45 protein-coding genes, 1 tRNA gene and 6 pseudogenes (2 of these 52 cut by a window edge) are annotated in these 57,671 nt (G+C 64.7%); 21 read left to right on the top strand and 31 right to left on the bottom strand.

Annotation, left to right across the window (positions count from 1 at the left end; all coding sequences use genetic code 11):
- Positions 1 to 969, top strand: the 3' portion of a protein-coding gene (locus AKN84_RS06870) for an MFS transporter (RefSeq protein ID WP_050419973.1). 279 nt of this gene lie to the left of the window's left edge; only the last 969 of its 1,248 coding nucleotides appear in the window; the start codon falls outside the window, past its left edge; it ends in the stop codon at positions 967 to 969.
- A 171-nt stretch (positions 970 to 1,140) separates the two neighbouring features.
- On the opposite strand, the gene AKN84_RS06865 is transcribed toward AKN84_RS06870, so the two are convergent.
- The 5 genes from AKN84_RS06865 to AKN84_RS06845 are packed head-to-tail and all read right to left on the bottom strand — an operon-like array spanning position 1,141 to position 6,387.
- Positions 1,141 to 1,569 carry a phasin family protein gene (locus AKN84_RS06865; RefSeq protein ID WP_050419972.1) on the bottom strand — a complete coding sequence of 143 codons (429 nt, stop codon included), beginning with the start codon at positions 1,567 to 1,569 and terminating at the stop codon, positions 1,141 to 1,143.
- 15 nt (positions 1,570 to 1,584) lie between these two features.
- Positions 1,585 to 2,523, bottom strand: a complete 939-nt coding sequence (phaZ, locus tag AKN84_RS06860; protein WP_128970503.1) for a poly(3-hydroxyalkanoate) depolymerase — start codon at positions 2,521 to 2,523, stop codon at positions 1,585 to 1,587.
- Positions 2,516 to 4,219 (bottom strand): alpha/beta fold hydrolase, encoded by a 1,704-nt coding sequence (locus AKN84_RS06855; RefSeq protein ID WP_050419971.1) that lies wholly within the window; start codon positions 4,217 to 4,219, stop codon positions 2,516 to 2,518. The genes phaZ and AKN84_RS06855 overlap by 8 nt, the downstream gene beginning before the upstream one ends.
- Entirely contained in the window at positions 4,216 to 4,692 is a 477-nt protein-coding gene (locus AKN84_RS06850) for a MaoC family dehydratase (RefSeq protein WP_050419970.1), read from the bottom strand. The genes AKN84_RS06855 and AKN84_RS06850 overlap by 4 nt, the downstream gene beginning before the upstream one ends.
- Positions 4,693 to 4,734: 42 nt before the next feature.
- Complete coding sequence (locus tag AKN84_RS06845; RefSeq protein WP_050419969.1) at positions 4,735 to 6,387, bottom strand: fatty acid--CoA ligase; 1,653 nt, start codon at positions 6,385 to 6,387, stop codon at positions 4,735 to 4,737.
- Between the two features lie 434 nt (positions 6,388 to 6,821).
- On the opposite strand from AKN84_RS06845, the gene AKN84_RS06840 reads away from it, so the two are divergent.
- Positions 6,822 to 7,880: an AraC family transcriptional regulator gene (locus tag AKN84_RS06840; protein WP_162240846.1), complete on the top strand. Its 1,059-nt coding sequence runs from the start codon at positions 6,822 to 6,824 to the stop codon at positions 7,878 to 7,880.
- 141 nt (positions 7,881 to 8,021) lie between these two features.
- Here the strand turns inward: AKN84_RS06840 and AKN84_RS06835 are convergent, their stop codons facing one another.
- The 16 genes and pseudogenes from AKN84_RS06835 to AKN84_RS06760 form a co-directional block, all read right to left on the bottom strand.
- Positions 8,022 to 8,198: an MJ0042-type zinc finger domain-containing protein gene (locus AKN84_RS06835; RefSeq protein WP_244484962.1), complete on the bottom strand. Its 177-nt coding sequence runs from the start codon at positions 8,196 to 8,198 to the stop codon at positions 8,022 to 8,024.
- 114 nt (positions 8,199 to 8,312) lie between these two features.
- Positions 8,313 to 8,729, bottom strand: coding sequence for a hypothetical protein (locus AKN84_RS48775; RefSeq protein WP_244484961.1), 417 nt, complete (start codon positions 8,727 to 8,729; stop codon positions 8,313 to 8,315).
- A gap of 105 nt (positions 8,730 to 8,834) precedes the next feature.
- Positions 8,835 to 9,713 carry a lytic transglycosylase domain-containing protein gene (locus AKN84_RS44680; RefSeq protein ID WP_244484960.1) on the bottom strand — a complete coding sequence of 293 codons (879 nt, stop codon included), beginning with the start codon at positions 9,711 to 9,713 and terminating at the stop codon, positions 8,835 to 8,837.
- A 40-nt stretch (positions 9,714 to 9,753) separates the two neighbouring features.
- A complete protein-coding gene (locus AKN84_RS06820; RefSeq protein ID WP_050419966.1) occupies positions 9,754 to 10,287 on the bottom strand; it encodes a YbjN domain-containing protein in 534 nt (177 codons plus the stop codon).
- 13 nt (positions 10,288 to 10,300) lie between these two features.
- Positions 10,301 to 11,347 carry a peptidylprolyl isomerase gene (locus AKN84_RS06815; protein ID WP_050419965.1) on the bottom strand — a complete coding sequence of 349 codons (1,047 nt, stop codon included), beginning with the start codon at positions 11,345 to 11,347 and terminating at the stop codon, positions 10,301 to 10,303.
- Positions 11,344 to 11,937: a hypothetical protein gene (locus tag AKN84_RS06810; protein WP_050419964.1), complete on the bottom strand. Its 594-nt coding sequence runs from the start codon at positions 11,935 to 11,937 to the stop codon at positions 11,344 to 11,346. Before AKN84_RS06810 ends, AKN84_RS06815 begins: the two co-directional genes overlap by 4 nt.
- A gap of 2 nt (positions 11,938 to 11,939) precedes the next feature.
- Complete coding sequence (locus AKN84_RS06805; protein WP_050419963.1) at positions 11,940 to 13,850, bottom strand: putative porin; 1,911 nt, start codon at positions 13,848 to 13,850, stop codon at positions 11,940 to 11,942.
- Positions 13,851 to 13,923: 73 nt separating this feature from the next.
- Complete coding sequence (locus AKN84_RS06800; protein WP_244484959.1) at positions 13,924 to 14,742, bottom strand: TonB C-terminal domain-containing protein; 819 nt, start codon at positions 14,740 to 14,742, stop codon at positions 13,924 to 13,926.
- Entirely contained in the window at positions 14,739 to 15,284 is a 546-nt protein-coding gene (locus AKN84_RS06795) for a hypothetical protein (protein ID WP_244484958.1), read from the bottom strand. The genes AKN84_RS06800 and AKN84_RS06795 overlap by 4 nt, the downstream gene beginning before the upstream one ends.
- A 20-nt stretch (positions 15,285 to 15,304) precedes the next feature.
- On the bottom strand, positions 15,305 to 15,709 hold the full coding sequence (locus AKN84_RS06790; RefSeq protein ID WP_021079532.1) for an ExbD/TolR family protein: 405 nt from the start codon (positions 15,707 to 15,709) through the stop codon (positions 15,305 to 15,307).
- A 5-nt stretch (positions 15,710 to 15,714) separates the two neighbouring features.
- Positions 15,715 to 17,748 (bottom strand): DUF2341 domain-containing protein, encoded by a 2,034-nt coding sequence (locus AKN84_RS06785; RefSeq protein WP_244484957.1) that lies wholly within the window; start codon positions 17,746 to 17,748, stop codon positions 15,715 to 15,717.
- A pseudogene (locus AKN84_RS06780) lies at positions 17,748 to 19,455 on the bottom strand (ShlB/FhaC/HecB family hemolysin secretion/activation protein). Before AKN84_RS06780 ends, AKN84_RS06785 begins: the two are co-directional and overlap by 1 nt.
- A gap of 354 nt (positions 19,456 to 19,809) precedes the next feature.
- Positions 19,810 to 20,793 carry a FecR family protein gene (locus AKN84_RS06775; RefSeq protein ID WP_128970501.1) on the bottom strand — a complete coding sequence of 328 codons (984 nt, stop codon included), beginning with the start codon at positions 20,791 to 20,793 and terminating at the stop codon, positions 19,810 to 19,812.
- 463 nt (positions 20,794 to 21,256) lie between these two features.
- The gene (locus AKN84_RS06770) at positions 21,257 to 21,799 is read right to left on the bottom strand and encodes an RNA polymerase sigma factor (RefSeq protein WP_050419961.1); all 543 of its coding nucleotides are present in this window, start codon (positions 21,797 to 21,799) and stop codon (positions 21,257 to 21,259) included.
- Between the two features lie 201 nt (positions 21,800 to 22,000).
- Positions 22,001 to 22,729 carry an energy transducer TonB family protein gene (locus AKN84_RS06765; RefSeq protein ID WP_050419960.1) on the bottom strand — a complete coding sequence of 243 codons (729 nt, stop codon included), beginning with the start codon at positions 22,727 to 22,729 and terminating at the stop codon, positions 22,001 to 22,003.
- On the bottom strand, positions 22,726 to 23,496 hold the full coding sequence (locus AKN84_RS06760; RefSeq protein WP_050419959.1) for an STN domain-containing protein: 771 nt from the start codon (positions 23,494 to 23,496) through the stop codon (positions 22,726 to 22,728). Before AKN84_RS06760 ends, AKN84_RS06765 begins: the two co-directional genes overlap by 4 nt.
- A 419-nt stretch (positions 23,497 to 23,915) precedes the next feature.
- On the opposite strand from AKN84_RS06760, the gene AKN84_RS06755 reads away from it, so the two are divergent.
- From AKN84_RS06755 to AKN84_RS06730, 6 genes and pseudogenes are all read left to right on the top strand, one after another.
- Positions 23,916 to 24,623 carry a TetR/AcrR family transcriptional regulator gene (locus AKN84_RS06755; RefSeq protein WP_050419958.1) on the top strand — a complete coding sequence of 236 codons (708 nt, stop codon included), beginning with the start codon at positions 23,916 to 23,918 and terminating at the stop codon, positions 24,621 to 24,623.
- A gap of 20 nt (positions 24,624 to 24,643) precedes the next feature.
- On the top strand, positions 24,644 to 25,615 hold the full coding sequence (locus AKN84_RS06750) for an ABC transporter permease (RefSeq protein WP_050419957.1): 972 nt from the start codon (positions 24,644 to 24,646) through the stop codon (positions 25,613 to 25,615).
- Positions 25,616 to 25,656: 41 nt separating this feature from the next.
- Positions 25,657 to 26,671: pseudogene (locus AKN84_RS06745) on the top strand (sugar ABC transporter substrate-binding protein).
- An 82-nt stretch (positions 26,672 to 26,753) separates the two neighbouring features.
- Positions 26,754 to 28,871, top strand: coding sequence for an ABC transporter permease (locus AKN84_RS06740; RefSeq protein WP_050419956.1), 2,118 nt, complete (start codon positions 26,754 to 26,756; stop codon positions 28,869 to 28,871).
- Complete coding sequence (locus tag AKN84_RS06735) at positions 28,868 to 29,965, top strand: SMP-30/gluconolactonase/LRE family protein (protein WP_050419955.1); 1,098 nt, start codon at positions 28,868 to 28,870, stop codon at positions 29,963 to 29,965. The genes AKN84_RS06740 and AKN84_RS06735 overlap by 4 nt, the downstream gene beginning before the upstream one ends.
- Positions 29,962 to 31,457 (top strand): annotated as a pseudogene (locus AKN84_RS06730) (sugar ABC transporter ATP-binding protein). The gene AKN84_RS06735 and the pseudogene AKN84_RS06730 overlap by 4 nt, the downstream one beginning before the upstream one ends.
- Positions 31,458 to 31,521: 64 nt before the next feature.
- Here the strand turns inward: AKN84_RS06730 and AKN84_RS06725 are convergent.
- The 4 genes from AKN84_RS06725 to AKN84_RS06710 form a co-directional block, all read right to left on the bottom strand.
- Positions 31,522 to 31,899: a hypothetical protein gene (locus AKN84_RS06725; protein WP_050420007.1), complete on the bottom strand. Its 378-nt coding sequence runs from the start codon at positions 31,897 to 31,899 to the stop codon at positions 31,522 to 31,524.
- 272 nt (positions 31,900 to 32,171) lie between these two features.
- Positions 32,172 to 32,456, bottom strand: coding sequence for a DUF5658 family protein (locus AKN84_RS06720; RefSeq protein WP_244484954.1), 285 nt, complete (start codon positions 32,454 to 32,456; stop codon positions 32,172 to 32,174).
- Positions 32,443 to 33,102, bottom strand: a complete 660-nt coding sequence (locus AKN84_RS06715) for a sterol desaturase family protein (protein ID WP_244484953.1) — start codon at positions 33,100 to 33,102, stop codon at positions 32,443 to 32,445. Before AKN84_RS06715 ends, AKN84_RS06720 begins: the two co-directional genes overlap by 14 nt.
- Positions 33,103 to 33,444: 342 nt before the next feature.
- A complete protein-coding gene (locus AKN84_RS06710; protein WP_050419953.1) occupies positions 33,445 to 34,347 on the bottom strand; it encodes a LysR family transcriptional regulator in 903 nt (300 codons plus the stop codon).
- A gap of 126 nt (positions 34,348 to 34,473) precedes the next feature.
- Between AKN84_RS06710 and AKN84_RS06705 the strand changes: the two genes are divergently transcribed.
- Together AKN84_RS06705 and AKN84_RS06700 are read left to right on the top strand one after the other, a co-directional pair.
- The gene (locus tag AKN84_RS06705) at positions 34,474 to 35,250 is read left to right on the top strand and encodes an SDR family oxidoreductase (protein WP_050419952.1); all 777 of its coding nucleotides are present in this window, start codon (positions 34,474 to 34,476) and stop codon (positions 35,248 to 35,250) included.
- 39 nt (positions 35,251 to 35,289) lie between these two features.
- Positions 35,290 to 36,311: pseudogene (locus AKN84_RS06700) on the top strand (glutathione S-transferase family protein).
- Between the two features lie 144 nt (positions 36,312 to 36,455).
- Here the strand turns inward: AKN84_RS06700 and AKN84_RS06695 are convergent.
- From AKN84_RS06695 to AKN84_RS06685, 3 genes are all read right to left on the bottom strand, one after another.
- Positions 36,456 to 37,589 (bottom strand): helix-turn-helix transcriptional regulator, encoded by a 1,134-nt coding sequence (locus AKN84_RS06695; protein ID WP_050420005.1) that lies wholly within the window; start codon positions 37,587 to 37,589, stop codon positions 36,456 to 36,458.
- Between the two features lie 231 nt (positions 37,590 to 37,820).
- Positions 37,821 to 38,417 carry a hypothetical protein gene (locus AKN84_RS06690; RefSeq protein ID WP_050419951.1) on the bottom strand — a complete coding sequence of 199 codons (597 nt, stop codon included), beginning with the start codon at positions 38,415 to 38,417 and terminating at the stop codon, positions 37,821 to 37,823.
- Between the two features lie 14 nt (positions 38,418 to 38,431).
- Positions 38,432 to 39,598 (bottom strand): YadA-like family protein, encoded by a 1,167-nt coding sequence (locus tag AKN84_RS06685; protein WP_050419950.1) that lies wholly within the window; start codon positions 39,596 to 39,598, stop codon positions 38,432 to 38,434.
- A gap of 1,073 nt (positions 39,599 to 40,671) precedes the next feature.
- On the opposite strand from AKN84_RS06685, the gene AKN84_RS06680 reads away from it, so the two are divergent.
- Positions 40,672 to 42,702 carry a YgiQ family radical SAM protein gene (locus tag AKN84_RS06680; RefSeq protein ID WP_050419949.1) on the top strand — a complete coding sequence of 677 codons (2,031 nt, stop codon included), beginning with the start codon at positions 40,672 to 40,674 and terminating at the stop codon, positions 42,700 to 42,702.
- A 355-nt stretch (positions 42,703 to 43,057) separates the two neighbouring features.
- A pseudogene (locus AKN84_RS06675) lies at positions 43,058 to 47,880 on the top strand (NAD-glutamate dehydrogenase).
- 102 nt (positions 47,881 to 47,982) lie between these two features.
- On the opposite strand, the gene AKN84_RS06670 reads toward AKN84_RS06675, so the two are convergent.
- The 3 genes from AKN84_RS06670 to AKN84_RS06660 form a co-directional block, all read right to left on the bottom strand.
- A complete protein-coding gene (locus AKN84_RS06670) occupies positions 47,983 to 48,249 on the bottom strand; it encodes a hypothetical protein (RefSeq protein WP_050419948.1) in 267 nt (88 codons plus the stop codon).
- A gap of 172 nt (positions 48,250 to 48,421) precedes the next feature.
- Positions 48,422 to 48,498: transfer RNA gene (locus AKN84_RS06665), tRNA-Arg, on the bottom strand.
- A 154-nt stretch (positions 48,499 to 48,652) separates the two neighbouring features.
- A complete protein-coding gene (locus tag AKN84_RS06660; protein WP_050419947.1) occupies positions 48,653 to 50,131 on the bottom strand; it encodes a sensor histidine kinase in 1,479 nt (492 codons plus the stop codon).
- Positions 50,132 to 50,494: 363 nt separating this feature from the next.
- On the opposite strand from AKN84_RS06660, the gene rpmH reads away from it, so the two are divergent.
- From rpmH to dapD, 9 genes and pseudogenes are all read left to right on the top strand, one after another.
- Positions 50,495 to 50,629: a 50S ribosomal protein L34 gene (rpmH, locus tag AKN84_RS06655; RefSeq protein ID WP_008542748.1), complete on the top strand. Its 135-nt coding sequence runs from the start codon at positions 50,495 to 50,497 to the stop codon at positions 50,627 to 50,629.
- A 32-nt stretch (positions 50,630 to 50,661) separates the two neighbouring features.
- A complete protein-coding gene (gene rnpA / locus AKN84_RS06650) occupies positions 50,662 to 51,075 on the top strand; it encodes a ribonuclease P protein component (RefSeq protein ID WP_050419946.1) in 414 nt (137 codons plus the stop codon).
- Between the two features lie 3 nt (positions 51,076 to 51,078).
- Complete coding sequence (gene yidC, locus AKN84_RS06645; RefSeq protein WP_050419945.1) at positions 51,079 to 52,968, top strand: membrane protein insertase YidC; 1,890 nt, start codon at positions 51,079 to 51,081, stop codon at positions 52,966 to 52,968.
- A 113-nt stretch (positions 52,969 to 53,081) separates the two neighbouring features.
- Positions 53,082 to 53,735 carry a ribosome biogenesis GTP-binding protein YihA/YsxC gene (gene yihA / locus AKN84_RS06640; RefSeq protein WP_050419944.1) on the top strand — a complete coding sequence of 218 codons (654 nt, stop codon included), beginning with the start codon at positions 53,082 to 53,084 and terminating at the stop codon, positions 53,733 to 53,735.
- Positions 53,732 to 54,106, top strand: a complete 375-nt coding sequence (locus tag AKN84_RS06635; protein ID WP_050419943.1) for a DUF423 domain-containing protein — start codon at positions 53,732 to 53,734, stop codon at positions 54,104 to 54,106. Before yihA ends, AKN84_RS06635 begins: the two co-directional genes overlap by 4 nt.
- Positions 54,107 to 54,372: 266 nt before the next feature.
- Positions 54,373 to 55,266 carry an acetylglutamate kinase gene (gene argB / locus AKN84_RS06630; RefSeq protein WP_029083632.1) on the top strand — a complete coding sequence of 298 codons (894 nt, stop codon included), beginning with the start codon at positions 54,373 to 54,375 and terminating at the stop codon, positions 55,264 to 55,266.
- Positions 55,267 to 55,286: 20 nt separating this feature from the next.
- A pseudogene (locus AKN84_RS06625) lies at positions 55,287 to 56,338 on the top strand (DUF1036 domain-containing protein).
- Between the two features lie 190 nt (positions 56,339 to 56,528).
- The gene (locus AKN84_RS06620; protein WP_050419942.1) at positions 56,529 to 57,224 is read left to right on the top strand and encodes a pyrimidine 5'-nucleotidase; all 696 of its coding nucleotides are present in this window, start codon (positions 56,529 to 56,531) and stop codon (positions 57,222 to 57,224) included.
- A 113-nt stretch (positions 57,225 to 57,337) separates the two neighbouring features.
- Positions 57,338 to 57,671, top strand: partial view of a 2,3,4,5-tetrahydropyridine-2,6-dicarboxylate N-succinyltransferase gene (dapD, locus tag AKN84_RS06615; RefSeq protein WP_050419941.1) — the beginning only. The gene runs 512 nt beyond the window's last position; the window shows 334 of its 846 coding nt (coding positions 1-334); the start codon lies at positions 57,338 to 57,340; the stop codon falls past the right edge of the window.

Here is a 57,671-nt window from a genome sequence, read left to right as displayed (position 1 = left end):
GTCCTCGGCATCCTCACCGTCACCGGGCTGGTCCAGCTCTGGCACGTCTATGTGTTCGCGTTTCTGTTCGGCTGCAGCGCGGCGCTCGACGCCCCAGTCCGCCAGACCTTCGTGGCCGAGCTGGTAGGCGATAAAGACCTGTCGAACGCCATCGCGCTGAACTCGACCTCGTTCAATGCCGCGCGCATGGTCGGCCCCGCGATGGCCGGCCTGCTCATCGCCTCGGTCGGCACCGGCTGGGCGTTCCTGTTCAACGGGGCGTCCTTCATGGCGGTGCTGACCTCGCTGTGCCTGCTGCGCAAATCCGAGCTTCGGCCGAATGCGCGCGCACTCCGCACCAGGGGCGGCATCACGGAAGGATTTCAGTATGTCTGGTCCCGCTCCGATCTCAGGGCGACCCTCGTCATGCTGTTCCTGATCGGCACCTTCGGGCTGAATTTTCCGATCTTCATCTCGACCATGGCGGTCGGCGTCTTCCATACCGACGCGCGCGGCTTTGGCCTGTTGTCATCGATGATGGCGATCGGCACGATGTCGGGAGCGCTGCTGGCGGCGACCCGCGACCGGCCGCGCTTTGTCGCGTTGATGCTGGGCTCCGCGGTCTTCGGCGTTGGCTGCACCATGGCCGCACTGGCGCCGAATTACTGGCTGTTTGCCGCCGCCCTCGTCGTGATCGGCATCGCTTCGTTGACGGTCTTGAATACCTCGAACGCACTGATGCAGCTCTCGACCGAGCCGGCGATGCGCGGGCGCGTGATGGCGCTGCGGCTCGGCGTTGCGCTCGGCGGCACGCCGATCGGTGCACCGATCGTCGGCTGGGTCGCCGATCATCTCGGCCCGCGCTGGGCGCTCGGCGTCGGCGCCGCCGCGGGCTTTGCCGCGGCACTCGTCGCGCTCGGCATGCTCTCGCGGGCAAACGCCGCGGCCGGGTATGGCCGTGGACAAGGCAGCTTGCCGCCGGCCGAATGAGGGCCATCGCGGAGCTCTATCCGTGTCATTGCGAGCCACCCGGCCAGCGCGAAGCGCCGCCGGATGACAGGCTCCGCGAAGCAATCCATCGTTTCCGCCAAGGCGAAAAGATCGATTGCTTCAACGCAGAATCGCTTCTCTCCAAACGCTCTGGCGTCCGGGCCGACGATCTCAGGCCGATTTGTTCGGACGAACGCTGGCGCGGAACTCCTCGAAACTTTCCTTCATGCGATCCTGGATGATCTTGACCGCATCGGTGGTGGACTGCCGCGCCGTCGACGCGCTGTCCTGGGCACCCTTCACCGCGATGTCGAACATCTTGCGGGCGAACTCGGTCTGCAGAGCGAGGTTCTCGTGGACCTTGCCGAGCGGCTTGTATTCGCGCGCCAGCGTCGAGGCCTCACGCAAGCCCGCCTCCAGCACCTCGCGCTGCTTCTGCGCCACCGATTGCGCGCCCTGCGCCGCGACCTTCGCGCTCTGGCCGAGCGCCTCGAGGTTCTTCTTCTGGGTCTGCAGCAGTTCGTCCACGTTCAGCTTCGGCAAACCGAGATCAGTACCGAACTTCCGCAGCATATCGATATATGAGCTGTTATCCGTCATGATAGCCTCCTGTGGTTACGAGTTCTGGCGCCCGTCTCCGGACGTTGGAATGAGATCCCTGAGGTAACTGGTCGTGCGCGACAGCAGGGTCGACGACGTGGCGTGGTGGCTTTCGTCGGCGAGAAACGCCTCGATCAGGCCAGCGGTCTCCGCCGGCCGCGTCACCATGAACAGATGCCCGTCGTCGATTAGGTGCAACTCGGCATTCGGGATCAGGCTCGCCATGATCTGACCGTTGATCGGAGGAACCAGCGGATCGTCGCGGCCCATCAGGATCAGCGTCGGCTGCGGAAGCGACCACAGCCAGGGCAGGCTGGTCCAGCCGGTCATCGCCAGCAGCTGATAGAAGTAACCCATGCTGCGCGCGCCATGCATCGCGGCCGCATGCCGGCCGATCAGTGACGGGTCATCGCGAAACGCCCCGCCATAGATGTCGGCGGCGATGCTCTTCATATAACCCTTGTCGGTGTAGCGGCGCGGCGTCGCCATCTTCCACAGCACCGAGGGGCTTGCCGGCACCATGGTGAAACCCGGTGCGGTCGCGGCTAGCACCAGCCTGCGGCAGCGCTTCGGAAACTGATGCGCGAATTGCTGCGCGATGCCTCCGCCCCAGGACACGCCGGCGACGTCGACTTCAACATAGCCCAGCTCGGCAACGAGCTCGGCAGCAAGCCGCGCCAGTGTCGACGGGCGATAGGGCCACGCCGGCCTTGGCGAGCCGCCGACGCCGGGCACATCAAAGATGATGGCTGACGTGCCGGTGAGCGCATCGAGGAACGGCTTCGCCAGCTCCCAATTGGCGCCGATGCCGTTGAACAGCAGCAGCGGCGGCCCGCGGCCGTCGCCGTGCCGGATCGCGATCTGAAGCAGCTGGCCATCGATCGAGACCTGCCGCGTCTCGATCGCGCCGCGCTGCGCGCCCGCCGTATCGGCGCTGGTAGTATCCTCAGTCAAAGACGTAGCTTCCTGGTGCGTTCGTAAGGGGCGGATGGCGCTCGCTGCCGAGCGAAGTGGGCGCACTGATCTCGTCGCCCGAGCGCGGCTGCAGCCAGTCGCGCCAGTCGAGCCACCAGCTGCCCTTGCGCTTCTCGGCCGAGGCCATGAACGCGTCGGGTTTGTCGGCAGAAACCGGCCCGATCATGAAGGACGCTTTCGGATTGCTCGGCGGATTGAGCAGGCTCTGCAGGTGCCCGCTGTTCGACAGCACGAAGGTGGTGCCCTCACCCATGATCTGGGCCGTCTTGTAGACGCCCTTCCACGGCGTGATGTGGTCGGTCACCCCAGCGACGACGTAGCTGTCGGCCTTGACCTTGCTCATGTCGATGGTCTTGTCGTTGAGCGTAAGCTTGCCGGCGTTGACGAACGGATTGGAGAAATAGAGGTCGAGATAGTCGCCGTGCAGCGCCGCCGGCAGGCGGGTCGTATCGGCGTTCCAGTACAGGATGTCGAACGCCGGCGGCTGGTTGCCGAGCAGATAGTTGTTGACCCAGTAGTTCCAGATCAGGTCGTTGGGCCGCATCCAGGCGAACATCCGCGCCAGGTCGTGCCCGTCGACGATGCCGCGCAGCTGCGAGGACGCCTTCGCCGCCCGCATGGTCTCGGGCGTCATCAGGCAGCCGAACGCGCTCTCCTCGGCCGAGTTAGGATCGAGCAGGCAGACCGCCAGCACCAGGTTCTTGATCTTCTTTTCGGCGGCGGAGCCGAGCGTCGAGAAATAGGCCGTCGCCGTGATGCCGCCGGAGCAGGATCCCATCATCGAGACGTCTTCACTGCCGGAAATCTCGCGCGCCGCGTCGACCGCCTCGTCCAGCGCCGCGACATAGGTGTCGAGCCCCCAGTCACGATGCGCCGCGGTCGGATTGCGCCAGCTCACCGCAAAGACCTGGATGCCGCTCTCCAGCAGGAAGCGCACCATGCTCTTGTCCGGCGAAAGGTCGAGCGCGTAGTACTTGTTGATCTGCGGCGGGGTGATCACCAGCGGCCGCTTCCTGACCGTCGGCGTCGTCGGCGTGTACTGGATCAGCTCCAGCAGCTCGTTGCGGAAGATGACCGCGCCGGGCGTGGTCGCGAGGTTCTCGCCGACCTTGAAGGCCTTCATGTCGACCATCGACGGCATGCCGCGATTCTGCGTCAGGTCGCCGATATAGTTCTTCAGCCCGCTCCACAGGCTTTGCCCACCGGTGTCGATGAACTTGCGGACCGCCGCCGGGTTGGTGATCATCGTGTTGGTCGGCGCCACCGCATCGATCAGGATTTCCGTGATCAGATGCGCGCGCTGCTTGTCGATGTCGCTGAGGCTGGTCTTGTCGACCAGGCCGTTGACCGCTTCGCCCCAGGCCAGATAGGCCTTGAGCAGGCCTGAGTGCAGCGAGCTCTCCTTCCAGGTCGGATCGGCAAATCGCTTGTCGCCCGCCTTCGGCGCGCGCTCCGACTTGCCGGCGGCGATGGAGCCGAGCTCGCTGACGAACGACAGCCACTGTTCGGTCGCGACCTTCGGTTCGTTGATGACGGCCTTGAACAGGATACCGGCGCCCTCGACCAGATCCTGGCCCTGGATGCCGACCAGTGGATTGAGCGCCAGCGTGTTGCGCGACGCGGCCTCGGACATGTCAGGAGCCGGCTGATCGGCGGTGCTTTTTTCCGTACTCATTGCTTTGCTCCCGCTGCGGGAATCAGAAGTGCCAGCGTCTCGGCGATCAGGGCGGGCTTCTCCGATCCCTCGACCTCCAGCGTGTTGAGGGTCTTCATGATCACCTGGCCGCCGTCCCTCGGCTCGATGCCGGACAACACGACCCGCAGCCGCACCCGCGCGCCTGCCAGCACCGGCGCCAGGAAGCGGACCTTGTCGACCCCGTAGTTCAGCCCCGCGGCGGCATCGCGCGGAATGATGCCGACCTGCATCGCCAGCGGCGCGACCATCGCGAGCGTCAGATAGCCATGCGCGATCGGACCGCGGAACGGACTTTCGCGCTTCGCCCGCTCAACGTCGACGTGAATCCATTGGTGATCGCCGGTGCAGGATGCGAACGTGTCGATGCGCTGCTGATCGATCGTGACCCAATCGGAAAGTCCGAGCTCCTTGCCAACGTGTTCGCCCAGCCCGGCCATTGTGAGGTTGCTCATCTTGTTGTCCTCCTCGAATTTTTCTTAGGCATGCTCGTCCTCTCACATGTCGCCGTATTGCTCGCGCAGCTCCTTCTTGTTGATCTTGCCGACGCTGGTCTTGGGAATGCTGTCGATGAACAGGATCGTCCCGGGGATGCCGTATTTCGAGATCACGCCCTGATCGGCGAATACCTTGAGATGGTCCTTGATCACGGCTTCGCTGACGCCGTCGGCACCGGAGGGCTTCTTGACGACCAGCGCGAGCGGCCGCTCGCCCCATTTGTCGTCCTTGACACCGATCACTGCCGCCTCGGCAACGCCGGCGCATTGCGAGATCAGGTCCTCGATCTGCAGCGAGGAGACCCATTCGCCGCCGGTCTTGATCACGTCCTTGATCCGGTCGGTAATGTGGACGTAGCCACCCGGGCTGACCACCGCGATATCGCTGGTGTGCAGATAGCCGCCGGCCCACAGTTGCTCCGAACCTTCGGGATTGTTGTAGTAGCCTTGGGTGAGCCAGGGCGCGCGCAGCACGATCTCGCCGGCGGACTTGCCGTCATGCGGGATGTCTTTCATGTCGGGGTCGACGATGCGCAGGTCGACCAGCGGACCGGCGATACCGGCCCGGGTGCGGAATTCGACCTCGCCGTCGGGATCGCCGCCGAGATCCCTGGAGCTGACGTGGGACACCGCGGCCAGCGGACCGGTCTCCGACATGCCGTAACCGGCGAAGATGTCGATGCCGGCCTCCATCGCCTGCTTGGCCAGCGCCTTCGGCAAGGCGGAGCCGCCGATCACCATCTTGAGGCCATTGAGATCGACCTTTGCCGCCGCAGCGGCGTTGAGCAGCATCTGCAGGATGGTCGGCACCCCATGGGTGAACGTGACGCCTTCGCTCTTGATCAGCTTGACCAGCATCGCCGGCTCGTAGCGGCCGGGATAGACCTGCTTGGTGCCGGCAAGCGTCGCCGACCACGGAAAGCCCCAGGCGTGCACGTGGAACATCGGCGTGATCGGCATATAGACGTCGTCGCGCGAGAAGCGTCCCTGCGACCCCGCCATGCCGAACAGCGCCAGTCCCGCGATCGTGTGCAGCACGAGCTGGCGGTGGCTGTAGTAGACGCCCTTCGGCAGCCCGGTGGTGCCCGTCGTGTAGAAGGTGGTGGCCTGGGTGTTCTCGTCGAAATCGGGAAAGTCGTAGTCGGGCGAGGCTGCCGCGAGCAGGCTCTCATATTCGCCGATGAAGGACAGGCTGCCGGTCTGCGGCGCCGGCCGGTCCGACATCACGATCATCCGCTTCACATTCGGGAGCTGTCCCTTCATGCCTTCCAGCAATCCGACGAACTCGTCGTTGACGAGCAGCGTCGACGCGCCGGCGTGGTTGATCGTGTAGGCGATCTGCTCGGGCGACAGGCGGACGTTCACCGTCTGCAGTACCGCGCCCATCATCGGGATCGCGAAGAACGCTTCGAGGAAGCGATGGCTGTCCCATTCGAGCACGCCGACGGTATCGCCGGGCTCGACGCCGGCCTTGCTTAGCGCCGAGGCGAGGCGGCCGATCCGCTCTCTGGTCTGTCGATAGGTCTGACGCTTGAGATCGCGATAGACGATCTCCTGGTCGGGCGCCTGCACACGCGGCGTGTGCCAAAGCTGCTTGAAGATGAGCGGATATTGATACGCGGATGGGGCAGTCTGAATCAGCCTTCCAACCATGGAAGCCTCCCTCGACCTGGCATGTCCTCCGACCGTTGCGTCCGCAGTTCTGAGCGAGCGGATCGTGTGGTCTGCCGTCTTGCGTCACAACGGTCCGACCGTGTGACATTATGCCTAAGCCTCGCGTGATGCCCGAGATTTGTGAAGGTCCGAATCGGACACGGGCGGGGTCTTAAGCGGACAGACTGCTCTCATCGACAGCAACGGTCTTGGCCAAAATTGCCCTCTTTGGCAGCTTCACCGTCGTGTCGCCGCCCGCCATTCTTGCTGCTGCGCAGCATCGATGCCCCATTGATAAGCCTTGGATAAGGCTTGGGTTGTGCCGCGAACCGGCTATGTTCCGGGCTGTTGGCGGGCGGGAATTGGCTTTGCCCGGATATTGCGATGTCCTGCTTCCGGACCGAAGGAAAGGCTGGTTCACCTTGCAACCAACCGTGCGACTGAAGACGCCTGGGGGCTCTCGCAACGACATCCTGACCGTTGGCACCCGCGACAAGGTCTATGAGGCGACCAAGCTTGGCGCCGTCTTCGACATGCTGGCCGGCGCCGGCGTCCCGGCCGACGCCATCCTGCGCGACACGAACATTCCATTGGCCGAGGTTCATTCGCCGCAGGCGCGGATCTCGCTGACACAGCTGCTGACCGTCTGTCAGAACGCTTTGCGCCTGTCGAAGGACCGCCATCTGCCCTATCGCATCGGCGCATCGATCCACGTCTCGACATACGGAATGTACGGCTATGCGCTGCTGTGCTGCCCGGACTTTCGCAAGGCGATGGAATTTGCGATGCGCTACCACGCGCTCGCGGCGCCGCTGGCGGCAATCGACTTCAGCGAGGACAAGGCCCATGCGCGATGGACCATCGAGCCCAATCTGCACGCGCTGGCCGATTCCGCGCTCTACCGGTTCATCGCCGAGATGCAGATCGGCATCCACATCTCGCTGATGCGCGACGTCATGGGGCCGGGCTTCACCCCAACCGAAATCACGCTCGCCTATCCGCACGGCTCGGACTTCGATCTTCCGCTCGATCACGTCGGATGCCCGGTGCAGTTCGATCAGCCGGCCAACCAGATCGTGTTCAAGGCGCAATGGCTGGATCGGAGCGCCGATCTCGGCAACAAGACGACGTATCCGACCATCGTGGCCTTGTGCGACGACTTGCTGGGGGACCTGAGGCTACGGACCGGGGTTGCCGGGAAAATCCGTGCCATCCTGCTTCGCGACATCGCAAATCCCCCGACTTTCGAGGCGATCGCGAAGCAGCTCGGAATGAACGACCGGTCGCTGCGGCGCCAGCTTCGTCAGCAGGGCTTTTCCTTCCGCGGACTGCACGACGAGTTGCGGACCCAGCTTGCGCTGAAATATCTCCGCAACACGACGCTGGCCAACGAAGATATCGCATTGGCACTCGGCTTCAGCGACGCGGCGAACTTCAGGCGCGCGTTCCACCGGTGGACCAACAAGGCACCGAGCGATATCCGCGGCGAATAACTGCCGGCTGCGATCGCTCACGGTCCCGCTTGCGAGAACCCGACGCATCTTCGGTTCTGATTGAGTCAGAACCGTAGCTCCGGATTCTTGTTTGACGCGTTTTCTTCACGCGAACCGGGGTCCACTTCGCTCGAAAACGTTCTAATAGGCGTAGGATGTCTTGCCCGGCTGCACGGTCAGCCGAAAGGCGACATCGGTCGAACCGTCCATCAGCTCGATCGTGTGGTCGCACACCAGGCATCGAAACTCACCGGCGACGCCGCCCTTCGACGTCAATTCGATCCGGCGATAGCCGGCCTGGCAATGGGGGCACGTCACGTCAGATTTTCGCATGGAATCAGCAAACCGTTGCTCTCTCTATTTTCCATATGCCCATCGTCAGAAATGTGACGGCGTCACGATCTGTGAGAGACAGAAGCGCCTTCGCGCGGATTATCGATGACTGTAAACCGGCGCCGCCGGGCGATAGGGAAACGCCGAGACCCCGAAGTTGCGGCCATATTGCTGCTGCACCGCCGGGACGTTGACCACGCCCACCTTGAGGTCCTGCGATTTCGCGTCGATCGGCGGCGTGTTGGTCACGGGCGGATTGACCTGATCGACCTGCTTCTTCAGCCGCTCGTTGATGCAACCGAGCGAGGCCGCATCGCCGCAGCGCTCGGCCGGCGCGCTGCCGCTACCTCTTGCCGCAGCCCGGCCGGCGCCGCCATTGGTGTCGCGGTTGAGGTTGAGGGCCGGCGGCGGTGTGCCGACGACAATTTCCGGCAGCGGCGTGTGCTGCTGCGTCTGCGCTTCCGCCTGCATCGCCGACAATCCGGCAACGGCGACGGCCAACATGATCACTTTCATCGGTGCTGCTCCTTGCAGAACCAGAGCTGTTTCAAACGATAGGAATCCGGGGACAGATATCAAGCGAGGATAGGCAACGCCATGAACATGAGAGGCGCGGCCTTGCTATTTCCCTCCCCGGGCCTGGATCACAAGCGCGTTCAGCCGCGTGTTGAGCGCGACGAGATCGACGCGCCCGATGCGTCCGCCGCCGCCGAGGCACTTGCGGCCACATCCGCCGCCGCTGCCACCACCGCCGCCGCGCCCGGGTTCACCGAAGGTTGCGACCGGTACGGTTCCCGTCACCCGAAAACCGCGGGCAAACAGCCGGGCGCGCACCGCCACGCAATAATTCACCGACAGATAGGAGAAGCGGGTCTCGCCGTGGCCCGCGCGGTACTTCATGACAGCAGTGCACAGGTCGCCGCCGGCAAGGCGCCACGCCTGTGCAAGGTACATGACACCGAGGTGAATGTTGTTTTCGGGAATGGCGAGTTCGGCAAGCGAGCCGGAGAAACCGAGCATGCGCGCGGTCGAAGGCAACAGCTGCATCAGCCCGATTTCGCCGACGCCGCCGATCACGTCGGGATTGTAGCCGCTCTCCACGCCCATCACCGCCTCGGCGATCTCCGGCGCGAGCCCGCTTCCCGCCGCCTCCTTCTCGATCAGCGCGCGATAGCGCATGCGCGCGTCCGACAGCCCGGGCTGGCTTCCCGGCGGAGGCGGGAGTGTTTTGGCGCCGGCGTCCTTCGGCGCGGCCGGCTTCGGCGGCTCGACCGGCAGCTTTGCCGTGACATCGGCGGAAGGCTCGGCCTGGTCGACGGCGGCAAAGCGCGTGCTGAACGATGACGCCGGCGTCTCGCCTTCGGCATGAACGGGCTGCGCAAGACAGAACGCAAGTGCAAATGCGCCAGCGACGTAGTTGCCCCGACGACGCGCAGGATCGATCAGCTTCCGCGTTCGGCGGAAGCTGATCGCCTTCATCGTGGGGGCGTCGTCGTTCATCGGTCGCTTGCGATCCTGATGGTGGCGCGTCGGCGCATGACTACTGGATGGTGGGGACAGCCCCCGCTTCCGCGCCGCGCTCATGCGACGGCTGCTGGGCCGGCGCAGCGGGCTGCGGGGCGGCCGCAGCCGCGCCGTTGCGCACGGCGAGCTTCGGCAGCTCCTCGCGCAGATAGGCGATCAGCTCCTGAACCAGCCGGTCCCAGATCTCGATCTGCGCGCGGACAAAGTTCGGCGCCACCCCGCCGGCGACGGAGACGTCGAGGCAGAACATCAGGAACGGCTGGCTGTACTGCAGCCGTCCGAACCGCCGCGTCGTGTTCCAGCGATTGACGAGGTCGAGCGGCAGCTCGCCCTGCACTTGAAGTGTGGTGACCAGCGTGGCGTCGACAAAGCTCTGTTCCTCGCCGACCAGCTGGTTTCCCGGCCGGATCTCGAAGCCGAGCCCCGCGGTCGCCGAGCGCAGATAGGTCGTGTTGGCGACCGGATCGGTCAGCGTTTCGACGCGATAGCCGACGCTCTGGAAGCTGTCGCGCAATCCTTCGATGGTCAGGCTGGTGATGGTCTCGGACATTGTGGTCTCCGTATTACTTCTTCGATGCGTCGAGCAGGCTCGACAGCGCGAGTTCGTTGAGGACGGGCGGATGCTGCTTCAGCAGCTCGGCGAGATAGGCTCGCCGCATCATGTTCGACCGCTCGGAGCGGATCTGCAGCACCAGCTGGTCGCGCACTTCCGGCAAGGTGCGGGTGTAGGACGCCTTGGTGTCGATCAGCTTGATGATGTGCCAGCCGTCGTCGAGCTTGATCGGCTCCGACACGCTGTTCTTGGCGAGCCCCATCACCTGGCTGCGGATCTCCGGACGGATCTGGGTCTCGGCAACCCATCCGAGGTCGCCTGCATCCTTGGCGGCGTTGTTGTCGCCGCGCGCGATCGCGGCGAAATCCGCCCCGGGCGCCTTCAGCTTGCGCTGCACGTCGTCGAGCTCCTGCCGCGCCTTGTCCTCGGCGGCCTTGTCGCCCTCCTTCGGAGCGGCGATGAAGATCTGCGAGAGCTGGAATTGCCGCGGCATCAGGAATGCGGCGCGATTGGCCTCATAGACCTTTTGCAGATCGTCCTCGCTCGGGAAGTTCGTCGGCGGCGTCGAGACCGATTGCAGATAGAGCTCGACCACCGCGCCCTCGCGGGCCCGCTCCAGCTGCGCCGCGATGGCCGGTTGCTGATCCCACTTCTTCGCCACTGCCTCTTGCAGCACGAGGCGGTTGGCAAGCAGCAGCCGGACCGCCTGGCTGAGCATCGCTGGATCCTTGGCGAGCGCAGCCTGCTCGCGCGGCGCAAGCGCTGCGACATAGCTGCGCAGATCGTCGGCCGAGATATTGGTCTCGCCGACGCGCGCGATGACATTCTCCGGAGCGGTGGCGGGCTTCGGCGCGGCCGCGACCGGAGCCGGCGCGGGCGCGGCGGCGGCTTGCGCCTGCGCCGCGGGCTGCGGCTGCGGTTTCCTGACCGGAGCCTGCACCGTGCGCGGCGCGGGAGCCTGGGTCTGGGCCGATGCATCGATCGGCGCAACGAAGGTTGCGACGACGGCGGCGAGGCCGATCGAGCGAAGCGGCTTCGCGATAGTGGCGGTCGTCATGGGTTCACCTTCTGATCGAGGAACTTGTCCTGGCTTTCCTGCAGCTGGTTCTGGATCTCGACCCGGCGCTGCTGAATCATCGGCTCGCGCGAGACCACGATCTCGCCGATGGTCAGGTCCTTGTAGCGCTGCACCATCTCCTTGCCGGCCTTGACCAGCTGGGTGTTCTTGGCGATGCAGCTCTTGGTGCTGGCCTTGTAGGCGGTGGCCTCACCTTCGAACTTGGCGCGCTCGGCATCCTTGGAGCGGGCGACGGTAGCCGCCTCCTCATAGGCCGACTTCCACTTCTCCAGCGTCTCATCGCGCTCGGCGAGCCGCTGATTGAACTCGTCGACCGCGTCGCGATGTTCCTTGTCGGCCTTCTTAAGCTGCGCCTTGAGGTCGTCGACCTCCTTCTTGGCCGCCGCCTTCTCGCGATCGGCGTCGGCGATCTTTGCTTGCATCGCCGTACGCTGGTCTTCCAGCGCGCGGGTCTGCGCCGTCGCGCTGCGCAGGGCCTCGCGCAGGCGGTCGGTCTCGGACTGGGCGAATGCGGTACCGGAGCTCAATGCTCCGACCACCATCATCAGGACAAAGAGTGCGATGCGCATGGTCAGAACTTCGCGTTGAGGTCGACTTGCAGGACGTCGACGGCATAGGGGCTGCCGGCGATGCTGTTGGCGCTCATCCAGCGCAAGGTCGCCCAGACATTCTCGCCGAGACCGATATTGCCGCCGACGAAATAGCCCTTGAGGTTGGTGCCGCCGAGACCGAAGTCGGAGTCTGCGAAGGCATCGATGGTGGCGTCGGATTCCAGGTATTTGTAGCCGGCGTGAACGTTCCAATCCCAGAGGTGCTTGATCTCCCGGTTGCCGACGGTGACGCGGCCGAGCCAGCCCTGATTGCCGCCGTTGAATGCGCCGGGCGTGGTGCCGCCATCCGGGCTCGGTCCGCGATTGTTCATCAGCACGCCGTAGGTTGCGGCCGCGGCGTTCATGAACGAGCGGCTGAACGCGGTGTTGTAGACATACTCGCCGTCGAGCACGATGTGAGCCGGATGGAAGTGTCCGAGATCGAGCTGTCCGCTGACGACCACCGGGCGATACTGGCTGACCAGTCCGAAATATTCGAACTGATTGATCTGGCCGCCATTGTTACCCGTCCCGATCGGATCGGCGATGATCTGGCGCAGCGGGAAATAGGTGTTGCCCTTCTGCGCGAAGCCCGGCCGCGTCAGGTCGGTATTGCAGACGTCAGACGCCGAGGTGATCCGGCAAGGGCTGGAGAACTGGCCCTGAACGTTGTCGAAATCGTAGAACGCAACGCCGAAGCGGAATGCGTATTCCGGGCTGAAGCGGGCATTGAAACCGACCTGGCCTCCGAACAGCCATTTGTCGTGGCTCGGAAACTTGCTCGGCGGTGAATTCAGATTGCTCGGATCGACCGGCAGGTTGTTGCCGGCGTTGAAATCGGTGTTGTAGATCGGGAACGCACCGCCCACCACGAACGGCGTGAAGCCTTCCCACACCTCGTGCTTGGCCTGAACGGCAAAGCCGTCGAAGCCGAGCTCCTTGTACCAGACGAGATCGGTCGGCGACCAGAATGGATTGTCGATACGGCCTGCGGAGATCCTGAGATCGTCGCCCCACGTCTGCCAGTTGATGTAGCCGCGGTCGAGCCAGACGCCATACTTCGAGAAGTTGCCCGCGCCGCCGCCAAGAGTCTGGTTGGTCGACACCGGCGAGTTGTTCTCGCCGGTCGCAATGCGCAGGCCGGCCGAGAACCCGTACAGCAGATCCGCTTCCATGCCGAGCCGGCCGCGGAAGCGGAACTGGTTGCGATCCTGCGTGGCGTCGTAGGTCGGCCCGAACGTGGTGCTCGAGATGTCATAGGGCGAGCCGGAATTGATCGCGTTGTAGTTGGCGGCGCCAGCCTGGTCGTTGCCAGCAGGGAAATAGTTGCCCTGATAGCGCACGCGCGCATCGCCGTAGAAGCGGATGCGTTGCGCCCATTCCGGGTAGGTTCCGGGCGACGCCCAGTTTTCTTTCTGCGCCTTGGCCATCACCTCCTGCTTAATCTCTTCCCGTAACTGTCTTTTGACGACTTCGGGAACGTAGGTGACGTGGCGGGTGCCGGGCGGCTGCGCCGCCGCAGCGGCCGCGGTTGCGGCCTTGGTGGCGTCGTCGGCCTTGGCCGTGGCATCCTTTGCGGCCTGGCGGGAGACATAGGCTTCGTCCTCGGCCTGCTTGATCAGCGCCTGGGCCTGCTCCTCCTTGAGGACACCCTGCTGCACCAGCAGATTGACGAGGTTGACGGTGGCGTTCGACGATGTCGGCTTGGTGCTCGACACTTTCGGCTTCTTGACATCGGTCTTGGCATCGGTGCGCTTCGCCGCAGCGGCGGGAGCCTGGTCGGAAACCTGGTCCGCGGTCTGGCCCACGGCCGGCGTTGCGCAGGCAAGCGCGCCCAGCGACACCGCAAGCGGCAACGCGCGCCATTCTGCGTGAGCTCGTTTCTTAAACATCAGTCCCCCAGTTCTCACTCGCACAATTGAAGTTCGCAGGTTGGTCGTTCGTAGGTTGGTCGTCGATTGATCGTCAGCTCGGCCGCCGCGCGGTCACGCGCGTGACGACCGGCATCGGCATGTCCTTGGGTGGTGGTTCGCGCAGCGTCAGCTGGCCGATCACCTCGTTGCGCAGCGCCGCATCGACCTCCGGACTGCCGGACGACGGCGTCAGGACGACGCGGGTGATGTGGCCGGAGCCGTCCACCCACAGCCGCACCTGGATCTGCGTCGCCATGTTGCGCGTCTTCGGATTGGCGCGGATCGCGGCCTCGATCTGCGAGGTGATGATGGTGGCGTACCAGCCGAAGCGGCTGCCGCCTCCGCCGCCACCGCCATACGGGCTGCCGCCGGGCTTGCCGCCGAGATTGAACAGATCGCCGGGGCCGGTCGGCTTGGCATCGAGCGACAGCGGACCGGGCGGCTCGTCGTTCTTGGCGTCCTTGGCCGGCTCGTCCTTCGGCTTGTCGACCGGCTTCTCTTCCTTGAACTCGGGCTCCGCCATCTTGGGCTGCTCGATCATCTTCTGCTCGGGCTGCGGCTGGGGCGGCGGAGGCGGAGGTGGCGGCGGCAGCGTCACATTGACGATGGTGAGATCGCGCACCTGGCGCGGCGGCGGCATGTCGTCGTGGCCGAGGAAGAAATAGACGATGCCGCCAAGGAACAGCGCGATCACCGCCACAACCGCGCCGTAACGCAGCAGCGCACTGCGCTCGCCCTTGCGGGCGGCCGTGCTGTTGCGGGCGGGCGCCGGCGCCGCGGCAGTTGCGGGCGCCGCGGCAGCCTCGTGATCGTCGGTCGGCGGCGTAGGGCGCGCGGCCTGTGCGTTCTGGTCCCGCATCGGCGCGTTCATGGCGCGGCCTCCACCGAGGCGCGATCGCGCAACCTGTCATTGACGTACTGCGTGACGAAGCTGGCGAGCGCGCCGAAGTCCGTGGTTTTCAGGATGACCTTGGTGTCAGGGCCTGCTTCGATCGCGGCGTGAAAGGTCTCGATCTCGCTCAAATAGTCCACATAGGCCGACGCGTCGATCGAGAGGCGGGCCCACGGGCACCGCGAGATCGTCAGCCACAACGGATCGCCAGCGGGCTCGCGGCCGGCGACGTACCTGCGCAACGCATCCGCGAGCTTGACCAGCAGGGCCTCGCCGTGAAGCGGAAATGCCACCACCTCGCCGCGCGGTTCCTCGCGCAGGTCCGCGGCAAGCGGCGCCAGCGGGAGCTCCGCGCCGATACCGGGGCGGATCGACGCCTGCGACACCGGCTCGGCGCGCGTGACATCCGCGGCACCGCAGCCGTGATCGCAACCTTGATCGGACGATCGCATCATGCTGCTCAGCCACGACCGCAGCGTCTTGCGCTCGGTCAGTGGGAAAGGTGATGGCTGGGTGATCATGGCGTCGCTTCCCGGCCCGCTCACTTCACGAGCGGCTTGGTGGCGAGGCCGACCTGGCTCAGGCCGATGCGGCTGAGCAGGTCGAACACATCCATCACGCTCTGGTACTGCGCCTGCGCGTCGCCGCGCAGCACCACAGGGAATTCCGGCGTCAGCGCCTTCTGCTGGATCAGCCGCTGCTCGAGCTCGGGCAGCGTGACCGGGATCGTGTCGAGGAAGATCTTGCCGTCATTGGCAACCGTGATCGCCTTGGTGGTCTGGGTCGCAAGGCTCGGCGCTGCCGAGGCCTTCGGCAGATTGACCTTCTGCCCCTGCACGGTCGCGGTCGTCATGATGATGAAGATCACCAGCAGCACGTAGGCGAGGTCCAACATCGGCGTGATGTTGATATCGTCATAGGGTTTGGAATCGGCCTGGATCTGCATCGCCGTTACTCCGCGGCGATGCGGTGTTCGATCGGGTCCGGCCGGTCGGCGGAATAGAATTCCGCCATCTTGGTCACGAACTCGTCGACGAAGACCTGAATGTCGTTGGTCAGGTCCTTGATCCGGGAGATCAGGTAGTTGTAGCCGAACAGCGCCGGGATCGCGACGCCGAGACCGGCGACGGTTGCCACCAGCGCCGCGGCGATGCCGGGCGCGATCGCGTTGACGTTGACGTCGCCGCTCGCCGCGATCGCCGCGAAGGTGATCATGACGCCGACCACGGTGCCGAGCAGGCCGAGGAACGGTCCGCCGGAGATCGCGATGGTCAGCACCACCATCAGGCGGTTGAGCCGCTGCATCTCCTTGACGACGCCGCTATCGAGTGCCGCGCGGATCGCCGCGATCGAGACCGCCGACAGCACCGGAGCACGCTGCGAGTTGCTGAAGCGATGACGGATTTCCGCGGCGCCGATGTGGTAGATGCGGTAGAGCGAGGACGAGCGCATCATCTTGGCGTCGGCTTCGGTGAGCCGTCCGCCCAGCGTCGAGACGTCGTCGGCATCGCCGCGATCCAGCATGGTGAGGTCGGCAGCGATCTCGCGGAAGCCCTTCATGAACTGGGCGTTCGCCCTGGCCTGCTTGTTGAGATACGAGGCCTTGTCGATCATCACCACCCAGCTGATCGCGGCCATGATCAAGAGAATGCCGATCACCACCCAGCCGTCGAGCGTCACCGACTTCAGGATCACCGCGAAGTAGCCGGACAGCCAGCTTGCGGTCTCTTCGTCGACGCTGAAGGCCATCAGCTTGGCCTGGTCGGGGCCCTGCCCGATCGCCATCACCTTGATGAGCCCGGCGGGACGCGCGACCTTGCTGATCTGCAGCTCGTCGATGTCGCCGACAAAGCCGGCCATCGCGGCAACAGGCGCCGGTGCCGGCGTCGCCGCCGCATCCGGCGTCGCCGCGGGCGCGGCGCCACCGTCCGCAGCCGACGCATCAGGGGGCACTGACGGTGTTGCTGCGGACGGGGCCGTCGCAGGCGCGATCGGAGAAGCGGAGGTCGACGAATCCCCTCCGATCAGGCCAACAGTATTGAGAGCCGGCAGGCTCGCGCTGAGCGCGGCGTAGGATGCGCCGTCGAGATAGAGCGTGACCTGGCCGTTTGCCGCAACGACGGCGACATGATGCCAGCTGCCGGCCGCGACCGGCGCGCCAGCAGTCGAGCGCTGCACGGCGCCCGCCTTGGTGACTTCAACGAACGGGCTGCCATTGTCGACACCGATCACCAGCGCGTTGGCGCCGTCACGCCGACTGAACAGCGCAGCGTTCGGCTGCAGCGCGGCCGGCTTGATCCAGGCCGACCAGGTCAGCGCGGCGCCATCAGGCGATGCGAGCGACGGCGAGGCCGGCACGGTCACCGGCGCGCGGCCGTCGAGCCGCAGCCCGGTTCCGATCAGCGAGCCATCCGCCGGCTGGCCGACGCTTTGTGCGTTGTTGGCCCAAACCGAGGAATCGATCGCCGGCGTGCCGCGCTCGTTGAAGTGATAGACCGTCAGGGTATCCGGATCGTAGGTTCCCTTGGGATCGCTGGTCGCAAGCGCTTTCTTGTTGCCGTAGTAGAGCCAGATGTCGGTCCGTGCGCCCGGCGCGATGTTCGGCACCGCGACCCAGACCAGGCCTTCGCCAAGCAGCGAGTCGAACTTCTCGATGTGATGCTTCAGCGGCGTCTTGTCGTCACCGGCGACGAACCGCAGGTCGCTGCCGTCGTCCTTCGCCGCGCTGAAGCGGAAATTGCCGACATGCAGCCGCACCAGCACCGGCGTCGCCCCGATCGGATCGGTGACGTTGGCGCCCGACGCGCTGACGTCGACCGTGATCTTCTTGCGCAGCGACCATTCGTCGTTCCACCAGGCATTTGCCGGTGCGAGCGTCGTCAGCAGGGCGACGAGCCCGAACAACAGTGTCGTCGCGACGTTCGCAATACCTCGGCGCAGCGCCGGCCGGCGCGTGCGTCGATCGAGAGTAAGACCCATCCCCATCAGAATTCACCCCAGATTCGGAAGTTCACGCGCGGACTGTTGGCGTGCGTGTATGCTTGAGTACGCCCGGCACCGAGAACGCGACCATGCCGTTGAAATATTCGAGCGTCTTGAACCGCGTGCCGACGCCGTAGCTCCATGCGACGAACGACGATTCCTGCCCCGGAAGCGGCTGCTGAATCGACGCGTAGCCGCCGTCCATGAACGTGAAGAAGCGCCAATCGTTGAAGGTGACGAAGCGCGGCTTGCCGTCGCCGGTTTCGCTCTTGAGCTCGCCTTGCAGCATGCTGCCGACATTGGGCGTGCGCAGCTCGAAATTGGCGACCGCACCGTTGTCGCCGAGCACCTCGGACTCGAGGTAGCCGCGAACGGTATCGAGACCGCCGAGGCTGAACTGCTCGCTCGAGACCAGCGGACCGTCGGCGATCTGCCCCTGCACCTTGCCGTAGAGCTGGAAACCTTCCGGCAGCTCCTGGGTATGCGAGACGTCGAGGTTGAAATGGGTGAAGCTCGGCGAAGCTTGAAGCGCTTCGCGTCGAACTCGTCCCACGGGCTGCTCAGCGTCCGGATGTTGTAGGTGATGCCGGCATTGAACTGGGTCGTGAACTTCTCGTCCTGGAACGTCGCGCCATAGCTCGCGACAACAGGATAATAAGTGACCGGCGACGAGAAGCCGTCGGTGCCGAGCTTCACGGTCTGGTCGAAATGCTTGTAGTCCATGCCGACCGATATTGTGTGGAACAAGCCCTCGCGCGTCGGCAGTGTGATCACGGCCCGCTCGCCGATGATCATGCCGGGACCGACCACGTTGGTGCCGCCGATCGTCGCGACGTTGCTGTTCGACTTCACGCCGTAGAACAGCAGATTGAGCCAGTCGACGTTCGGGATCCGCGCCATGTAGGAGCCGGAGAACACCTCGGCATCGCTCGGGCGCTCAGGCGCGACCTGATAGGTGAAGCTCAGGGAATGACCGAGCTGCCACAGATTGTCGTAGTGCACGGTGGCGGACACGCGGCTCGCCGTGGTGGACGGCGATTGCCGGTTGTTGGCTTCGAGGCTGGCGTGGAACGGCGCCTTGTCCTCGACATTGAGGTCGACGTCGACGGTGCCCGGCGCCACGCCGGCACGCAGCGCCGGAGTCACGCGGCGATCCGGCCACTGGTTGAGCGACACGATGTCCTTGGTGACATCGGTGAAATTCGGAACGCTGCCCTCCTTCAGCGAAGGCGCGCCGTCCTTGATCCGGTCGAGATCGAAATAGCGCGAGTTCTTCACCCGCAGCCGCCCGACCATCAGTTCGGTCACCTTGAGGGTGACCACGCCGCCGGTGACGTTCTGCTGCGGGACCGCGACGCTGACGGTCTGGAAACCCTTGTCGTGATACGCCTTCTCCAGCGCGGCCCGCGCCTTCTCGACGTCTTCCGAAGTCTTGCCCGGACCGAGGAACGGGTAGATCGCCTCCTCGATCTCGACCTGCGGCAGCTTCTCGGCGCCCTGTACGGCAAAGTCGTCGATATCGAAACGCTGCAGCGGCGCCGACGGCTTTTGCGCCGGCGCGTTTGCCTGAGCCGGCTGCTTGTCCGCTGCCGGCGCGGCAGCCGCAGAATCCTTCGCAGCAGAATCCTTCGCTGCTTCCTTCGCCGCATGCGCCGGAGCGACGGCTGTTACGGAGCCAGCCACGGTGAGTGCCGCGGCCGACACAAGCAACCCGACCCGACATCGCGGACGATGCCCAGAAACCCAATGATGTCTTCGACTACGCACAGACGTCCCACTTAGTTCGCGCAGACGCGCGCCATCGCGACTGGAAGGCCGCGATGACGACGCCTTACTCAGAAGACGTCTGGGCGAACGCAAACCCGCAAAAGAATCTGCGGCATCGCGGAATAAATTTTTGGTTTGTTAGGAAGTCGAGCGGCGCGGCGTCGATTCGCTCGATCGGAGCCCCGTTCCGATTGAAGCGAACGGCGTGCTGGATCTTTCTTGTCGCGTTTTCTTCACGCGAGCCGGTATCCATCCCGCATCAAGTGCGGGACAGGCTTCGCGCGAGAACGCTCCAGGTCAGCTCATCAGCACCACACCGCCAGGCAGCGATGTGATCCGCGCGCCGAACAACTGCTCGACCTGCGCGACGAAATTGTCGAGCTTGTCGACCTGGAATGTACCGTTGACCAGCCGCCGCTTCAGTTCCGCGTTGGTGATGATGATCTTTCCGGCGCGGTACCGGTTCACCTCGTCGACCACACTCGCCAGCGGCCGGTCGCGGAAGATCAACAATCCGGACTGCCAGGCCGCGACCTGCTTGGCATCGACCGGAAGCGATGCCTGCAAGCCTGCGCGCGAGTAGCTGACCTGTTCGGCCTTGCGGAGCTGCACGGAGTGGCCGTCCTGCTCGACGGTGACGATGCCGTCGAGGCACGTCACCGAAACGACGCCATCGAGGCAGCGCGCGTTGAAATCGGCCTGCAGCGCACTGATGCGTCCATCCCGCGCCAGCATCACCAGCGGCGTCGACGACGACCTTCGCGCGACCACCGAGGCCTCGCCCGAAATCAGTTCGACCCGCGTCTCGTTCGGCGCGGGCCGTAGCGCCAGGCTGGTCTGGGTGTTCAATTCAACCGAAATGTCGGGCGCCAGCATCACCTTGCGCTGTTCGCCCTTTCCGGTCCGGTAGTCGGCCGAGAGCTCGTCGATCGACGGCCACATGTCGAGTGGCGGACGGATCATCATGTAGCCGGCCGCAGCGGCAATCGCGCCACCGAGCACGATGCGGCGCGTCAACAGGCGTGACGACCGGGGCGGCAACGCCAGGACGGAGGCGGTTGCTGCCTGTTCTTCGGCAAGCTCCTTTGCCGCGACGCCGGCACTGCGAAACAGCCGGGCTGCCCTCCTGAACGCATCCTCGTGGTCGGGACTTCGCGCGCGCCAGCGTTGCAAAGCGTCGACGTCGGCACGTGTCGGCGCACCGGCTTTCAGCCGAACAACCCAGTCAAGCGCCTCATCCAGCAATGGATCGGGCCCGGAAGTGCGGGTCGGCTCGGTCACGACGGATCGCTCATCACCCTGCTCGCCAAACCTCAATCTCCACGCGTCGAGCGCATAGCGAAGGTCGCTATATAGACGATTCCGACGGCAGCAGGGCACCGCAATCGGCCGTTGCGCACAACGCAGGCAGAAACATTAGGCAATCGCAGCTCGCGCGGCACCGCGCACGACATGGCAGCGCGGCAACTGCGTGCCGGACCGATCGGGTCTGAACCTGTTTTCAAGCGGCTCAACACTTCCAGCGAACCTTTCCCAGGTACCCAAACGGTCCTTATGCGATCGCCCTCTACACTATAGACGACGGAAAGCCTGCTATCCCGCAGAACAGAGGTTGAAAATCCTGCAGCTTGTGACCCCTGATTTCAGGTCAAGCGATTGCAGTCGTTGGAAATAGTTCCGCGCAATAAATTTCGGCGGCGCGCTGCGCGTTGACTGCGCGCGCCGCGGCAGCGGCGAATTTCGATCACGAGCGGGGACGAGGACCGCCGAGACGACGGATCAAAGTATAGTCGAGGCAATGGGCGCAATGGCTCAGGGCCAGCTTCAAATCGCTTTCCACCGTTCGCACGCTGACGCCGAGGCGGGTCGCCACATCGTGCGGCGTCCGTCCCTCGATCGTAATACTATAAAGTACATCGCGCGGCCGCTCCGGCAATTCGGCCAACGCCCGCTTGAAGGCATCAATATCGGATCGCGCCTCGACGATTCTCGCCGGGCTTGGTCCGTCGTCACTCACATCAAGCAGTGAATCGATTTCGGCGGCGCTGACGCGGAGATTCTGCGCCTTCTGGCGATCCCGCGCGATGTTGATCGCGATGCGGAATATATAGTCGGCGGGGCTGCGGATCGGCACGGCGTCCGTGACCCGCTCCAGCCGCAGGAATGTCTCGTGCAAGGCTTCGTACGCGAAGTCCGACGATCCCAGACGGCGGGTCAATTTCTTGACGAGGCCGTCGTAATTGTCTGCCAGCTGGCCCCGCAGCCGCACTCGATTGATTTCAGCCACGTTTCGCGGCCTCCCAGACACCAGCCTGATATCCAGATTGCATTGTTCTTGAAGCTGCCAATCTCGTAACGGCCGGGCACAACACATTTATGACGGCAACAAGTCGACACCGAACGACACGCAAGCTGGTGCATCGCGGTCACATCCAAACAATGAACCGGCACTCTTTGATCGGCAGGCCGACGGTGCCGCGCGATCCGATCAGGCCGGGTCGAAGACCAGGGTGATCTGGATATTCAGCCGGTCGGGCAGCGCCGACGGGATCGACGGCAGCGGCTGCGCCCGCCGGATCGCGTCGACGGCCGCCTTGTCGAGCACGGTCTGTCCCGAACTGGTCTTGACCCAGACCTCGAGCAGGGTGCCGTCCCGCTGCATGGAGAACAGCGTCTCGACCGCCCCGTGCAGCCGCCCGAGCCGCGCCGCATTCGGATAGCGCTGGTAGCGCGCCACGTGACGAAGCAGCGTCTGCTGAAACTTCACCGCGACACTGTTGGGCGGCGCATCGGCAGGCGACGGCGTCGGACGCAGGCTCGGCACGGCCGGCTCCGCCGGCATCGGCTCCCGCGCCGGGGCCGCGGTCAGGTTGTCAATGGGCGGATCGGAGCTCTCCAGCGACACCTCGGTCCGGCTCGCAAGCGTCGCAGTTTGCGGCTGCGACACCGGCGCAACCGGGATCGGCGCCGGCGATGGGCTCGGCAGCAGCCGAACCTGGACGATCGAACTCTGCTCCCGGCTTGCCGGTCCAGCCGGCGGTTGCAGCCGGATCCAGTAGATTCCTCCGACGAACAACAGCGTCGCAATCGCCGGCACCAGCAGCAGCCGCAGGATCTCGCCCGAAGTCCACGCGCTCGGATCCTCGGGATGGAACAGCAGCGTCATCGGCCTCATGCCGCGCGCGCCGCCGGGTCCGCTGGTGTCGTTGGCGTTCATTGGAACGATTTCACCCGGATCGCGATCCGCACCGGTTGCGACGCGTTCGCGGGCGTCGTTCGGCTGACTGTCAGTCCTTGCAGCGCTGCGGTCACGGCTGCATCGCGGTTCTGATCGCCGGTCGAGCGCAACAGCTGGGTTCGCTGGATCGTGCGCGAGAGATCGATCCACAGATCGACAACGAGCTGATAGCTGCCGCCGCGCGATCCGATATTCTTCTGCAACGCCTTTTGAATGTCGAACTGCAGGCTTTCGCTGTAGTCGCGCAGCGCCCCGGCGTCGTTGCCGTCGCTGCTCGCCCGCACCTGCAACGTGCCGAGCGACAGATCCGCGGTCGCAAGCGGGCTCGCCGGCGGATGGTCGGCGCGCACGCTGCGCGAAGCGAGGGTGATGGCGTCCGGACGAATGTACTGGACCTTCAGGTCGGTTCCCGTCAGGAGCAGGTTCAGTGCATCCTCCGGCGTGAGGCTGCCTTCGACCGAGGTCGACTTCCGGCCGGTTGCAGAATTGCTCTCATAGAGCACCTGCACGCCGGTTCGCTCGCCATAGGCCTGCAGCGCGCTGGCAAGCTGCTGGGCGGGGATGTTGAACGCGATCGGCGCCGATGCGGCAACCGTCTCGTGCTGCTGCGCGGCAACCGCGCAGATGCTGCCGATCAGCAGCGCGGCACAAATCCCGAACAGATACCGCGGCGTTGCGGAGGCCCCCGGAGCGTCGGCGCCGATCGCAGCGCCAGCGCGTGCACCATGTGATCCAACTGCCGTCATAACCTTGCTTCGGCCCAAAGTGACCGCGGGTGAAATTCGGCCCGGATGTCTGTACGGTTTAGCCTTCCAGCCAGCGAACCTGCGTTCTTTATATCGGGAATGTGACGGCCGTCTAACCGGCAATCCGGCCGGCAGCCTGCCCGGAATTTGTGCTGACCTTTCAGCGTGAAAAGTTCCCGAGCATCGCAGCAGTGGCGCCGAGCTCCGGGCGAGCGGCACGGCGTGACCAAAAACGAGCGAGCGCTCTCTCAGAAAATTTGCTCATCCCCCTTTTCCGAACGCCGGTTCGTGGGCTAGGAATTAGGGCAAGGGCGCAAAAGCCCAGCCTGGACCGGCAACAAAATGAAACGGTCCGGGGACATAGCCAGGGAGGCAACGTGGGTCTCGCGCGTCAGCGGCCGGGGACGAATGCGTTCGCTATGGACGTGCTTTGCGCACGCATCCTCGAACGGCATCGCGATTCCGTTCGAGTCCAGAAACCGCATCTCGCCGTTCCGAACCTCACGCGCATCATCGGCGCGACGCTGACGCTGTCCAACAAGCACGGTTTTCACGCCACCACGCTGCGCCAGCTCGCGGAAGCCTCCGGCCTCAGCATGGGCGGCCTCTACACCTACTTCGACAGCAAGCCGACGCTGCTGTCGATGATCCTCGGCGAGGTCGCCGAGACGGTGGCGGAGGTCCTCAACCAACCGCCCGCCGACGTCAAGCAGGATGCGCGCAAGCATCTGCACTGGATCATCGCCACTCATGTTCGCATGAGCGAGGCGATGCAGCCCTGGTTCGTGTTCTGCTTCATGGAAGCGAAGTCGTTTCCACCCGCGGAACGCCAGCGCGCCATCGAGATGGAGGTGATGACCGAGAAGATCATCGCGGGCGTTCTCAAGCAGGGCGTCGCCAGCGGCGCATTCGCGATTGATCAGGTCACGCTGACCGCCTCGCTGATCAAGCCGCTGCTGCAGGACTGGTACGTCAAACGCGCGAAATACCGCCGGCGCGGCACCTCGATCGAAACCTACATCAACGCCGTCAGCACGTTCGCCGACGCCGCGGTTGCCGGCAAGACTCGGCCCGGCCGCGTCGCGACCGGCTCGCGCAGCAAATCCAGGCAGACGGCGCACCCATAGGCGCAGGGAAGGACGAGGCAATGAAGCGATTGCGATTCAATCAACAGGAGATCGTCTTCGCCGTCTTTGCCGTGCTGTTCCTGGCGTTCTCGATTTTCCTGCGCGGCTTCCTGACGCCGGAAAACATGCTGACGCTGCTGCAGAACGTCGCGGTGCTCGGCATCCTCGGGCTCGCCATGGCGATCGTCGTGATCGGCCGCGGCATCGACATCTCGCTGATCGCAGCGCTCGCGGTGCCTCCCGGGCTGGTGCTGCAGATGGTGCAGAACGGCCACTCGCTGCCGGCCTCGCTGCTGACCGCCGCGCTGCTCACGATCGCCTTCGGCCTGGTCAATGGCTGGCTCATTGCCTATGCCGAGGTCCCCTCGCTGTTTGCGACGCTGGCGACCGGCCTGCTGCTCGCCGGCCTCGGGCAGGCCGCGCTGTTTCAGCTCGACGTCGTGCAGTGGAGCGACGGCATGAAGGGCTTCGAGCGGCTCGGACAAGGCACCATCCTCGGCATCCCGACCTCGATCGTGATGTTCGCGATCGCTTGCGTGGTGGTCGCCTTCCTGCTGCGCCAGACGCGCTGGGGCGCCTATATCTACGCGATCGGCGACAATCCCTACGCGGCTCGCGTCACCGGCATCCCGTCACGCCCGATCATCGTGCTGCAATATGTCGTCGCGGCGCTGATCGGCTGCTTTGCGGGCCTGGTGATGGCGGCGTCCGTCAACTCGATGCCGACCCGCGTCTTCAATTCGACCCTGATCTACGACGTCATCCTTGTCGTGGTGCTCGGCGGCATCGGCCTGTCCGGCGGCCGCGGCGGCGTGCTTAACGTCATCATCGGCACGCTGCTGATCGGCACCATGCTGAACGGCATGACCATCATGGACATCTCCTACGCTGGCCAGAACCTCGTCAAGGGCGTCGTGCTGCTGCTCGCCGTCATCACGGATTCATTCCTGAATCCGCGCAACGAAGAAACGGCACAGCAGGGCGACATCTGAACCAAGCTGAAGAACGATCAATCACGACCAAGGAGGAAGCAATGAAATACGCTGTCAGGACTGCAAAGGTGATCGCCGCAGCGCTCGGCCTCGCGGCCATCGCCGCACCGGCTCTGGCCCAGCAGGGCCTGGACGAGCCGTTCCAGAAGCCGTTCAAGGAGTCGCTCGCCGGCAAGACGGTGGCCTACGTTCCGGTCGCCATGAATTTCGACCTCACCGAAGGCTGGTACGCCGGCATGAAGAAGGAGCTCGAGCCGTTCGGCGTCAAGTTCGAGATCCGCGATCCCAACTGGAACACCAATGCCGGCGCGCAGGCGGTGACCTCGCTGATCTCGGAGAAGCCGGCCGTGATGGTGATCCACAATCCGGACGTGCAGACCTACGCCAAGCTGCTGCAGCGCGCCGAGAACGAAGGCATCTACGTGATCCAGATCAACATGGGATCGGCCTATCGCTCTTCGGCCTTCGTCGGCGCCAACTGGATCGAGATCGGCGAGAAGGACACCGAAGCCGTGGTCAAGGCCTGCCAGGGCAAGTCGAACAAGATCGCCGTCGTGCAGGGCGCGCTCTCGGCGGCCGCCAGCGCCTACACGCTCAAGGGCGTCGAGAACGTGCTCGCCAAGCATCCGGAGATCAAGGTGGTCTCGAGCCAGGCCGCCGATTGGGACGCGGCCAAGGCCAAGGCGATCACCCAGACGGTCCTGAAGCAGAATCCCGATCTCTGCGGCATCGTCGGCTTCTGGGACGGCATGGATATCGGCACGCGGCCGCGGTGAAGGAAGCCGGCCTGACCGGCAAGGTGTTCGTCGCGCCTCCGGTGGCGGCGAGCGCAAGGGCGCCTGCGAGCTCGTGAAGTCCGGCGCCTTCGATCTCAACCTCAGCTACGACGTGCCGACCCAGGCCGCGCAGATGGCCGGCACCATCAAATGGCTGCTGTCGTCGGGCGCCAAGGCCGGCTCGATCAAGGGTTCGGAATACACCACGCTGATTCCGATCACCAAGGAGAACGCGGACAGCCAGACCGCGTGCTGGAATCTCAGTGACCTGAAGAAATAGCCGCGGCCACTCCGCTTGAGTCCCGGGCGCGCCTCGCCCGGGACTCAATCTCCGAAAAATCGAACGCCTTGCTGGAGTGCCGATGCGCGACACCTTGACGAGCCTGCGTTACCGCTACTGGCCGGATCATCTCCTCGGCGAGATCCTGTCCAAGCGTTGGACCGAGACCGCAATTCCGGTGATCCTGCTTCTGATCGTCGGCTTCGCGCTCAGCCGCTCCATCGATCATTTCCTGTCGCCGTCGAGCCTTGCCGATACCGCACGGCAGGCCGGCGAGATCGGCTTCATCGGGCTCGGCATGGCGCTGGTCGTCATCGTCGGCGGCATCGATCTGTCGGTCGGCTCGATCTTCGCGCTGACCGATTTCTGCGCGCTCTATCTGCTCGACGTGCTGAACTGGCCAGTGCCTGCGGTGGTGGTCGCGACCCTCGCCTGCGGCGCGCTGCTCGGCGCCGTCAACGGCGTCCTGATCGGATACTTACGGCTACGCGCCTTCATCACCACGCTGATCACCCTGATCATCTACCGTTCGGCGTTCGATCTGTTGATCCAGCGCTACTCCAACTCGATCGCCGCGGCGTTTCCCGACATCCCGTCCTGGAATTTCATCGGCGGCGGCGACGTGTTCGGCATTCCGAGCGTCGCCTTGGTCTACATCGCGATCGCGATCTTCGGCCATATCTTCATGACGCGGTTGCGCCCGGGCTGGCACATCACCGCGATCGGCGGCTCGCGCCGCTCGGCCTACAATTCCGGCATACCGGTTCGCCGCACCATCGCGCTCTGCTATGTCGCAAGCGGCGCACTCACCAGCATCGCCGCACTGTTCTTTGCGGCCCGCCTCGGCACCGTCGGCGGCGACATCGGCGTCGGCCTCGAGGTGATCGTGCTGACCGCGACCGTGCTCGGCGGCATCACGCTCGGCGGCGGCAAGGGCTCGGTCGCCAAATCGCTGGTCGGCGTGCTGATCGTGCTTCTGATCACCAACGGCCTGACCACCCTGAACGCGCGCGGCGGCATCAACCGCATGGCGCTTGCAGGCATCCTGCTGGTCGCGGCGATGGTCGACATCCGCTGGCAGAAGAACCGCACCCGCATCATCAGCAAGGTCTATGTGGCGCCGACCTATCACGCGCTGCCGCCGCCGCCCGCCACCGAGATCGGCCAGGGCGGCCCGTTCGAGCAGAACGACAAATTGCGCGACGTCGAGTTGATCGGCCTTGGCCGCATCGAGGCGCCGGAGGACGTGATCCTCGATCGCAACAACAATCTCTACGCCGGCTCGCGCCATGGCGACATCATGCGCTTCTTCGCGCCCGACTATCAGCGGATGGAGGTGTTCGCCCATATCGGCGGCCAGCCGCTCGGCATGGCCTTCGACCGGCAGGACAATCTCTATGTCTGCATCGGCGGCATGGGGCTCTACCGCATCAAGCCCGATGGCACCGTGGAGAAGGCGACCGACGAGACCAATCGCAGCATGCATTCGGTGAATGACGACAGCCGGCTGCGGCTCGCCGACGATCTCGACATCACCGATGACGGCCTGATCTTCTTCTCGGAAGCCACCGTGCGCTACGAGATGGATGAATGGCCGATCGACGGCCTCGAGGCGCGCGGCAACGGCCGCATCATCTGCTACGACACCAAGACCGGCGCCACGCATACCGCGCTGCGCGGCCTCAAATTCCCCAACGGCATCTGCGTCGCCAGCGACGGCCAATCGATCCTGTTCGCCGAAACCTTCGGCTGCTCGATCAAGCGGCTGTGGTTCGCGGGGCCGAAGAAGGGCCAGGTCGAGGTGGTGATGGACAATCTGCCGGGCTATCCGGACAACATCAATCTCGCCTCCGACGGCAATTACTGGCTAGCGCTGGTCGGCATGCGCAGCCCCTCGCTCGACCTCGCGTGGAAGATGCCGGGCTTCCGCCGCCGCATGGCCAAGCGCGTGCCGGTGGACGAATGGCTGTTCCCGAACATCAACACCGGCTGCGTCGTCAAGTTCAACGAGCAGGGCAAGATCCTCGAATCATTCTGGGACCTGCGCGGCGAGAACCATCCGATGATCACCTCGATGCGCGAGCATCGCGGCTATCTCTATCTCGGCGGCATCATGAACAACCGGATCGGCCGCTACAAGCTTGATAACGCCGATCCGAACTTCGTGCAGTACGACAAGCGCTGGGGGAAAGCGTCGTGATCGCGGCCGTCAGGGAATTCGCCAATCGCTTTCTCGGCCGTGGCGAGGCCACCATCACCGTGCCGTCGTTCGACGGCGCGCTCAAGCCGAACCAGAAGCTGGAGGCCGCGACCACCTTGCTGGAGTGCGAGGCGCCCGAAGACCTCGCGACCGACGGCCGCAATCTTTATGTCGCAGACGGCCGGCGGCTGCTGCGGCTGGACGGCAACACTGCTATCGGGTTGCGCAGCTTCGAGCAGCCGATCTCGGCGCTCTGCGCACCCGCCGACGGCGGCATCGCCGTCGCGCTCGGTGGCCGCGAGGTGCGCCTCTACGCCAATCCAGCCTCGGGCGAGCCGGGCGTGACATTCAGCGACACAGCCTTCAATGCGATCAACGCGCTGGCGCCGGCGGGTGACGGGACCTTGATCGCGACCGACGGCTCGACGACATGCGGCGTCGACGATTGGGCACGCGACCTGATGGAGCTCAATCGAAGCGGCCGTGTGTTCCGGCTCGATCCCAAGACCCGATCGGTGAAGCCGCTAGCCGCAAAACTCGGCTACGCCTTCGGTGCCTGCGCGCGCGGCGATGGCGTGCTGGTCAGCGAGAGCTGGCGGCATCGTCTCGTGCTCGTCGCGGACGGCAAGGCGCCGCAGATCGTGCTCGGCCACCTGCCGGTCTATCCGTCGCGGCTGTCGAAGGCTGCGGGCGGCGGCTATTGGCTCACCGCGTTCACCGCACGCACCCAGCTGATCGAGTTCGTGCTGCGCGAGCCGGCCTACCGGCGCCGCATGATGGCCGAGATCGACCCGGCCTATTGGGTGGCGCCGCGGCTGCGCTCGGGGTTCTCGTTCAAGGAGCCGATGCAGGGCGCGCACATCAAGACGATGGGCGTCATCAAGCCATGGGCGCCGCCGCGCTCCTACGGCCTCGTCATCCGGCTCGGCGAAGACGGCAAGCCGCTCTATTCGCTGCACAGCCGGGTCGACGGCGTCAACCACGGCGTCGTCGCGGCGATCGAGCTCGGCAGCGACCTCGTGCTGATCGCCAAGGGACCGGGCCGCGTGCTGAAACTGCCCCTCGCCGGGCTCGCCGAGGAGGTCGGCTCATGAGCGACACCGTGCTGTCCCTGCGCAAGGCCACCAAGCTCTACGCCGGCGTGCCCGCCATCGAAGGCGTGGACTTCGATCTCCGCCGCGGCGAGATTCACGCGCTGGTCGGCGAGAACGGCGCCGGCAAATCGACGCTGACCAAGGTGATGGCCGGCGTCGTGACCTTGACGTCGGGCAGCATGACGGTCGACGGCTCCGACGTCGCGCCGCGCACGCCGCTCGAGGCGCGCAATCTCGGCATCGCATGGTGTTCCAGGAGAACAGCCTGGTGCCGACCATGACGGTCGCGCAGAATCTGTTTCTCGGGCAGGAGAAATTCTACAACCGGCTACGCGGCATCTACATCGCCGCCCAGCAATTCCTGCAATCGCTCAATTTCGACGTGACGCCGACCGCGACCGTGAGCGGGCTCGGGGCCGCCAAGAAGCAGATGGTGGAGATCGCGCGCGCGGTCCTGCACAAGGCCAAGGTCATCATCTTCGACGAGCCGACCGCATCGCTGACACCGGAGGAGAAGAAGTACTTCTTCGACCTGGTTCGTGACCTCAAGAAGCGCGGCGTCTCGATCGTCTTCATCTCGCATGCGCTGGAAGAGGCCCTCTTGCTCGCCGACCGGATCACCGTGCTGCGCGACGGCAAGCACGTCATCACCGATGACGCGGCGAAATTCGACCGGGCGGCGATCGTGCAGGCGATGGTCGGCCGCGACCTCTCGAACACGCTGTACGGCGCGCGGAAGGCCAGCGTCCGGCCGGCCGGCGCGCGCGTGCTCACGGTGCAGAATCTCAAGATGGCGCCGATGGTGAAGAACAATTCGCTGTCGGTGTTTGCCGGGCAGATCACCGGCGTGTTCGGCCTGGTCGGCGCGGGCCGCACCGAAACCTTCAAGATCGTATCCGGCGTCTTGAAGCGCGACTTCTTCCACGGCGGCGAGATCCTGCTGCATGACAAGCCGGTGCGCTACCGGGTTCCGGCGCCGGCCGTGAAGGCCGGCATCGCCTATGTGACCGAGGATCGCAAGGTCGAGGGCTTCTTCGAGACCGCCTCGATCGCCCGCAACATCTATCTCGGCCTGCTCTCGAAATTTCCCGGCGGGCGGATGATGCTGTCGCGGCGCGAGACCAACTCAGTCGGCAAGAGCTGGAGCCAGCGGCTCAAGGTCCGCGCCATCGGCGACGAGGCCAAGGTGGTCGAGCTGTCAGGCGGCAACCAGCAGAAGGTGGTGATCGCGAAATCGCTTGTGCAGGAGCCCGAGCTGATCATCTTCGACGAGCCGACGCGCGGCGTCGACGTCGGCGCCATCGTCGAGATCCACGAGCTGATCAACCAGCTCGCCGACGAGGGCAAGGCGGTGGTGGTGATCTCGTCCTATTTGCCCGAGATCATGGCCCTCTCCGACCGCATCCTGGTCTCGCGCCAGGGCAAGGTGGTCGAGGAATTCTCCGCGCTCGAAGCCACCGAAGAGAAGATCATGTACGCGGCGATCCATTGATGCCGCACCATCACGGCCGGCTCGCGATGCCATGCCGGAGCACGATCGCGCGCCCGGTTCGCCGCTACTGCTTCGGACCAACGGTCCCGGTCGCCTTCAATCTCGCCGACCTCACCCAACCCGAGACGTCGTTGCCCGTCCCCGGATGGAAATACATCACCGACGACCAGCCATCATTGGTCTGCGCATAGGCGACGAGCTCGTCATTCGGAATCACGAACACCCCGCTGATCGGGCAGTGAAGATTCGGCGCGGAGTAGAATTGCAGCCGTCCCTTGCCCGTCACCACATTGGCGAGCGGCGGCGACAGTATCGGGACGCGGCTGGTGCCCGATCGCGGCTCCTTGCAGCTCGACGGCGTCTGCGCGTGCACGGTTGCCCCCAGGGCCCCCAGCATCAGGGCGCCAGCGGCGATGCAGGCGAGAGCAAACCTGTCTGACATCATTCATTCTCCCGATCGCGCCACGCGATCACACGTCATTCCAGCGTTTGTCGCCGGACAGGACGGGCAGGTTCTGCGCGCTCGAACGAAAGTTTGCGCGCCCGCCCCCCTGGGGGAGCGCTCGCTCCTCACGTCGATCGTGCCGTCGTAAAGCTGGTGCTTGAGCGAACCGATGGTCGGCGCGCGCCGCTCGGCCTGCATCGTGCTTGCAGCAAGAAGCGCTCGGCAGAGCGAGCGCTTCGCCTGTTCCGGCAACGAAATGCGTGTCCGGTTCAGTTTCCGGCGATGATCACGAGGTTGTTCAAGACGGGCGTTGAACAGAAGGCGACGACGAGCGCGATGTTGTAGACATTGTTGCTGCGCCAAAGCAGCCACGTCAGGACGAACGTAAGTCCCAGCTTGGGGACCAGCCACCACACGCCGAACCATGTCTGCGCCATGTGCATGAACGGGTTCAACTCGCCCAGCCCGAGATTCAAGATCACATTGGTCGACTCGAGATCGGCGTATCCCAGCAGCAAGGTGAACAACAGCAAGAAACCCTTAACCCAGTTCATTCCTAGACTCCACACGCCGAAGATGCCGGATCGGCCAGATCACGCTGTTGATGATGTCCACCCGCTCAGGAGGCACTAGGCCAGTTGCAGGATACTCGTCCGGCTTCGGCATCCACGCCGTGCCAAACAGGATGTCCAGGAGCGGGAAGAAGGCGGCAAAGTTCTTGTCACGATGCTCGATCTGGACCGAATGATGGATCCGATGCCATTGCGGATTGTTGATCCATGTCACGAAACGGCCGAGCGGAATGCGAACGTTGAGATGCGCGCAAGCATCGGGCACGAAGAAGATGAATGCCGCAGCGATCGCCATGTCCGGCGGGATCCGAAACAGGATCGCCATGATCGGAAGAAAGGCGTCGGACAGGACCCTTTCCAGCCAGAAATGCCGGCCGCCGGTGATGAACGTAATTCCGTTTGCGCTGTGGTGAAACGAGTGCATGGCCCAAAGGAAGGGGACCGCATGCTGCAGTCGATGGAATGTGTATTTGTAGAGATCGAGCGCCACCACGACGATCGCGAACGAGACGAACCACCAGTAACCTTCGGTCGGCAGCTTGATCCAGCCAAGTCCGGCATAGCTTGCAATCGCACCCGCGCTGATCGCAGCAAGCGGGGCGAACAGGTGCTCCAACCCGACGCTCACGATGACCGCCAGCCAATCGGCACGAAACTCGTCGCTGGAAACAGGCGCAATGGGCCACGTCTTCTCCAGGATACGACTGCCGTAGACGACCCCCAGAATGACCGCCGCGCAAAAGACGGCGTTTGAAATCTCACTCGACATGAGAAACGACCCGCCGGTTCAAAGGCCGGACAAAATGAACAAAACATTCTGCCGCCTATAGGCTAAAAACCTTACTTTTTCCCAACGCTCCGGCCGGCGCAAGCAGGGTTTTTACGGGTCGCGGCCGCCTTCAGCCCGATTGTGACGGTGCAGCCGGGCCGTCAGCCAAGGGTCGGTTTGTCGTGATGTCCCGCTTGACCGTCAATCCCACGGCGGCTTGCCCCGGAATGCCTCGACCAGAAAGTCCACCATCACCCGTACCTTTGCGCTGACATGGCGGCGGCTCGGATAGACGGCCAGCACATCGATCTCGGGTGTGTGATAGTCCGGCAGTAGGCGGACCAACCGGCCCTGCCGCAGCAGCTCGCCGATCAGGAACGTCGGCTGCAGAATCAATCCGAATCCGGCCGTCGCTGCCGCACAAGCCGTTTCGCCGTTGTTGGTATGGAAGATGTTGGATACCGGCACCGTGTGAAGCTTGTCGTCTCTGTCGAGCAACCGCCACTCCTCGGCCGAGGCGGAATAGGCGTAGGCAATGCAGGCGTGGTTCCTGATGTCATCCGGGGTCTGCGGCGCGCCGTGTCGCGCGACGTAATCCGGTGACGCACAGACGAAGTGATGAATCGCCGCGAGCTTGCGGCTGATCAAGCTCGGCGATCCTCCCCGCGAGATCCGCACCGCCAGATCGAAGCCCTCGTCGACGAGGTCGACGAGCCGATCGACCAGGCTGATGTCGAGTTCGATGTCCGGATAGCGCGCCATGAAACGTGGCCACAGCGGCGCGAGATGAAGAATGCCGAAGCTCAGCGGTGCGTTGATCCGCAGACGGCCGCGCGGCTGCATCGCGGTCGAGGACGCGATCGCCTCCGCCTCTGCAACTTCCTCCAGGATCGAGAGGGCGCGGTCATACAGCGTCTTGCCGGTCTCGGTCATCGACAGGCGCCGCGAAGTCCGGTTGAGCAGGCGCGCCCCGAGCATCTCCTCCAGTTCGTTGACGTAGCGGGTCACATTGGCCGGCGAGGTCTCCAGCTTGTCCGCGGCGCGGGTGAAAGAGCCTTGGCCAACCACAGCGGCAAACACCTCAAAAGCGCGCAGACGGTCCATGGCTCCCTCTATCATTCATAAAAACTGAACAATGTAACCAGTTTCCGTGCCTTCTTTCCAGTTCTATGAGCGTCTAATTAGGCTCCCATGACGCCGCGATTGGCGCGGCCGAAACGGAGAACGCACATGGCACAGGGTACGGGACGTCTTTCAAACAAGGTTGCAATCGTGACCGGCGCGAGCTCGGGCATCGGCCGGGTCACGGCCAAGCTGTTCGCGGCCGAAGGCGCGAAGGTGGTGGTTGGCGCACGGCGGGAAAGCGAGCTGGCGAGCCTGGTCGACGAGATCAAGGCCAGCGGCGGCACGGCGGTCGCGCTCGCCGGCGACGTGCGGTCGGAAGATTATGCCAAGGCGCTCGTCGCACTGGCGGTCAAGGCATTCGGCCGGTTGGACATTGCCTTCAACAACGCCGGCACGCTCGGTGAGGGCGGTGCCTCGACCAACGTCTCCGAGGCTGGTTGGAGCGATGCCGTTGCGATCAACCTCACCGGCTCGTTCCTGGGCGCCAAGCACCAGATCGCCGAGATGGCCAAGCATGGCGGCGGGTCGGTGATCTTCACCTCGACCTTCGTCGGCTACAGCTCCTCATTCCCCGGCGTTGCCGCCTATGCCGCAAGCAAGTCCGGCCTGATCGGCTTGACCCAGACGCTCGCCGCCGAGTTCGGCCCGCAGAACGTCAGGGTCAACGCAGTGCTGCCCGGCGCGATCGAGACCGAGATGTATCGCGAGATGAACGACACCCCCGACAAGGCGGCCTTCATCACCAACCTGCATGCGCTCAAGCGGGTGGGACGCCCCGAGGAAGTCGCGCGCTCGGTGCTTTACCTGGCATCGGACGATTCCAGCTTCGTCACCGGGACCGCGTTGCTGGTCGACGGCGGCCTCTCGATCACCCGCACCTGAGGCGGCCGGCGAACCACGGCAACGTTCAAGGAGGCTGACATGGGATTGCTGATCGACGGTAAATGGCAAGACGCCTGGTATGCAACGAAGCCAAGCGGCGGCCGCTTCATTCGCAAGGACAGCTCCTTCCGCAACTGGGTCACGGCCGACGGCAGCGCCGGCCGGACCGGAATCGGCGGCTACAAGGCCCAGGCCGGCCGCTATCATCTCTACGTCAGCCTCGCCTGCCCTGGGCCCATCGCACGCTGATCATGCGCGCGCTGAAGGGGCTCGAGGACACGATCTCGGTATCGGTGGTGCACTGGCTGATGCTCGAGCACGGCTGGACCTTTGCCGATGGCCCGGGCGTGGTCCCGGACACCGTCTACCACGCCCAGTTCCTGCATCAGATCTATACCGCGGCGGATCCATACTACACCGGTCGCGTCACCGTTCCGGTATTGTGGGACAAGCACACCGCCAGCATCGTCAGCAACGAATCGTCCGAGATCATCCGGATGCTGAATTCGGCCTTCGACGGAATCGGCGCCAAGCCCGGCGACTATTATCCGGCCGCGCTCAGCGAAGAGATCGACGCCATCAACGCGCGCGTCTACCACACCGTCAACAACGGCGTTTACAAGGCAGGCTTCGCCACCACGCAGGAAGCCTATGAGGAAGCCATCGCGCCGCTGTTCGACACGCTGGACTGGCTCGAGCAACGGCTTGCCGGCCGGCGCTTCCTGCTGGGAGACAGCCTGAGCGAGGCCGATATCCGCCTGTTCACGACACTGATCCGCTTCGACGCGGTCTATGTCGGACACTTCAAGTGCAACATCCGGCGGCTGGTCGATTACCCAAATCTGTTCGCCTATACGCGCGACATCTATCAGTGGCCCGGCGTCGCCGCGACGGTGAATTTCGAGCATATCCGGCGGCACTATTACGAAAGCCATCGCTCGATCAATCCAACCGGGATCGTTCCGCTCGGTCCCATCCTTGACTTCACCGCAGCCCACGGACGCGCGCACCTGGCCGCTGCAAATCTTCCGCTAGCGCATGCGCTTCGGCACGCGGGATAGATCGAGAGTCCGTGAGCATAGATGCTCTGTTGAAGCAGCTACCCGGTTGAACACCAGAGATCGCGACCGCGACGAGTAGCAGAACCGAACGCCACCCCGTTGCAGGACGGACAATCCGGGAGAACTGCGGCTTCGAGCCGAAATTCATTCCTGCTCGGACGGCACGAAGCCGGCAATCAGCTTCACGAGTTCGGTCTGACCTGCGGTGCTGGTCTTCCGAAACACGTTATGAAGGTGCGTCTTGACTGTGGCCTGCGTCAGCCCGAGCGTCTCGGCCAGCGCCCGTACGCCAGTGACCCTCATGACCGCATCGACAATCCGGACTTCACTCGCCGTGAGCTTGTAGAGCTTGGCGAGCGCTTCCAATGGCGGCGGACTTGCCGGCGAAGTCTTACGGACGAACACGGCGGCGACGGCCGAATGCAGCGCGCCGGTCCGCTGCCGGTCGCCCGTGGTCAGCGGCAACACGTAGGCGAAGGATTCGCCACGCAGCGAGGTCAGAAGCGGAATCGGACCGGGGTTGCCGCCCGCGGCATTACCGTTCTCGGCTGCAACAAGCGCTGCGCGCAGCGCGCGCTGCGCCTCCGGCGAGACCGCCGTCAATGCACCCATCCTCTCGACGAGCAGCGCACCGTCGTCAAGCAAGGCGCGTCCGGGTCCATTGGCGAAGACCAGGCGGGCGCTCGGGCCGACCAGGAAAACGGCGGCCGTGACGTGATCGAGCGTCTGTGTCAGGACCGCCTGCGCGGCCCTGCTCTGGTCGAACAGCCGTCCGATCGAGACCGCGCGTTGAAGATGCGGCAAGATCAGCGCAAGGCGCCGGCGATTATCCGCATCGACGGGGCCGTCCTCCTCGTTCATCAGCACGGCAATGATGGACGAACTGGTCGCACTCTTCTCGACGTTGGCGCCGACAAAATCGATGATGCCCTGCGGCCTCATCCAGCCGTCATAGAACACCGTTTCGGCCATTTCCTCGAACGGAACGAGATCGGTGGATCCGTAGACATGACCGGCGTCGTAGAAGGTGGCCGCTGGAAAGACCGGATTCAGCGGAAGATACTTCTCGTAATAGAGCTTGGTGTAGTGCGGCTCGATATTGAAAAGATGCAGCACCGCGGACTGCTCGGTCGCCGCATCGTGCCAGAACAGATTCCCGGAGGAGCCGCCGACGAACACGCAGGCTTGCTCGAGGGCCCGCGGCCAAAGGGCGGGATCGAGCGCAGCATCATAGACAAGGCCGATCAGCTCTGAGAGCAGCGCAGCTTCAGACCTCACGACCAACTCTTCATCATCGCAAACAACATCTGGGGCATTGGCGCCTCAGTCGAGTTCTACCATACGTTCCATGACGACGGCAAAACTCCGTGTGCACGAATGTTGGGACGCCGTTGCACGAGGGCGCCGCATGCGATGGCCGATCGGACCGCTGCGCGGGCCGCCGTGCCTATCCTCGAGCCAGCGGCACCAAACGTTGCTCACCAATCGTCGCATCGAAGATGTCTTCGGCTATTTCGCCGGCACACCCGGCTTCGGCGGCGCTGCCTGCTTCTGCGAGACCACGGCCTTGCCCGGTGTCGCCTCAGGCGGGGCAGGCGCGACCGGCGCGGACTGGCCGACCGACAGCGACACGCCGAACACGCGCCATTGGCCATCGACCGGCGCGAACAGCAGCTCGAAATTCACCTGCGAGGGCACCGACGGAAAAAATCCGGCCATGTGCAGCAACCCGTTCGGCTCGATCTGCGGCAGCAGCGACAATTGCGGATCGATCACGGCGACACCGGAGAGATCGAGCTTGTCGCCGCGCTGTTTGGCGAAGATCTCCGCGAGCCTGGCCGCTGTGTTCGCCTGGAAACCGGGCGCGCCGAGATCGCGCAGCACGGTGTAGTTTCCGGTCTTGTTGGCCTGATCGAGCGCAAGCAGCGTCGAGCGGATCAGCATCAGCACGCCGTTGCGGTCGATGTTGGCGGGCTTGGCCGCCGGCTGCTGCGCCGACGGCGGTGACGAGGACGGGTGCGGCTGCGGCGATGACTGCTGCGCGAACGTCGCCACCCCGCCCAGTATCAGGACCAAAAGACCGGCACTCACCCAACGCAGCGTCATGGCCAAGGTGCGGCCTACCACTGGATCGACACTGCTCCGCGCCCGCCTGCGACGTTGCGCTCGAGCCCGATGCCGCCGCCGGCGTTGGCGATGATCGCATAGTGCTTGCTGTCATAGAGCAGCGCGGTGGCGCCGACTGCGAAGGCGTTGGCGCCTTCGAAATTGCCGTAGCCGGCCGAGAGCGCGAACTTGCGGCCCGGCTGCAGCGCCGGCATCGACCCGGCGGCGAGCGCAACCGCCGTTCCGCTGCGCGCCTCGAAGCGATTGTCCATCACCTGGGACTGCAACGAGGTCACCTGCGATTGCAGCGAGATGAACTGTGACTGCAATGAGGTGACATTCACCGGATTGAAGCTCGATGTCGCCAGATTGCCGGCCGCATCGGAGGTAACAAACGACACCGGCCCGCTCTGCGCCGCAAGGCTGGCCGCAGAGGCGACGCCGGCCATGCGATAGGTATTGCTCGCGGTCCCGATCGCGACCTGATTGGCGGCCGTCGCCGCTGCGCCGGCACCGATCGCGGTCGAGTTCGAAAAGCTCGCGCTGGCGCCTGTACCGAGCGCAGTCGCGCTCGCGGCGGATGCCGTGCTGCCCTGACCGTAGGCCGTCGCGGCCGCAGCCGTTGCCTTGCTTCCGGCGCCGCTCGCCGTCGCATCGAGGTCCGAGGCCACCGCGCCATTGCCGAAGGCAGAGCCGCTGGCGGCGGTCGCGCTGGCGCCTGCACCGAGCGCGGTCGCGCTGACGGCGGATGCTGTGCTGCCCTGGCCGTAGGCCGTCGCGGCCGCAGCCGTTGCCTTGCTTCCGGCGCCGCTCGCCGTCGTATTGAGATCCGAGGCCACTGCACCGTTGCCGAAGGCAGAACTGCCCGCGGCGACGCTTGCCTTTGCCCCGTCACCGATGGCGGTGTTGCCGAGCGCCGCCGCCGAACTGGCGCCGATCGCAATCGATCCGGTCGCGACCGCGCCGGTGCCGATGGCAATGGCATTCGCGCCGGTACCGGCGGCCGCGCCATCGCCGATCGCGACGGCGCTCGCGCCGGTGGCGTGGGAGTTGTTGCCGGCCGCAAAGGCATTGGCACCGGTCGCCGTCACCGTATTGCCCAGCGCGACGGCATTTGCGGCGCTGGCGCTGGCGAAGCTTCCGATGGCCGTCGAGGACAGCCCCGCTGCGAAGCTGCTCACACCAACCGCAACCGATCTTGCACCGCTCGAACTTGCCCCGGTCAGGCCGGATACGCCGTCGCCCCCACCGATCGCAACACTGTAGGCGCCCGACGATGTCGCGGCAGTACCATTAACACCGGCACCAATGGCCGTACTCCAATGATTGAAATCGCTTGCCCCTCGATTGGCGTATGCGCCGACGCTCGTCGCGCCCGTTCCAGCACCGATAGAAAAGGAGCCGGCACTTTTGCCCAATGATGTGTCGGAGTCACTCGCGTACGCACCAGCGCCGACCGCCGTCGCATTGTTATTTGCGCCCGCATTGTCGCCAATGGCCGTGGCGCTGAATCCGGACGCACCGGCGGAATTGCCGATGGCGGTCGCTGCCGCCGGGCCCGCTAAGGCGTCGCAGTTGCCTACGAATGAACTTCCGGAGGAGTAGCAATTCTGTGCCGCCGCCGGAGAGACACCTGGCCCAGACATGCCCAACACCAGGACAACTCCGGCGAAGGCGACGCGGCGAACGAGCGCGGCGCACGCGACGGATTTAGTCAAACGGAACATGGCTTCAATGGTCGCGTGAGGCATTTGCGCTCTCAACTCCAGAACTTCGGCCGGTCCTGACGGGATGACCGGACGCGGCGGCCGCGACTGTGGGCCAGGACCGCGGGCCCGACATCAACCGTTCGATTGAACTCGTCTTGAACGTCGTCGAGCGCCGGAATTTTCCCGCCAGGTGTTGCCGAATTGCTTCGGGTTGCATCCGGACGTTTCTGCGCGCGCAATCGGGCCCGCGCCATCAGGCCGAAGGTCGCCTCAAGGAAAGCAGTGCCGGAAGCAGCGCGCAGGCTCTACGAATGCGATCGAGTTTGAATGCCAAATGCCATCGCGGGGGTTGCCGGTCGGGAGGATGCAGAAGAATGGCGCCGCGTTGATCTCTTATGCCATTGAGATATCAGCATGATTTGCTGACCGCCGTTCCGATCCCCTTAAGCCGATCCGGAACTCTTCGGCCATGGCAGCACGCGATCGGGCCGGGCGGCATGCTGATCGGTTGAATTCGCGACGCCGGAGTCTTATGCGTGGCCGCTATGAGCACCCTTGCCAACGCCGAAATGTCCCTGACGTCGTGGCCGCGCCACCGCGCGCGCGCCGACAAGCCGGCGCCGTTCCTGCCGATGAACCGCGCCGAGATGACCGCGCTCGGCTGGGACCAATGCGATATCGTGCTGGTGACGGGCGATGCCTATGTCGACCATCCAAGCTTCGGCATGGCGATCATTGGCAGGTTGCTGGAGGCCCAGGGCTTCAGGGTCGGCATCATCGCGCAGCCCGACTGGCAATCGGCCGAGCCGTTCAAGGCGCTGGGAAAGCCTCGCGTGTTCTTCGGCGTCACCGGCGGCAACATGGATTCGATGGTCAACCGCTATACGGCGGACCGGCGGCTGCGCCACGATGATGCCTATACGCCGGCCGGCGAGGGTGGCCGCCGGCCGGACCGCTGCACCATCGTCTATGCGCAGCGCTGCCGCGAAGCGTTCAAGGACGTGCCGATCGTGCTCGGCGGCATCGAGGCGTCGCTGCGCCGCATCGCGCATTACGACTATTGGTCCGACAAGGTGCGCCGTTCGGTGCTGGCGGACGCCAAGGCGGACCTCCTGCTCTACGGCAACGCAGAACGTGCCGTCGTCGAGGTGGCGCACCGGCTCGCCAATGGCGAGGCGCCGCGCGATCTCGACTCGATCAGGGGCGTCGCGCTGTTCCGCCGCGTGCCTGAGGACTACGCCGAGCTGCATGCCGACGATCTCGACTCCGCCGACGAAGGCGCAGCGCGCCAGGCGGGCAATGTCGTGATCCGCCTGCCGGCCTGCGAACAAGTCGAGCAGGACCGCGACGCCTACGCGCGCGCCTCGCGCGTGCTGCATCGGGAGAGCAATCCCGGCAATGCGCGGCCGCTGGTGCAGCGTCATGGTGACCGCGATTTGTGGCTGAATCCGCCGCCGATCCCGCTGTCGACGGCCGAGATGGACTCCGTCTACGACCTGCCCTACGCGCGGGCGCCGCATCCCTCCTACAAGGACGCCAAGATTCCGGCCTGGGAGATGATCCGCTTCTCGGTGACGATCATGCGCGGCTGCTTCGGCGGCTGCACGTTCTGCTCGATCACCGAGCACGAGGGCCGCATCATCCAGAACCGCTCGGAGGGCTCGATCCTGCGCGAGATCGAGCGCATCCGCGACAAGACGCCGGGCTTCACCGGCGTGATATCAGACATTGGCGGGCCGACCGCCAACATGTACCGGATGGCGTGCAAGGATCCGAAGATCGAGGCGGCATGCCGGCGGCCGTCCTGCGTCTTCCCCGAGATCTGCCCGAACCTCAACACCTCGCATGACGACCTGATCCGGCTCTATCGCAAGGTGCGCGAGGTGAAGGGCGTCAAGCGGGTGATGGTCGCGTCCGGCGTGCGCTACGACCTCGCGGTCGAGAGCCCCGAATACATCAAGGAGCTCGTCACCCATCACGTCGGCGGCTACCTGAAGATCGCGCCCGAGCACACCGAGCGCGGCCCGCTCGACAAGATGATGAAGCCGGGCATCGGCGCCTACAATCGCTTCAAGAAAATGTTCGATGCCGCGGCCGAGCAGGCCGGCAAGAAATACTATTTGATCCCGTATTTCATCGCCGCGCATCCGGGCACGACCGACGAGGACATGATGAACCTCGCGCTCTGGCTCAAGAAGAACCGCTACCGCGCCGATCAGGTGCAGACGTTCCTGCCCTCGCCGATGGCGACCGCAACCGCGATGTACCACACCGGCGTCAATCCGCTGCGCGGCGTACGCCGCGGGGCGAGCGACAAGGTCGAGGCGATCAAGGGCCTCCGGCAGCGCCGGCTGCACAAGGCGTTCCTGCGCTATCACGACCCGGACAACTGGCCGCTGCTGCGCGAGGCGCTGAAACAGATGGGCCGCGCCGATCTGATCGGCTCGCGTCCCGACCAGCTGGTGCCCGCACACCAGCCGCCCGGCACCGGCAAGGCCGCCGGCACGCGGCGACCGCTGCGCGAGGGCGGCCGGGCCCAGCGCTTCACCACCAAGGGCCTGCGGATGGGCAAGTAAGACGGCCGGAATTCAGATCCGGCCGGGCTTGGAAACTTGGCTGCGCTCTTTTCAGATTGGCGCCGAAATGGCGCGCCAAGCAGACAACATAACGAACTTCTATGTAGTTGAAATTGTGCGAGATTCCTGCGGCGCCGGCAGCCCGTCGTCGTCGGCTTTGGCCCGGACGCTCTAATTAGGATATTTCGGTTCGCGCCCCACGGCTCCGCGCGCCTTGGCCGCTCCGGGGTGATAATGTCAAAGCTGCGGGACCGGAGATTTCGCGCAACCTGGATAATGGCGCTCGAAGAAGTGCGCTCCAGGATCGACCTGATGATCGCGACTGCGGTTGGATGTGCGAGAAAGGGAGGACGTTATGGAAGCGTGGCGTGACGACAAGGCCCGCGCAACCCTGATTCGTGATGCCGCGGGTATCGTGCAGCCGGGCAAGACACCCCGGGCCTTTGCCGAACTTCTGTTCGGCCACACCAACATCGAGGACCTCGCCAACCACGATGCCTCATCGCTTGCCCTTCTAGCCGAGCAGACCTGGGAGCATGTGCAGAGCCGCACGGCGGGCAGCGCAGATATCCGCGTTGTCAATCCGGCGATGCCGGACGGGCGCGAGATTTCGGTGCTCGAGATTCTCAACGACAACATGCCCTTCCTGTTCGATTCCACCATGGCCGAGCTTGCCGAGCAAGGCATCGAGGTCACCCTGGTTGCGCATCCGATCATCGCGGTGGAGCGCGATCACCAGGGCAAGCTGCTGCGCTTCCATGGCGAAGCACTGCCGGAAGGCGCAAAGGGTGCACGCGAAAGCCTGATTCATTTTCACATCGCTCGCCTTGACGCCGACGCCGACCGCCAGAAGCTGATCGACGGCCTCACCAGGACATTGAGCGAGGTGCGCGCTTGCGTCGCTGACTGGCGAGTCATGCGCGAGCGCGTGGAGGAAGCAATCAAGACGTTCTCCTCCAATCCGCCGCCGTTGCCGATCGACGAGGTCGCCGAGGCCAACCAGTTCCTGCAATGGCTGTGCGCGGACAATTTCACCTTTCTCGGCGTGCGCGAATATCGCTTCTCGCCCGACAACGATGCGTCGGACGACATCACGACCGGCGATGGTCTCGGCATCCTGCGCGATCCCGACGTGAAGGTCCTGCGCCGCGGAAACGAAATGGTGGTGATGACGTCGGAAATCCGCGAGTTCATGCGCGAGCCGACCCTGCTGATCGTGATCAAGGCCAATGTCAGTAGCCGCGTGCATCGCCGCATCCGGATGGATTATGTCGGCATCAAGCTCTATACGCCCGATGGCCGGCTGGAGGGCGAATTGCGCCTCGTCGGCCTGTTCACCTCGGGCGCCTACACCCGCTCTGCGCGACAGATCCCCTATGTCCGCCACAAGGTTTCACAGGTGCTGCAGCGCGCCGGCTTCGACCCGAACAGTCATTCGGGCAAAGCGCTGACGCACATTCTTGAAGACTATCCGCGTGACGAACTGTTCCAGATCGACGTGGACACCCTGTACAATTTCGTCATGGAGATCCTGATCCTTTATGAGCGTCCCCGCGTCCGGGCGCTGCCACGGATCGACAAGTTCGATCGCTTCGTCTCCATCCTCGCCTTCATTCCGCGCGATAAATACGACACCGACGTGCGCACGCGCGTCGGTGCCTTCCTGGCGCAGGTCTACAAGGGGACGTTGTCGGCCTCCTACGTGTCCTTCCCCGAAGGGGCGCTTGCGCGCGTCCACTACATCATCGGGCGCTATGAAGCCAAAACGCCCGTCATCGAGCGTGGCACGCTCGAAGCCGGAATCGCCGCCATCGCCGCGACCTGGGCCGACAAGCTGAAGGCCGCGCTCACAGCGTCGACTGACGGCATGCGCGCGCGCATGCTCGCCAGCCGTTACGCCCGGGCCTTTAGCGGCGGCTACACCGAGGTGTTCGGCGCCGACCAGGCGATCGCCGATATCGCCACGATCGAAAAACTCACGCCCGCGCGCCCCGTGGCGATCACGGTTCACCGCACCGAGGGTGAGGACGATCCGACGCATTTCGGCTTGAAGGTGTTCTCGCACGGCGCCCCGCTGTCGCTGTCCTATCGCGTGCCGGTGATCGAGAATCACGGCTTGCGCGTCGTCAACGAACGCACCTATCAGATCGCGCCGCACGCCATGCCGGCGCCGCCACCGGTCTGGCTGCACGACATGACGATCGAGACCAGCGATGGCCAGCCGATCGGGATCGGCCCGGAATTCAACCACCGCCTGGAAGCCTCGATCATGGCCGTGGTCGGCGATCGCGCCGAATCCGACGGCTATAACGCCCTGATCCTGCGAACGGCCCTGGGCTGGCGGGAAGTTTCGACCATCCGCGCCCTGTCCCGCTACCTGCACCAGATTCGCGCGCCGTTCACCCAGGACTATATGTGGGAGACCCTGCGCAAGAACCCCGCGATCACCGCCAGCCTTGTCACGCTGTTCCAGACCCGCCTCGATCCACGCCTCGCCTGCACCGATGCCGAGCGTTTGGCACGCGAGACGGCGCTGCTCGCCGAAATCGAGGAGCAGCTTCAATCCGTCGCCTCACTCGATGAGGACCGCATCCTGCGCCGCTTCACCAATCTGGTGCAGGCCACCATCCGCACCAATTTGTGGCAGGTCGGCGAGGACGGACATCCGCGTCCGGTGATCTCCTTCAAGTTCGACGCGCGCAGGATCGACGACCTGCCCGCGCCGCGACCACTCTACGAAATCTTCGTCTACTCACCCCGTGTCGAAGGCATTCACCTGCGGTTCGGAAAGGTTGCGCGCGGTGGCTTGCGCTGGTCCGACCGGCCGCAGGATTTCCGTACCGAGATCCTCGGCCTCGTGAAGGCGCAGCAGGTCAAGAATGCCGTGATCGTGCCAGTCGGCGCCAAGGGCGGCTTCGTGCCCAAACGCCTGCCGCCGCCCTCGAATCGCGACGCCTGGCTCGCGGAAGGCACCGAAGCCTATCGCATTTTCGTGCGTTCGCTGCTCGAGCTTACCGACAATCTCGACGGCGACACCGTCGTGCAGCCCGACTCGACCGTGCGCCATGACGGCGATGACCCCTACCTCGTCGTCGCCGCGGACAAGGGCACGGCTACCTTCTCCGACGTTGCCAACTCGATCTCGGCCGAAAAGAACCACTGGCTCGGCGACGCTTTCGCCTCCGGCGGCAGCCAGGGCTACGACCACAAGAAGATGGGGATCACGGCGCGCGGCGCCTGGGAGGCGGTCAAGCGCCACTTCCGCGAACTCGGCACCGACATTCAGGCCATGCCGTTCACCGCCGTCGGCGTCGGCGACATGTCAGGCGACGTCTTCGGCAACGGCATGCTGCTGTCGCCGGCGACGAACCTCGTGGCGGCCTTCGATCATCGCGACATCTTCATCGATCCGTCGCCGGATCAGGCGATCAGTTTTGCCGAGCGCAAGCGCCTGTTCGACCTGCCGCGATCGAGCTGGCAGGACTACAACAAGTCACTGATCTCGCAAGGCGGCGGCGTATTCTCGCGCCTGCTCAAGGCGATCCCGCTCGCACCGGAAGTGCGCGCCCTGCTCGATCTCGACAAGCCGCAAGCCACGCCCTCGGAGGTGATGACAGCGATCCTGAAATCGCGCGCCGACCTGCTGTGGTTCGGCGGCATCGGCACCTATGTCCGCGCCTCGGGAGAAAGCGACGATCAGGTCGGCGACCGCGCCAACGATCCGATCCGCATCACCGGCGGCGACGTGCGCGCACGCGTGATCGGCGAAGGTGCCAATCTCGGCGTCACCCAGCGCGGCCGCATCGAAGCGGCGCAAAAGGGCGTCAAGCTCAACACCGACGCGATCGACAATTCGGCCGGCGTGAACACCTCCGACGTCGAGGTCAACATCAAGATCGCGCTGGCGCGTCCCGAGCGCGAGGACACCTCAGCCTCGCTGACCGCAACAGCCTGCTCGCCGTCATGACCGACGAGGTCGGCACGCTGGTGCTGCGCAACAACTACCTGCAGACGCTCTCGCTATCGCTCTCCGAGCGCAAGGGCATGGCCGAGACCGGCTTCCTCACCCGCCTGATGCAGTCGCTGGAGCAGCGGGGTCTGCTCAGCCGCGCCGTGGAATTCCTGCCCGATGACGCGGCGCTCACCGAACGCACGAGGCGCGGTCAGTCCCTGACGCGGCCTGAACTTGCCGTGTTGCTCGCCTACGCCAAGCTGACGCTCTACGATGACCTGCTCGGCACCCACGTGCCCGACGACCCCTATCTTGCTCGCGAACTATCGCAATATTTCCCGCGCGAGGTTCAAGACAGATTCCCGGCGGCGGTCGAGTCCCATCGGCTGCGACGGGAGATCATCGCGACCAGTCTCGTCAATGCCGTGATCAACCGCGGCGGCCCGGCCTGTGTTGTGCGCCTGACCGACGAGACCGATGCCGATGTCGCAACCATCGTCATGGCCTACGTGGCGGTGGATGAATCCTACGGACTGAAGTGGCTCAACGATGCGATCGACGCACTCGACACCTGTATCGACGGACAGTTGCAGCTTTCCCTTTACGCTTCGATCCAGGATCTCTTGCTCTCCCGTATGGTCTGGTACGTGCGCAACGTTGATTTCAAGGACGGCCTGGAGGCGGTCATCGCGCGCTTCGGCCCGGCTATCCGCGAGATTGTTGCAGGGCTCGACAATACCCTTCCGCCGGACTTGCAAGCCGCGCGCAGCAAGCGACGGCAGGACCTGACCGATGCCGGCGTCCCGGCCGGCATAGCCGGCGAATTCGCTGATCTCGATGCTCTGGTCTCGGCCCCGGATATCGTGACGGTTGCGGAGCGCACCAGGCGCGCCATCGGCGATGCGGCTGCGACCTTCTTTGCTGCGGAAGCCAAGTTCCGTCTCGACCTCATCATCGCTGCCGCACGCAGCGTGCCGGCAAACGATTATTTCGAGCGTCTCGCCATCGACCGCGCGATCGACCAGATCGCAGCCGCTGAAAGGAGGCTGACCGCGGATATGCTGGCGACCGGCCAGTCGGGCCAGGAGGCCGTCGAGACATGGCTCGCCGCGCATCCCGAAGCGACGCGGATTCGCCGCTCGGTCGAGGAAATTGCGGCCAGCGGCTTGACGCTCGCCAAGCTTGCGGTGGCGGCGAACCTACTAGGGGACCTGGTCAAGGCCTGAGAGCAAACAAGCGGCACGCTTTCTTCCAGAGCACCGCGATCCGGTGGGACGACGAGACCCGCGGCGTCGTCGCGGGTCTCGTGGATGGACCGGCTATGCCAGTCAGTGCAGCGAGTGGTCGGTCCGGGCGGAAGCGCGCGCGGTCGTGATCTTGTTTCGCGGTGTCAGAACATTGAGCTGATGCGGCGTGGCCGACGTCGCGGCTGTCGGCGCCTGCTCGTGGACATTGGCGGCGCCAAGCACGCCAGCCTGCATCGGCGAGATCGGCAGACCCGCGGCTTCGTAAGTCGGAAGCTCTGCGGCGGATGCGGCCGTTGCACTCGCGATCGCGAGGGTGGCAGCAATGATGGAGAGGGAAATCTTGGTCACGTGAAGGCTCCTCAATCGGACTTGAGAAGCCGACATAGGCCAATTTTGTTGCAATGCAATAACATATACTGCGCTGCACAAGTATTTGACCGCGCGCCGGCACGAGAGGTCAGGGCACAGCGGTCTCGCCGCTGGGCACATGCCTTAAAAATCCAATGAAAACAAAGATGAATGGCGCGCCCGGAACGATTCGAACGTCCGACCCTCAGATTCGTAGTCTGATGCTCTATCCAGCTGAGCTACGGGCGCATTTTCGCGGGTCAGGCTTGAAGCCCGGATGGCTCCGGGAGCCCCGGAACACCGCGAAAGAGCGCTCTAGCTACAGGCTCCCGGTCCGGTTGGCAAGGTCTGGAAACGCCAATTTCGGTCGCGGTTTCAGCCGCCCTGGAATACCGGGACGGTCTCAGGCCCTGGCCCGCTCGCTGCGGATCGACAGCAATTCCACCGGGCGATCCGGGATCGAGATCCGGAAGGTGGCGCCGATGGTGCCCTCGACCAGGTGGATATGGCCGCCATGGGCACGGATCAATTCGGCCGCGATCGCAAGGCCGAGCCCGCTGCCGCCGGGGCGGCCTGAGGTCTGGAACGCCTCGAACAGATGCTCGCGGGCCTTGGCCGGCACGCCGGGGCCGGTGTCGGAGACCTCGATGATCGCAACCGTCCCCTCGCGGCGGCCGGTGATGCGGATCTGCTGGGCACCGCCATCGCTGTCCTGCCGGGTTTCCAGCGCCTGCGTCGCGTTGCGCACCAGATTGAGCAGCACGCGGAACAGCTGGTCCGGATCGGCGTCGATGGTGAGGCCGCGCTCGATCGCGCTGATCCAGGTGATCGAGACATCGGTCGCAAGCCCGGCCGATTCCCGCACCTCGGCAACCGCAGGCTCCACCATGATCACGCGGCGGTCGGGCGCCGCTTCCTGCGCGCGGCCATAGGACAAGGTCGACTGGCAGAAGGCGATGGCGCGCTCGAGCGAGCGCAGCAGTTTCGGCGCAAAGCGCTGCACCCGCGGGTCGGGCACGCTGGCAAGCTGGTCCGACAGCAATTGCGAGGACGCCAGGAGGTTGCGCAAATCGTGGTTGATCTTGGAGACGGCGAGCCCGAGGGCTGCGAGCCGGCTCTTCTGATGCAGCATCGAGACGAGGTCGCGCTGCATGTCCGACAGCTCGCGCTCGGCAACGCCGATCTCGTCGCCGCGCTGGCTCGGCACGATGATTCGCGCCGAACTCTCCGGATTCTCGTGGAAGCCGACCAGGCTCGCCGTCAGCCGCCGCATCGGCCGCACGAACAGATAATGCAGCGCCAGGTAGACCAGGCCGGCGGTGAGGCCGGCGATCAAGAGCGCAACCACCAGCACGTTGCGCGAGAAGCGGTACATCGCCTGCCGCAGCGGCTTCTCGTCGATCACCACTTCGATGAATTGCGCCTGGCCGGGCGCGGGGCCGACCACGCGAATGGTCTGGTCGCCGTGCTCCAGCATGATCTCGAAGGCATCGACGATCGCCGACCACACCGTCATGGCCCGCATGTCGACATCATGGTCGATCGAGGCCGGCAGATCGGCGCTGGCGAGCAGGCGACGCTGTTGTCCGAGCTTGATGGCAACCGCGCGGGCGCCGATGCTGGTCAGGATCTGCCTTGCCAGCGAATCCGGCACCAGGCCGGAGGGGGCGGCATCGAGCACCAGCGCCGCGGTATTGGCGGCGGCCAGGCGGTCATTGAGCCGGTTCATCCGGAAGTTGGCGATGGCCGGCACATAGATCAGGAGCCCGGCGATCATCACCAGCGGAATCGTCAGCAGCAAAAGCTTGCCTGACAGCCCGAGCCGAAGGGTCGGCTTGGGCCGCTGGTTCTGCGCGGTCGCCTGATCGTCAGTTAGAGCCACAAGATAAGGCCTTGTTTGGCTTAGGGGTCGGAAGATGCGGCCCGGCCCCCAAGCCGGTCAAATTACGGATCGCTAATGTCGGCGGTTCCCCGAACGCCTCAAGCGCACCCTTACCGTCAAATACCCCGCGAAATCAGATATATTCGCCCCAATTGCGACGTTTCAAAGAACCATTTTTGCGACGTCCTGCGACATTGACGAAAACAGGGCGCTCCCTTATAAGCCGCGCCAACTGTCCGCGATGGCCCGGTTCTTGACCGGGGGCGGCTCTTTGGGGCCGTAAACGGCTCGTTTGGGCCCGCCAGCATCACCGGACTCCATCTCAATACAACGGCAAATTGCCCGGTCAGCGGAGAATTACCCGTGAAGCGGACTTATCAACCCAGCAAACTGGTGCGCAAGCGCCGTCACGGCTTCCGCGCCCGTCTCGCCACGGCCGGCGGCCGCAAGGTCCTCGCTGCGCGTCGTGCGCGCGGCCGCAAGCGCCTGAGCGCCTGAGCCCGGACGTCTCCTCCCCGGAGATACCCATTATGGATCGGCTGAGGCAGCGGGCGGATTTCCTCGCCGTTGCCAATGGCGCACGGGCGAATACCGCAGCTTTTGTGCTGCAGGGCCGCCGGCGCGACGATCAGGGCCCGATCCGCGTCGGCTATACCGTCACCAAGAAGAATGGCACCGCGACCGAGCGCAACCGCATCCGCCGCCGGCTTCGCGAAGTGATGAGACGGGTCGATGCCGTATTCATGCGGCCGCACCATGATTATGTGCTAGTCGGCCGTCGTGACGCGCTGACCCGCGACTTTGCGACCATGATTGACGACCTGCGGTCGGCGCTGCGCCGCCTCGACCGGCCTGCTGCGCCCAAGACGAGTATCAACACGTCGGGTAACGACAAGGCAGGCAACAAACGCGCGCCCAATCCGAATGGAATGACGAGACCCTAAGAGATGTCCGACAACCGCAATACGATACTTGCCGTCATTCTGTCCGGCCTCGTCCTGATCGCCTGGCAATATTTCTACAATGTGCCGCAGATGGAGAAGCAGCGCGAGGCGCAGAAGCAGGCCGAGTTGCTGAAGCCGACGCCGCAGGTGACCCCGGGCGCCGCGCCAGGCGCCGCTCCGGGTGCTTCGACCATGCCCTCCCCGGCACCGGGCAAGCCTGCTGCTGACGCCCCGGTGGCAAGCCGCGAGACCGTGCTTGCAGCCGGCCCGCGCATCAAGATCGACACCCCGCGCGTGATCGGCAGCATCGCCCTGAAGGGCGCCCGGATCGACGATCTGTCACTGGTCCAGTTCCGCGAGACGGTCGACCCGAAATCGCCGGCCATCGTGCTGCTGTCGCCGTCGGGCACGGCCGAGCCATATTATGCCGAGTTCCTGTGGCTGACCGCCAACGGCGCGTCGGTGAAGACGCCGGACGCCGAAACTGTCTGGCAGCAGGAGGGGTCGAACGACCTGTCGCCGAGCACCCCGGTGGTTCTGAAATACGAGAACGGCCAGGGCCTGACCTTCCGCCGCACCATCTCGATCGACGATCGCTACCTCTTCAGCATCAAGGACGAGGTCATCAATCAAGGCAGCGCGCCGGTGACGCTGTATCCGTTCGGGCTGATCTCGCGCGGCGGCAAGCCGCCGGTCTCGGGCTACGCGATCCTGCACGAAGGCCTGATCGGCTATCTCGGCGAACAGGGCTTGCAGGAATACACCTACAAGAACATCGACGACAGCAAGATCCCGACCGGCGAGGACTCGCGTGGCGTCAAGTTTGACAACGTGACCAACGCCTGGCTGGGCATTACCGACAAATACTGGGCGACAGCCCTTCTGCCCGACACCAACGCCACGCTGCAAACGGCCCGTCTTACCAACGACTCGGCTTCCGATCCGCGCGCCAAACGCTATCGGGCCGATTACATGCTCGGCGCGCAGACCATTCCGATCGGCGGCACCGGCGTCGCCAATGCGCGGCTGTTCGCCGGCGCCAAGGAGGCCGCGACCGTCGGCCTCAACTTCCCGTTGGTCGGCTTCGGCGGCTACAACAAGCAACTCGGCCTCAACCATTTCGATCTGTTGATCGACTGGGGCCACTTCTACTTCATCACCAAGCCGATGTTCCTGGCGCTCGACTGGTTCTACCGCCTGGTCGGCAATTTCGGCATCGCGATCCTCTTGGTGACCGTGATCGTGAAGCTGTTGTTCTTCCCGCTCGCCAACAAGTCCTACGCCTCGATGGCGAAGATGAAGTCGGTGCAGCCGCAGCTGCAGGCGCTGAAGGAACGCTATCCTGACGACCGCGTGAAGCAGCAGCAGGAGATGATGGAGATCTACAAGAAGGAGAAGATCAACCCGATCGCCGGTTGTCTTCCCGTCGCCTTGCAGATCCCGGTGTTCTTCTCGCTCTACAAGGTGCTGTTCATCACCATCGAAATGCGGCACGCGCCGTTCTTCGGCTGGATCAAGGACCTCTCCGCGCCCGATCCGACCAACCTGTTCACCCTGTTCGGGCTGATCCCGTTCGATCCGATCGCGCTGCTCGGACCGCATTTCGGCGCCTACCTGGTGATGGGCATCTGGCCGATCATCATGGGCATCACGATGTGGGTGCAGATGAAGCTCAACCCGGCGCCGCCGGATCCGACCCAGAAGATCATCTTCGACTGGATGCCGCTGATCTTCACCTTCATGCTGGCCGGCTTCCCGGCGGGCCTCGTGATCTACTGGGCCTGGAACAACACGCTCTCGGTGCTGCAGCAGAGCTTCATCATGCGCAAGAACGGCGTGAAGGTGGAGCTGTTTGACAATCTGAAGTCGACGTTCGCCAAGAAGCCGACATAGGTAGCGCCGTCATTGCGAGCGAAGCGAAGCAATCCATGCCTCAACACGAGGAGAGATGGATTGCTTCGTCGCTATGCTCCTCGCAATGACGGAACGAGAACGAGCCGCCGCGCATGACCACCGAACCCGATGCGGAGCTGATCGAGCAGGGCCGAAAACTGTTCGCCGGCGACTGGCGCTTCATCTGGGCCTCGCCCTCGATTGAGACGCTGCCGCCGATGGCCGGCCTCGAGGTCGCCTTTGCCGGCCGTTCGAATGTCGGCAAATCGAGCCTGATCAACGCGCTGACCGGCCGCAGTGCGCTCGCGCGTACCTCGCATACGCCGGGCCGCACCCAGGAACTGATCTTCTTCGAGGGCCCGGAGAACGCGAACTTCCGCCTGGTCGACATGCCCGGCTACGGCTACGCCTCGGCGCCGAAGACCAAGGTGGCGTCGTGGACGGCGCTGATCCACAAATTCCTGCTCGGACGCGCGACGCTGGCGCGGGTCTATGTGCTGATCGACGCGCGCCACGGCATCAAGGATGTCGATCTCGACGTGCTGAAGACGCTGGATAAATCCGCGGTCAGCTACCAGGTCGTGCTGACCAAGGCCGACCAGGTCAAGGCCGGCGAACTGAAGACCACGATCGCCGAGACCATCGCTACGCTCGCAAAGCATCCCGCCGCCTTCCCCGAGGTGCTGGTGACCTCGTCGCGCACCGGCGACGGCATGCCGGAGCTGCGCGCCGCCATGGTGCGCCTGATCGAGGAACGGCGCCGATGAACAACGGCGCATCCCGCCTTCTGATCGTCTGTGCCGCCATCATGGGCGCCTGCGGCGTGATATTGGCGGCGGCCGCGGCCCATCTGCCCGACGCCACGCGGCTGGTGGCGGCGTCCTCGATGCTGCTGTTCCATGCACCCGCCGCCATCGCGACCATTGCGGTTGCGGACCGCGCGATCGCTCATGCCAAGCTCGGATTAGTGGCGGCGGCCGGCTTCGTCATCGCGGCGTCATTGTTCGCGGGCGACCTGGTGCTGCGCCAATATGCAGGCCACGGCTTGTTTCCGATGGCGGCGCCGAGCGGCGGAACATTGCTGATCCTGAGCTGGCTGGTGCTGGCGGTTGCGGCCATGTGGCCGAGGCGTTCATAACTGCCATTCTTCCTTCTCCCCTTGTGGGAGAAGGTGGCCATAGGCGGCCTTCGGCCGCCGTTCTCAAAGAACGCCGATGCTGCGCATCGGCTATGCGCAGTCCACGCCGGATGAGGGGTCTCTATCCGCGGAGACAGACCCCTCACCCCACTTCGCTACGCGAAGCGACCCTCTCCCACAAGGGGAGAGGGTCAAGACGCTTTGCGCCCTGCCCGGCAATCAGATAGAACCGCGCCCGTCCCTCCGCTGACGATGAGACCAGCCCCATGACCGACCAGCACATCAGCCCGCTCGATCAGGCCCGCATCCTGTCCGAGGCGCTCCCGCACATGCAGGAGTATGACGAGGAAACCATCGTCATTAAATACGGCGGCCATGCCATGGGCGCCGAGGACACCGCCAAGGCGTTCGCGCGCGACATCGTGCTGCTCGAGCAGACCGCGATCAATCCGGTGGTCGTGCATGGCGGCGGGCCGCAGATCGCGACCATGCTGAAGCGCCTCGGCATCCAGTCGGAATTCGCCGCCGGCCTGCGCATCACCGACGCCGCGACCATCGAGATCGTCGAGATGGTGCTGGCCGGCTCGGTCAACAAGCAGATCGTTGGCTACATCAATGAAGCCGGCGGCAAGGCCGTTGGCCTCTCCGGCAAGGACGGCAACATGGTGAAGGCGTCGAAGACGACCCGCACCATGGTCGATCCCGATTCCAACATCGAGAAGGCCGTCGATCTCGGCTTCGTCGGCGATCCCGAAAAGGTCGACCTGACGCTGCTCAACCAGCTGATCGGCTATGAGCTGATCCCGGTGCTGGCGCCGCTGGCGACCTCGCAGGACGGCCAGACCCTCAACATCAACGCCGATACCTTTGCCGGCGCGATCGCGGGCGCGCTGAAGGCCAAGCGGCTGCTGCTGCTGACCGACGTGCCCGGCGTGCTCGACAAGTCCAAGAAGCTGATTCCGGACCTGTCGATCAAGGAAGCCCGCAAGCTGATTGCCGACGGCACGATCTCCGGCGGCATGATCCCGAAGGTCGAGACCTGCATCTACGCGCTCGAACAGGGCGTGCAGGGCGTCGTGATCATCGACGGCAAGACCCAACACGCGGTGCTGCTCGAGCTCTTCACCAACCAGGGCACCGGCACGCTGATCCATAAGTAATGGCAGACGCGGCAGCGCGAATGAAGGCCGCCATCGCGGGACGCACGGCGAGGATTCCTCGCCGGTCGCCGACGACGCGGCTCGCAATGGCGCTGCCGGCCGCGCTGGTGTCGTTCCTGTTCTCGGCGGCGCCGGCGCATGCCGACCTCAAGCTCTGCAACCGCATGAGCTATGTGATCGAGGCCGCGATCGGCATCGACGACAAGGCCGCAACCGCAACGCGCGGCTGGTTCCGCATCGATCCCGCGACCTGCCGGGTCGTGGTGCAGGGCGCGCTGGCCGCCGACCGCGTGCTGCTCAATGCCCGCGCGCTCGCGTCTACGGCGCCTCGCCGATCCCGCAGAACGGCACCGACACGCTCTGTGTCGCGCAGGACAATTTCGTGATCGCCGCCGCGCGGCAATGCCGCTCCGGCCAGACGCCGGCGCAGTTCACGCAGATCACGCCGACGCAGACCGATGACGGCAATCTTGTCGCCTATCTCGCCGAGGACAGCGAGTATGACGACGAGCAGGCGCGGCTCGCCGGCATCCAGCGCCTCTTGGTGATCGCGGGCTACGATGCGGCACCGATCGACGGCGTCGACGGGCCGAAGACCCAGAGCGCACTGTCGGCTTTCCTCAAGAGCCGCGGGCTCGCCAGCGACATCGTGCAGTCGCCGAACTTCTTCACCACCATGGTCGACGCCGTGCAAAAGCCGTCGCCGACGGGACTGACCTGGTGCAACGACACGCAGTACAAGGTGATGGCCGCGGTCGCGACCGACGACGGCAAGGCCGTGACCAGCCGCGGCTGGTATCGGATCGATCCCGGCAAGTGCCTGCATCCCGACGTCACGGGCACGCCGAAACAGATCTATTCCTTCGCCGAAGCAGTCGACAACGACAACCGGGCGATCCGCATCAAGGACAAGCCGCTGAACTGGGGCGGCGCGGTGCAGCTCTGCACCCGCGACAGCAAGTTCGAGGTCAACGAGCAGGGCGACTGCACCACGCGCGGCCTCACCGCGCTCGGTTTCACCACCGTCGACATGACCAGCGGCGGCAAGACGCTGCGCTTTGCGATGCCGTGATGAAGACAGCGGCGCCACATACATCACTGTCGTCCTGGCGAAAGTCAGGACCCATAACCACAAGACTGCATTTGGCGAAGAACGACGAGCATCGTGCCTTATTGATGGATTCCGCGGTATGGGTCCTGGCTTTCGCCAGGACGACGGCGGAGGGCTGGGCGACGTTCGCGCTATCAGGTAGAGGGCCACGATGAAAACTCCCCGCAGCTTCAGCCATGTCGAAACCTGGGTGTTCGACCTCGACAACACGCTGTACCCGCATCATGTCAACCTGTGGCAGCAGGTCGATGCGCGGATCGGCGAGTTCGTCGGCAACTGGCTGAAGATCTCGCCCGAGGAGGCGCGGCGGCTGCAGAAGGACTATTATCTGCGCTACGGCACGACGATGCGCGGCATGATGACCGAGCACGGCGTGCAGGCCGACGACTATCTCGCCTATGTGCACAAGATCGACCACTCGCCGCTGCAGCCGAATCCGGTGATGGGCGCTGCGATCGCAAAACTGCCGGGGCGCAAGCTGATCCTGACCAACGGCTCGGTCGACCATGTCGATGCTGTGCTGGGTCGGCTCGGCATCGGCCATCATTTCGACGGCGTGTTCGACATCATCGCCGCCGATCTTGAGCCGAAGCCGGCGCCGCAGACCTACCAGAAGTTCCTCACGCTGCACGACGTCGATCCGGCGAAAGCCGCGATGTTCGAAGACCTCGCGCGTAACCTGGTGGTGCCGCATGAGCTCGGCATGACCACGGTGCTGGTGGTGCCCGACGGCAGCCAGGAGGTGGTGCGCGAGACCTGGGAGCTCGAAGGCCGCGACGCCGCCTATGTCGACCATGTCACCGACGATCTCACCGGCTTCCTGCAGCGGTTGAACGGAAGGCCCTGATCTTTCCTCACGTCGTCCCGGCGAAGGAGTTTGCCTTGACTCCGCGGTCTCAAATCCCGAAAAAGCCCGGCAAAATTCCCCTGATATCCCCGATACGTCCAAGGATTGTCCCGATGTCGCTGTCCGCCCTCGAAACCACCGTCAACACCGCGTTCGACGCCCGCGAAGGCATCTCGACCGCGACCAAGGGCGAGGTCCGCGAGGCCGTCGATCACGCACTGGAGCTGCTCGACAAGGGCGAGGCCCGCGTCGCCGAACGCGAGGCCAGCGGCAAGTGGAAGGTCAATCAATGGCTGAAGAAGGCCGTGCTGCTCTCGTTCCGCCTCAACGACATGGGCCAGATTGCAGGCGGCCCGGGCAAGGCATCGTGGTGGGACAAGGTGCCGTCGAAGTTCGAGGGCTGGGGCGAGAACCGCTTCCGCGACGCCGGCTTCCGCGCCGTGCCCG

The organism is Bradyrhizobium tropiciagri (assembly GCF_001189845.1).
Taxonomy (GTDB): Bacteria; Pseudomonadota; Alphaproteobacteria; order Rhizobiales; family Xanthobacteraceae; genus Bradyrhizobium; species Bradyrhizobium tropiciagri.
Note: the sequence above shows the minus strand (reverse complement) of the source record. Positions and strands in the feature narration are given on the sequence as shown.

Bases quoted from the DNA above. Each gene is read 5' to 3' on its own strand.
- AKN84_RS06865 (WP_050419972.1), bottom strand. From the start codon at position 1,569: ATGACGGATAACAGCTCATATATCGATATGCTGCGGAAGTTCGGTACT.
- AKN84_RS06855 (WP_050419971.1), bottom strand. From the start codon at position 4,219: ATGAGTACGGAAAAAAGCACCGCCGATCAGCCGGCTCCTGACATGTCC.
- AKN84_RS06850 (WP_050419970.1), bottom strand. From the start codon at position 4,692: ATGAGCAACCTCACAATGGCCGGGCTGGGCGAACACGTTGGCAAGGAG.
- AKN84_RS06845 (WP_050419969.1), bottom strand. From the start codon at position 6,387: ATGGTTGGAAGGCTGATTCAGACTGCCCCATCCGCGTATCAATATCCG.
- AKN84_RS48775 (WP_244484961.1), bottom strand. From the start codon at position 8,729: ATGAAAGTGATCATGTTGGCCGTCGCCGTTGCCGGATTGTCGGCGATG.
- AKN84_RS44680 (WP_244484960.1), bottom strand. From the start codon at position 9,713: ATGAACGACGACGCCCCCACGATGAAGGCGATCAGCTTCCGCCGAACG.
- AKN84_RS06820 (WP_050419966.1), bottom strand. From the start codon at position 10,287: ATGTCCGAGACCATCACCAGCCTGACCATCGAAGGATTGCGCGACAGC.
- AKN84_RS06815 (WP_050419965.1), bottom strand. From the start codon at position 11,347: ATGACGACCGCCACTATCGCGAAGCCGCTTCGCTCGATCGGCCTCGCC.
- AKN84_RS06810 (WP_050419964.1), bottom strand. From the start codon at position 11,937: ATGCGCATCGCACTCTTTGTCCTGATGATGGTGGTCGGAGCATTGAGC.
- AKN84_RS06805 (WP_050419963.1), bottom strand. From the start codon at position 13,850: ATGTTTAAGAAACGAGCTCACGCAGAATGGCGCGCGTTGCCGCTTGCG.
- AKN84_RS06800 (WP_244484959.1), bottom strand. From the start codon at position 14,742: ATGAACGCGCCGATGCGGGACCAGAACGCACAGGCCGCGCGCCCTACG.
- AKN84_RS06795 (WP_244484958.1), bottom strand. From the start codon at position 15,284: ATGATCACCCAGCCATCACCTTTCCCACTGACCGAGCGCAAGACGCTG.
- AKN84_RS06790 (WP_021079532.1), bottom strand. From the start codon at position 15,709: ATGCAGATCCAGGCCGATTCCAAACCCTATGACGATATCAACATCACG.
- AKN84_RS06785 (WP_244484957.1), bottom strand. From the start codon at position 17,748: ATGGGGATGGGTCTTACTCTCGATCGACGCACGCGCCGGCCGGCGCTG.
- AKN84_RS06765 (WP_050419960.1), bottom strand. From the start codon at position 22,729: ATGAACGCCAACGACACCAGCGGACCCGGCGGCGCGCGCGGCATGAGG.
- AKN84_RS06760 (WP_050419959.1), bottom strand. From the start codon at position 23,496: ATGACGGCAGTTGGATCACATGGTGCACGCGCTGGCGCTGCGATCGGC.
- AKN84_RS06755 (WP_050419958.1), top strand. From the start codon at position 23,916: ATGGACGTGCTTTGCGCACGCATCCTCGAACGGCATCGCGATTCCGTT.
- AKN84_RS06750 (WP_050419957.1), top strand. From the start codon at position 24,644: ATGAAGCGATTGCGATTCAATCAACAGGAGATCGTCTTCGCCGTCTTT.
- AKN84_RS06740 (WP_050419956.1), top strand. From the start codon at position 26,754: ATGCGCGACACCTTGACGAGCCTGCGTTACCGCTACTGGCCGGATCAT.
- AKN84_RS06725 (WP_050420007.1), bottom strand. From the start codon at position 31,899: ATGTCAGACAGGTTTGCTCTCGCCTGCATCGCCGCTGGCGCCCTGATG.
- AKN84_RS06720 (WP_244484954.1), bottom strand. From the start codon at position 32,456: ATGAACTGGGTTAAGGGTTTCTTGCTGTTGTTCACCTTGCTGCTGGGA.
- AKN84_RS06710 (WP_050419953.1), bottom strand. From the start codon at position 34,347: ATGGACCGTCTGCGCGCTTTTGAGGTGTTTGCCGCTGTGGTTGGCCAA.
- AKN84_RS06705 (WP_050419952.1), top strand. From the start codon at position 34,474: ATGGCACAGGGTACGGGACGTCTTTCAAACAAGGTTGCAATCGTGACC.
- AKN84_RS06690 (WP_050419951.1), bottom strand. From the start codon at position 38,417: ATGACGCTGCGTTGGGTGAGTGCCGGTCTTTTGGTCCTGATACTGGGC.
- AKN84_RS06680 (WP_050419949.1), top strand. From the start codon at position 40,672: ATGAGCACCCTTGCCAACGCCGAAATGTCCCTGACGTCGTGGCCGCGC.
- rnpA (WP_050419946.1), top strand. From the start codon at position 50,662: ATGGATCGGCTGAGGCAGCGGGCGGATTTCCTCGCCGTTGCCAATGGC.
- yidC (WP_050419945.1), top strand. From the start codon at position 51,079: ATGTCCGACAACCGCAATACGATACTTGCCGTCATTCTGTCCGGCCTC.
- yihA (WP_050419944.1), top strand. From the start codon at position 53,082: ATGACCACCGAACCCGATGCGGAGCTGATCGAGCAGGGCCGAAAACTG.
- AKN84_RS06635 (WP_050419943.1), top strand. From the start codon at position 53,732: ATGAACAACGGCGCATCCCGCCTTCTGATCGTCTGTGCCGCCATCATG.
- argB (WP_029083632.1), top strand. From the start codon at position 54,373: ATGACCGACCAGCACATCAGCCCGCTCGATCAGGCCCGCATCCTGTCC.
- AKN84_RS06620 (WP_050419942.1), top strand. From the start codon at position 56,529: ATGAAAACTCCCCGCAGCTTCAGCCATGTCGAAACCTGGGTGTTCGAC.